Origin of the sequence: Paenibacillus humicola, from assembly GCF_028826105.1 — a bacterium.
Classification (GTDB): Bacteria; Bacillota; Bacilli; order Paenibacillales; family Paenibacillaceae; genus Paenibacillus_Z; species Paenibacillus_Z humicola.
Genome location: NZ_JAQGPL010000001.1, coordinates 1,002,528 through 1,060,198, shown reverse-complemented (window position 1 = coordinate 1,060,198; position 57,671 = coordinate 1,002,528). Strand labels below are relative to the sequence as shown.

General features: G+C 56.3%; 52 protein-coding genes (2 of these 52 cut by a window edge). 19 read left to right on the top strand and 33 right to left on the bottom strand.

Annotated elements, in window-relative coordinates; all coding sequences use genetic code 11:
* Both PD282_RS05125 and PD282_RS05120 read right to left on the bottom strand, forming a co-directional pair.
* Window positions 1-569: the start of a B12-binding domain-containing radical SAM protein gene (locus PD282_RS05125; RefSeq protein WP_274649265.1), read on the bottom strand. Its footprint begins 1,258 nt before the window's first position; only the first 569 of its 1,827 coding nucleotides appear in the window; it begins with the start codon at window positions 567-569; its stop codon lies beyond the left edge, outside the window.
* Window positions 570-702: 133 nt separating this feature from the next.
* Complete coding sequence (locus tag PD282_RS05120; protein ID WP_274649264.1) at window positions 703-2,268, bottom strand: stalk domain-containing protein; 1,566 nt, start codon at window positions 2,266-2,268, stop codon at window positions 703-705.
* Window positions 2,269-2,488: 220 nt separating this feature from the next.
* On the opposite strand from PD282_RS05120, the gene PD282_RS05115 reads away from it, so the two are divergent.
* On the top strand, window positions 2,489-3,460 hold the full coding sequence (locus PD282_RS05115) for an ArsR/SmtB family transcription factor (RefSeq protein WP_274649263.1): 972 nt from the start codon (window positions 2,489-2,491) through the stop codon (window positions 3,458-3,460).
* Window positions 3,461-3,572: 112 nt separating this feature from the next.
* Here PD282_RS05115 and PD282_RS05110 read toward each other — a convergent pair whose 3' ends face one another.
* The 4 genes from PD282_RS05110 to PD282_RS05095 all read right to left on the bottom strand — a co-directional run bounded on the left by PD282_RS05110 (window position 3,573) and on the right by PD282_RS05095 (window position 8,275).
* The gene (locus PD282_RS05110) at window positions 3,573-4,475 is read right to left on the bottom strand and encodes a carbohydrate ABC transporter permease (protein ID WP_274649262.1); all 903 of its coding nucleotides are present in this window, start codon (window positions 4,473-4,475) and stop codon (window positions 3,573-3,575) included.
* Between the two features lie 10 nt (window positions 4,476-4,485).
* Window positions 4,486-5,343, bottom strand: coding sequence for an ABC transporter permease (locus PD282_RS05105; protein WP_274655043.1), 858 nt, complete (start codon window positions 5,341-5,343; stop codon window positions 4,486-4,488).
* Window positions 5,344-5,548: 205 nt separating this feature from the next.
* Window positions 5,549-7,189: an ABC transporter substrate-binding protein gene (locus tag PD282_RS05100; RefSeq protein WP_274649261.1), complete on the bottom strand. Its 1,641-nt coding sequence runs from the start codon at window positions 7,187-7,189 to the stop codon at window positions 5,549-5,551.
* 423 nt (window positions 7,190-7,612) lie between these two features.
* Window positions 7,613-8,275, bottom strand: a complete 663-nt coding sequence (locus tag PD282_RS05095) for a bifunctional 2-keto-4-hydroxyglutarate aldolase/2-keto-3-deoxy-6-phosphogluconate aldolase (protein WP_274649260.1) — start codon at window positions 8,273-8,275, stop codon at window positions 7,613-7,615.
* 325 nt (window positions 8,276-8,600) lie between these two features.
* On the opposite strand from PD282_RS05095, the gene PD282_RS05090 reads away from it, so the two are divergent.
* Together PD282_RS05090 and PD282_RS05085 are read left to right on the top strand one after the other, a co-directional pair.
* The gene (locus PD282_RS05090; RefSeq protein WP_274649259.1) at window positions 8,601-9,044 is read left to right on the top strand and encodes a DUF1641 domain-containing protein; all 444 of its coding nucleotides are present in this window, start codon (window positions 8,601-8,603) and stop codon (window positions 9,042-9,044) included.
* 36 nt (window positions 9,045-9,080) lie between these two features.
* Window positions 9,081-10,259, top strand: coding sequence for an NAD(P)/FAD-dependent oxidoreductase (locus PD282_RS05085; protein ID WP_274655041.1), 1,179 nt, complete (start codon window positions 9,081-9,083; stop codon window positions 10,257-10,259).
* A 171-nt stretch (window positions 10,260-10,430) separates the two neighbouring features.
* Here PD282_RS05085 and PD282_RS05080 read toward each other — a convergent pair whose 3' ends face one another.
* Complete coding sequence (locus PD282_RS05080) at window positions 10,431-10,856, bottom strand: GNAT family N-acetyltransferase (protein ID WP_274655040.1); 426 nt, start codon at window positions 10,854-10,856, stop codon at window positions 10,431-10,433.
* A 213-nt stretch (window positions 10,857-11,069) separates the two neighbouring features.
* On the opposite strand from PD282_RS05080, the gene mraY reads away from it, so the two are divergent.
* Window positions 11,070-12,023 (top strand): phospho-N-acetylmuramoyl-pentapeptide-transferase, encoded by a 954-nt coding sequence (gene mraY / locus PD282_RS05075; RefSeq protein ID WP_274649258.1) that lies wholly within the window; start codon window positions 11,070-11,072, stop codon window positions 12,021-12,023.
* A 129-nt stretch (window positions 12,024-12,152) separates the two neighbouring features.
* On the opposite strand, the gene PD282_RS05070 is transcribed toward mraY, so the two are convergent.
* From PD282_RS05070 to PD282_RS05045, 6 genes are all read right to left on the bottom strand, one after another.
* Window positions 12,153-13,748: a DUF885 family protein gene (locus PD282_RS05070; protein ID WP_274649257.1), complete on the bottom strand. Its 1,596-nt coding sequence runs from the start codon at window positions 13,746-13,748 to the stop codon at window positions 12,153-12,155.
* Window positions 13,749-13,789: 41 nt separating this feature from the next.
* Window positions 13,790-16,060, bottom strand: coding sequence for a S9 family peptidase (locus PD282_RS05065; RefSeq protein ID WP_274649256.1), 2,271 nt, complete (start codon window positions 16,058-16,060; stop codon window positions 13,790-13,792).
* Window positions 16,061-16,091: 31 nt separating this feature from the next.
* The gene (locus PD282_RS05060) at window positions 16,092-18,383 is read right to left on the bottom strand and encodes a glycoside hydrolase family 127 protein (RefSeq protein WP_420832272.1); all 2,292 of its coding nucleotides are present in this window, start codon (window positions 18,381-18,383) and stop codon (window positions 16,092-16,094) included.
* A gap of 29 nt (window positions 18,384-18,412) precedes the next feature.
* A complete protein-coding gene (locus PD282_RS05055) occupies window positions 18,413-19,303 on the bottom strand; it encodes a carbohydrate ABC transporter permease (RefSeq protein ID WP_420832271.1) in 891 nt (296 codons plus the stop codon).
* Window positions 19,300-20,205, bottom strand: a complete 906-nt coding sequence (locus PD282_RS05050; protein ID WP_274649255.1) for a carbohydrate ABC transporter permease — start codon at window positions 20,203-20,205, stop codon at window positions 19,300-19,302. The genes PD282_RS05055 and PD282_RS05050 overlap by 4 nt, the downstream gene beginning before the upstream one ends.
* A gap of 62 nt (window positions 20,206-20,267) precedes the next feature.
* The gene (locus PD282_RS05045) at window positions 20,268-21,629 is read right to left on the bottom strand and encodes an ABC transporter substrate-binding protein (RefSeq protein WP_274649254.1); all 1,362 of its coding nucleotides are present in this window, start codon (window positions 21,627-21,629) and stop codon (window positions 20,268-20,270) included.
* Between the two features lie 483 nt (window positions 21,630-22,112).
* Between PD282_RS05045 and PD282_RS05040 the strand changes: the two genes are divergently transcribed.
* The gene (locus PD282_RS05040) at window positions 22,113-23,735 is read left to right on the top strand and encodes a sigma-54 interaction domain-containing protein (protein WP_274649253.1); all 1,623 of its coding nucleotides are present in this window, start codon (window positions 22,113-22,115) and stop codon (window positions 23,733-23,735) included.
* A 155-nt stretch (window positions 23,736-23,890) separates the two neighbouring features.
* Here the strand turns inward: PD282_RS05040 and PD282_RS05035 are convergent, their stop codons facing one another.
* Genes PD282_RS05035 through PD282_RS05020 form a run of 4 tightly spaced genes read right to left on the bottom strand, consistent with a single transcriptional unit; the run spans window position 23,891 to window position 28,034 of the window.
* The gene (locus PD282_RS05035; RefSeq protein ID WP_274649252.1) at window positions 23,891-24,775 is read right to left on the bottom strand and encodes a dihydrodipicolinate synthase family protein; all 885 of its coding nucleotides are present in this window, start codon (window positions 24,773-24,775) and stop codon (window positions 23,891-23,893) included.
* Window positions 24,776-24,834: 59 nt separating this feature from the next.
* Entirely contained in the window at window positions 24,835-25,839 is a 1,005-nt protein-coding gene (locus tag PD282_RS05030; protein WP_274649251.1) for a proline racemase family protein, read from the bottom strand.
* Window positions 25,840-25,860: 21 nt separating this feature from the next.
* Window positions 25,861-26,901 (bottom strand): proline racemase family protein, encoded by a 1,041-nt coding sequence (locus PD282_RS05025; RefSeq protein WP_274655034.1) that lies wholly within the window; start codon window positions 26,899-26,901, stop codon window positions 25,861-25,863.
* Complete coding sequence (locus tag PD282_RS05020; protein WP_420832346.1) at window positions 26,898-28,034, bottom strand: NAD(P)/FAD-dependent oxidoreductase; 1,137 nt, start codon at window positions 28,032-28,034, stop codon at window positions 26,898-26,900. Before PD282_RS05020 ends, PD282_RS05025 begins: the two co-directional genes overlap by 4 nt.
* A gap of 333 nt (window positions 28,035-28,367) precedes the next feature.
* On the opposite strand from PD282_RS05020, the gene PD282_RS05015 reads away from it, so the two are divergent.
* From PD282_RS05015 to PD282_RS05005, 3 genes are read left to right on the top strand one after another with little or no spacing between them, the layout of a single operon-like run.
* A complete protein-coding gene (locus PD282_RS05015) occupies window positions 28,368-28,634 on the top strand; it encodes a (2Fe-2S)-binding protein (protein WP_274649249.1) in 267 nt (88 codons plus the stop codon).
* Window positions 28,631-28,969 carry a (2Fe-2S)-binding protein gene (locus PD282_RS05010; RefSeq protein ID WP_274649248.1) on the top strand — a complete coding sequence of 113 codons (339 nt, stop codon included), beginning with the start codon at window positions 28,631-28,633 and terminating at the stop codon, window positions 28,967-28,969. The genes PD282_RS05015 and PD282_RS05010 overlap by 4 nt, the downstream gene beginning before the upstream one ends.
* Entirely contained in the window at window positions 28,966-30,174 is a 1,209-nt protein-coding gene (locus tag PD282_RS05005; protein ID WP_274649247.1) for an NAD(P)/FAD-dependent oxidoreductase, read from the top strand. Before PD282_RS05010 ends, PD282_RS05005 begins: the two co-directional genes overlap by 4 nt.
* 34 nt (window positions 30,175-30,208) lie before the next feature.
* Here PD282_RS05005 and rpoN read toward each other — a convergent pair whose 3' ends face one another.
* Complete coding sequence (gene rpoN, locus PD282_RS05000) at window positions 30,209-31,519, bottom strand: RNA polymerase factor sigma-54 (protein ID WP_274649246.1); 1,311 nt, start codon at window positions 31,517-31,519, stop codon at window positions 30,209-30,211.
* A 750-nt stretch (window positions 31,520-32,269) separates the two neighbouring features.
* On the opposite strand from rpoN, the gene PD282_RS04995 reads away from it, so the two are divergent.
* The 5 genes from PD282_RS04995 (at window position 32,270) to PD282_RS04975 (ending at window position 37,279) form a co-directional block, all read left to right on the top strand.
* Complete coding sequence (locus PD282_RS04995) at window positions 32,270-33,265, top strand: Gfo/Idh/MocA family protein (RefSeq protein WP_274649245.1); 996 nt, start codon at window positions 32,270-32,272, stop codon at window positions 33,263-33,265.
* Window positions 33,266-33,322: 57 nt separating this feature from the next.
* Window positions 33,323-34,693: an ABC transporter substrate-binding protein gene (locus tag PD282_RS04990; protein WP_274649244.1), complete on the top strand. Its 1,371-nt coding sequence runs from the start codon at window positions 33,323-33,325 to the stop codon at window positions 34,691-34,693.
* On the top strand, window positions 34,693-35,622 hold the full coding sequence (locus PD282_RS04985; RefSeq protein WP_274649243.1) for a carbohydrate ABC transporter permease: 930 nt from the start codon (window positions 34,693-34,695) through the stop codon (window positions 35,620-35,622). The genes PD282_RS04990 and PD282_RS04985 overlap by 1 nt, the downstream gene beginning before the upstream one ends.
* A 115-nt stretch (window positions 35,623-35,737) precedes the next feature.
* A complete protein-coding gene (locus PD282_RS04980) occupies window positions 35,738-36,466 on the top strand; it encodes a carbohydrate ABC transporter permease (RefSeq protein ID WP_274655032.1) in 729 nt (242 codons plus the stop codon).
* A gap of 24 nt (window positions 36,467-36,490) precedes the next feature.
* Entirely contained in the window at window positions 36,491-37,279 is a 789-nt protein-coding gene (locus PD282_RS04975; RefSeq protein WP_274649242.1) for a sugar phosphate isomerase/epimerase family protein, read from the top strand.
* 75 nt (window positions 37,280-37,354) lie between these two features.
* Here the strand turns inward: PD282_RS04975 and PD282_RS04970 are convergent, their stop codons facing one another.
* Window positions 37,355-38,290 (bottom strand): phosphotransferase, encoded by a 936-nt coding sequence (locus PD282_RS04970; protein WP_274649241.1) that lies wholly within the window; start codon window positions 38,288-38,290, stop codon window positions 37,355-37,357.
* Window positions 38,291-38,312: 22 nt separating this feature from the next.
* Entirely contained in the window at window positions 38,313-39,089 is a 777-nt protein-coding gene (locus tag PD282_RS04965) for a TetR/AcrR family transcriptional regulator (protein WP_274649240.1), read from the bottom strand.
* Between the two features lie 181 nt (window positions 39,090-39,270).
* On the opposite strand from PD282_RS04965, the gene PD282_RS04960 reads away from it, so the two are divergent.
* Entirely contained in the window at window positions 39,271-40,482 is a 1,212-nt protein-coding gene (locus PD282_RS04960) for an FAD-dependent monooxygenase (protein ID WP_274649239.1), read from the top strand.
* A 23-nt stretch (window positions 40,483-40,505) separates the two neighbouring features.
* On the opposite strand, the gene PD282_RS04955 is transcribed toward PD282_RS04960, so the two are convergent.
* From PD282_RS04955 to PD282_RS04925, 7 genes are all read right to left on the bottom strand, one after another.
* Entirely contained in the window at window positions 40,506-40,658 is a 153-nt protein-coding gene (locus PD282_RS04955; protein ID WP_274649238.1) for a hypothetical protein, read from the bottom strand.
* A 163-nt stretch (window positions 40,659-40,821) separates the two neighbouring features.
* Entirely contained in the window at window positions 40,822-41,703 is an 882-nt protein-coding gene (locus tag PD282_RS04950; RefSeq protein WP_274649237.1) for a carbohydrate ABC transporter permease, read from the bottom strand.
* A gap of 19 nt (window positions 41,704-41,722) precedes the next feature.
* Window positions 41,723-42,610 (bottom strand): carbohydrate ABC transporter permease, encoded by an 888-nt coding sequence (locus tag PD282_RS04945; RefSeq protein ID WP_274649236.1) that lies wholly within the window; start codon window positions 42,608-42,610, stop codon window positions 41,723-41,725.
* Between the two features lie 15 nt (window positions 42,611-42,625).
* Window positions 42,626-43,900, bottom strand: coding sequence for an ABC transporter substrate-binding protein (locus PD282_RS04940; protein ID WP_274649235.1), 1,275 nt, complete (start codon window positions 43,898-43,900; stop codon window positions 42,626-42,628).
* Between the two features lie 115 nt (window positions 43,901-44,015).
* Window positions 44,016-44,873, bottom strand: coding sequence for an AraC family transcriptional regulator (locus PD282_RS04935; RefSeq protein ID WP_274649234.1), 858 nt, complete (start codon window positions 44,871-44,873; stop codon window positions 44,016-44,018).
* Between the two features lie 313 nt (window positions 44,874-45,186).
* Window positions 45,187-45,849, bottom strand: coding sequence for a FusB/FusC family EF-G-binding protein (locus PD282_RS04930; protein ID WP_274649233.1), 663 nt, complete (start codon window positions 45,847-45,849; stop codon window positions 45,187-45,189).
* A gap of 211 nt (window positions 45,850-46,060) precedes the next feature.
* Complete coding sequence (locus PD282_RS04925) at window positions 46,061-46,747, bottom strand: MBL fold metallo-hydrolase (RefSeq protein WP_274649232.1); 687 nt, start codon at window positions 46,745-46,747, stop codon at window positions 46,061-46,063.
* Between the two features lie 601 nt (window positions 46,748-47,348).
* Here PD282_RS04925 and PD282_RS04920 point away from each other — a divergent pair.
* Both PD282_RS04920 and PD282_RS04915 read left to right on the top strand, forming a co-directional pair.
* A complete protein-coding gene (locus PD282_RS04920; protein ID WP_274649231.1) occupies window positions 47,349-47,954 on the top strand; it encodes a DUF2087 domain-containing protein in 606 nt (201 codons plus the stop codon).
* An 82-nt stretch (window positions 47,955-48,036) separates the two neighbouring features.
* On the top strand, window positions 48,037-48,813 hold the full coding sequence (locus tag PD282_RS04915; RefSeq protein WP_274649230.1) for a hypothetical protein: 777 nt from the start codon (window positions 48,037-48,039) through the stop codon (window positions 48,811-48,813).
* 89 nt (window positions 48,814-48,902) lie between these two features.
* Here PD282_RS04915 and PD282_RS04910 read toward each other — a convergent pair whose 3' ends face one another.
* Window positions 48,903-50,402: an IMP dehydrogenase gene (locus PD282_RS04910; RefSeq protein ID WP_274649229.1), complete on the bottom strand. Its 1,500-nt coding sequence runs from the start codon at window positions 50,400-50,402 to the stop codon at window positions 48,903-48,905.
* A 219-nt stretch (window positions 50,403-50,621) separates the two neighbouring features.
* Window positions 50,622-52,061 carry a S41 family peptidase gene (locus PD282_RS04905; RefSeq protein ID WP_274649228.1) on the bottom strand — a complete coding sequence of 480 codons (1,440 nt, stop codon included), beginning with the start codon at window positions 52,059-52,061 and terminating at the stop codon, window positions 50,622-50,624.
* Window positions 52,062-52,207: 146 nt separating this feature from the next.
* On the opposite strand from PD282_RS04905, the gene PD282_RS04900 reads away from it, so the two are divergent.
* Window positions 52,208-53,023 carry a Cof-type HAD-IIB family hydrolase gene (locus PD282_RS04900; protein ID WP_274649227.1) on the top strand — a complete coding sequence of 272 codons (816 nt, stop codon included), beginning with the start codon at window positions 52,208-52,210 and terminating at the stop codon, window positions 53,021-53,023.
* 123 nt (window positions 53,024-53,146) lie between these two features.
* Here the strand turns inward: PD282_RS04900 and PD282_RS04895 are convergent, their stop codons facing one another.
* On the bottom strand, window positions 53,147-54,577 hold the full coding sequence (locus PD282_RS04895) for an immunoglobulin-like domain-containing protein (protein WP_274649226.1): 1,431 nt from the start codon (window positions 54,575-54,577) through the stop codon (window positions 53,147-53,149).
* Window positions 54,578-54,740: 163 nt separating this feature from the next.
* Between PD282_RS04895 and PD282_RS04890 the strand changes: the two genes are divergently transcribed.
* Entirely contained in the window at window positions 54,741-55,007 is a 267-nt protein-coding gene (locus tag PD282_RS04890; RefSeq protein ID WP_274649225.1) for a DUF2533 family protein, read from the top strand.
* Between the two features lie 188 nt (window positions 55,008-55,195).
* Here PD282_RS04890 and PD282_RS04885 read toward each other — a convergent pair whose 3' ends face one another.
* Window positions 55,196-55,783, bottom strand: a complete 588-nt coding sequence (locus PD282_RS04885; protein WP_274649224.1) for a permease — start codon at window positions 55,781-55,783, stop codon at window positions 55,196-55,198.
* A gap of 207 nt (window positions 55,784-55,990) precedes the next feature.
* Window positions 55,991-57,106, bottom strand: a complete 1,116-nt coding sequence (locus PD282_RS04880; RefSeq protein ID WP_274649223.1) for a GerAB/ArcD/ProY family transporter — start codon at window positions 57,104-57,106, stop codon at window positions 55,991-55,993.
* 100 nt (window positions 57,107-57,206) lie between these two features.
* Here PD282_RS04880 and PD282_RS04875 point away from each other — a divergent pair, with 100 nt between their 5' ends.
* Window positions 57,207-57,428: a YczF family membrane protein gene (locus tag PD282_RS04875; protein ID WP_274649222.1), complete on the top strand. Its 222-nt coding sequence runs from the start codon at window positions 57,207-57,209 to the stop codon at window positions 57,426-57,428.
* A gap of 7 nt (window positions 57,429-57,435) precedes the next feature.
* Here PD282_RS04875 and PD282_RS04870 read toward each other — a convergent pair whose 3' ends face one another.
* On the bottom strand, window positions 57,436-57,671 hold the 3' portion of the coding sequence (locus PD282_RS04870; protein ID WP_274649221.1) for a Ger(x)C family spore germination protein. It continues 940 nt past the right edge of the window; the window shows 236 of its 1,176 coding nt (coding positions 941-1,176); its start codon lies beyond the right edge, outside the window; its stop codon occupies window positions 57,436-57,438.

Here is a 57,671-nt window from a genome sequence, read left to right as displayed (position 1 = left end):
CCGCGGCTCGTTTCGAAATAGACGACCCGGCTGCCCAGCTTAGGCAGATCTTCGGCAAACCGGTGAGGCGACGGCAGCGTCGCCAAATCGAGCTTCGGCCGTCCCGGATTGACGACGATTTCCTCCGTTCCGTCCGCCTTCCGCTTCCGGTAAACGAGACCGAACACCAGGTGAAATTTCCGTTCGCCGCGAAGCTCCGTGAGCAGATGGTGAAACGTCTCCTCGCCTTCGCCGAAAACGATGAAATCGACCTGCGGCAGCCGTTCCATCCAGAATGCCGTATCGTAGCTGACCTCGGGGCCGCCGAGGACGATGCGCAGCGAAGGCTTGATTTTGCGCAGCATGTCGATGACGGCGATCGTCTCCTCGATGTTCCAAATATAACACGAGAACCCGACGACATCGGGCTCCTTCGCGAACAGATCGGAGACGATATTCATCGCCGGGTCTTTAATCGTATATTCCGCGATGTCGATATCAAACTCATGCCCGCTGTACGCTTTCAGGCAGCGCAGCGCCAGCGAGGTATGGATATATTTGGCGTTCAGGGTCGTTAGCACGATTTTCATTTCGAAGGTTCCCTCATTTGTTTGCTTCGGATTGTCTATCATTGTACCGAATTTCGGGCAAAAAAAGAAGGGAGGCCGCTCTCGGACGCTTCTTGCCTCCTCGAGGGCTCCCTTAATGCGGTGAGCGTATGTGTTAATCGCGCACCTGCACGTTAAACTTCTCTTTCCCCTGCACCTGGATGACCGGATAACGGATTCGCCACGTGCCGTCCCCGTTCGCCGTCACCTCGCCCGGACCGAACCCGCGCGGCTGGAAGCTGAACGTCTGGTCGTAATACACATTCAGCTGGATGACGTTGTCCGGAAGCAGCTTGTGCAGCTCGACGCCCGCATCGATCGCCCAATAGCGCAGATCGTCGCTCGCCTTATGACCGTATACCATATAAAAGGCCGGATCGATAACCGCCGTAATGACGACCCATCCCTGATCGTCGCGGGTCACCTGAAAATCGCTCAGCTTGGCCGTCCCTTCGGACGTCTCGATCGTCGAGTATTCCTTGTCCATGAATGCCTTGATCTCGTCGTTCGTTGCGCCGGCCAGCGTCGACGGCTTGTCGCTCGGCAGGAAGGCGACGCTTGAGGGCGGATTCGATGCGATGTCCTGCAGCAGCAATTGGATGCTTTCAGCTGAAACCGCAAAGTTCAGATCCGCGTGCGTATCGTCGACGCCCGAGGACGTAAGGCCGATCAGCTCGCCGTCGTCGTTGAACAGGCCGCCGCCGGAGCTGCCGTGATCGATCGGGACGCTGATCTGGAACGTTTGCGCGCCGCCGTCCGATTGAATGTTGCTGACGATCCCTTCGGATACCGTATTCTGAATACCGAGCGGACTGCCGATGGCAACGACGTGATCGCCTTTGCCGACCAGCTCGGATTCACCGATTTTGACCGGATCGACCCCGAGCGGCTTCTTCGTTTGAAGCACCGCCAAGTCGCTGTCCTTATCGTAGCCGACGATGCCCTTCACGTCTGCGGTCGTGCCGTCTTCCAGCGTCACGGTCGCCGATGCGGCGTCCTGGACGACGTGAAAATTCGTCAGGATCCGGTCGCTGCCGATAATGACGCCGCTGCCTTGGGCGGTGTCCGTTGTAATCATGACGACCTTCGCGTCATTCTCGTCGACGATTTGCCGGACGCTCAGCTTCTCTTTGTCGTCGTCCTGCTGCTGCCGGCGCTGCTCTTCAGCCAGCTTGTCGATTTCCTGCTGCTCAAGCGCTTCCTCGGACGTGATCCGGATCGCATGCGACGCGGCATCGACCGCCACCTCGGCTCCCAGCGTCTCCGAAACAAAACGAAGCGGCACCATCGTCGTCCCGTTCAGCTGCTGCGCCGGAACGGCCAGCAGCACCGCCTTGCCGTTCTTGACCGCTTTCTTCGAGCCGAGCTGCAGCGTAACGCTCATGCCGTCCTTGATGCCGATGATCGTCTTCGTCGACGGCTCCCAGGTTACGTCGGCCTGCAGCGCTTTGAAAATCGCCCTCATCGGCACAAGCGTCGTGCCGCTCAGCGTGACCGGCGGAGGCGACAGCGCGAGCTTGCGGCCGTCCACATACACTTGATAGGCCGTCTTGCCGATTGCCGCTGCTGCGGGCTTTGCCGCCGCGGCGGCGCTTCCTCCCGTCAGCCCGGGCAGAGGCGCAAGCACGAGGCCGGCAGCCAGCACGGCAGCCAGCATCCCCTTCTTATTCCTGCTCTTCACGCGGTTTCCTCCAATAATCTCCTAATCTCCCACGTCGCTATCGTATCACCGCGTCCAGCGATTTGTCTATGACGCTTTCCTATAGATTTGTTATAGATTTGCTAACGTTTCGTTATTGGCCGACTATAGATTGAAAAAATAAATTAATGTTTGTATTATTAATATACCTATTTGTTAATGAATAGTGGAGGAATACGAGCCGCATGACGGGAGGAACCTCATGAAAATCGATGTAACCGAGAAATGGCTGCCGGTCTACGAGGCGCTCGCCAGCGATGTCCGAATCAACATCATCCAGCTGCTGGCGAAACGGGACATGAACATCAAGGAGCTGGCGCAGGCGGTCAATCTCAGCAGTCCGATCATGACCATGCACGTCAAGAAGCTGGAAAAGGCGGGGCTTATCCGCACGACGATGGTGTCCGGCAGAGGGGGGGCGAAGAAGGTGTGCACGCTCTCGACCGATTTTATCGAAATCGAGTTCCCGGCCAAGGACGATCCGTCCGCGCGGGAATATCATTTGACCGAAGTATCCGTCGGCCATTACACGGACTTCGATATCGAGCCGACGTGCGGGCTCGCCACGACCGAGAAGGTGATCGGCATCTTCGACGAGCCGCGTTATTTTCTCGACCCCGAGCGCGTCAACGCGAAAATTTTATGGTTCGGCAGCGACGGCTTCGTCGAATACAAAGTGCCGAACTTTATAATGAAAGGCGAAGAGCCGGTCGAGCTTGAAATTTCAATGGAGATTTCCTCCGAGGCGCCGTTTACGAACGATAACTGGCCTTCGGACATCACCTTTTTTCTGAACGGCGTCAATCTGGGCACATGGACAAGCCCCGGCGACTTCGGCGGCGGCAACCGCGGCAAATATACGCCCGACTGGTGGTGGAACGAGATCAATCAGTACGGCCTCCTGAAGGTGTTGAAAATCAACAAAAGCGGGACGTATATCGACGGCCAGCATCTGTCCGGCGTGACGCTCGACATGCTCGATGTCAAGCTAAAGCAGTGGACGTTCCGCGTCGCCGTGCTGGAGGATGCCGTCAACATCGGAGGCCTTACCCTTTTCGGCTCGGGCTTCGGCAACTACAATCAGGATCTATTGTTCAAGCTTTACTACGAGAAAGGGGCGGAGAAAGGAAGCGCGCCTTCGTCCCGGCAGGAGCGCGAAGACGAATCGGAATGAGATAACCCGGACGGCCCGGAACGCTGGCGTTCCGGATGGCCGTCCGGGTTTTCTCATGCGGCCGGGAAGAACGGCGGTGTCCTCCCCAATAGACCGAGCGTTTGCCTTCCGCTTAACCTTTGATCGAACCGATCATGACCCCTTTTTCGAAATATTTCTGAATAAACGGGTACACGAGCAGAATCGGCAGCGTCGAGACGATGATGACCCCGTATTTGATCTGGTCGGCGTACCGCTGCGCATAACCTCCCGCATCGCCGCCGGTTCCCGCGCCCCCCGCAAATACCTGGTTGGACAGCAAAATGTCCCGGAGCACGATCTGCAGCGGCTGCAGGCTGTTGCTGCGGATATAAATGAGCGCCGTGAAGAAATCGTTCCAATGCGCCACCAGATAATACAGCCCGATTACGGAGACGACGGACTTGGAAAGCGGCATCGCCACCTTCATGAAAAAGGTGAAATGCGTGCAGCCGTCCATCGAAGCCGCCTCGTAAAGCTCCTTCGGAATCGCATTCTCGAGAAACGTCCTGGCGATGATCAGGTTATAGATATTGACGGAAAAGGGAATGATAAACACCCATAAATTGTTCGTCAGATGCAGCCCCTTCATCAGGATATACGTCGGAATGAGGCCCCCGTTGAAAAACATCGTCACGACGAAAAGCAGCATCAGGAAACGTCTCGCCCGGAATTCCGGCCTCGAGAGCGCATAAGCGGCCGGGAGCGTGAACAGCAGGTTCACGAACGTGCCCAGCAGCGTATAGACGATCGTATTTTTATACCCGGTCCAAATGCGGGCGTCCTTAAAAATTTCATGATAGCCGAACAGGCTGAAGCCCTTCGGGAACAAAATGACATGGCCGGTGGACACGAGCGTCGAATCGCTGACCGAGGCGATCACGACAAAATAAAGCGGGTAGGCTACGATCAGAAAGATGAATGCGCACAGGACGACGATGACGGCATCGAATACCGCGTCTCCGGCGCTTTTGTTTTTTTTGGCTGCAAGCTCCATGACCTTCCTCCTACCACAGGCTGATGTTCGAAGCTCTTCGGGAGATCGCGTTCATCGCAACTAGGAAAATAAAATTGATCAGCGTATTGAACAGGCCGATGGCCGCCGAGTAGCTGAATTGGTTCGAAATGATGCCGATCTTATACACGTAGGTCACGATCACCTCGGAAACGGGCAGGTTGAGCGCGTTCTGCATCAGGAACACTTTTTCGAAGCCCGTGCCGAGCACGTTACCCATGCTGAGAATGAACAAAATGATGATTGTCGGTTTGATGGCCGGCAAATCGACGTGCAGAATCGTCTGCCATCTGCCGGCGCCGTCGATTTTCGCGGAATCGTACAGCTGCGGATCGACGGTCGACAGCGCGGCCAAATAAATGATGCTGTTCCAGCCGCAGTGCTGCCAGATGTCCGAGAGAACGTAGACCGGCACGAACGCCCTCGTCGAGGCGAGCATGTTGAAATCGCCCCAGCCCAGCCAGTCCAAAATGTGCCCCACAATGCCCGTGTTGGGCGACAGCAGCACGTTCAGCAGCCCGACCATGACGACGATCGAAATAAAATGCGGCAAATAGACAGTCGTCTGCAGCGTTTTTTTCGCCCGCCTCCACTTCACCTGGTTCAGGATGAGGGCCAGCACGATCGGCGCCGGGAAGCCGAGGATAATCGTAGCGAGACTGATCGTCACCGTATTTTTCATCAAATCGGCGAACATGTAATTGGTCACGAACTGCTCGAAATAGTGAAGTCCGCGCCAGGCGCCCCCGGTCAGCCCCTTCGTAAAATCGTAATCGCGAAAAGCGAGCTGAATGCCGTACATCGGAACGTAATTGAACAGCAAAACGACGACGATGGCCGGAAAAACCATGATCCACAATTGGTAGTCGCGCCGGAAGGTGCCGATAACGGTCGGCTTGCTGCGCGCATGAGCGCGTTTCGCGCCGGCCTGCTGCGGCAGCTCATTCGTTTGAGAGGTCATGAGAAACGCATCTCCCTTTCAAGGAATCATGCCGCCGGCGCCTTATGAAAGCCGGGCGGCATGACCCGTAACGGTAAGTAAGAGCGGTTTAAGATTACGCCTTGCTTTTATAATCGTCGTAATACTTCTGCATGATTTTCAGATTGTTCGGCAGACCGATTTTCTCGAGATTTTTCACGTAGCCGTCCCACTCGTTCTCGATGCCGCCCTTCGTAATCCACTGCGAATATTTGGCGATGGCAAGCGTCATCATGTTCGTGTTCACAAGGCTCATCGCGTTGTTGTCATCGGTGCTGTATTTGATGAACATGCTCGGCAGCACGTCGGTTCTTGGGTTGACGGCGCCGAGTGCGCCCATGAGCGGCTCGGTTTGCTTGCCCACAGACTGCATGTCCGTCCCCAGCGTCAATTTCAGCGAATCGGCGATGTACATCGGTCCGTTATCCGCCCATGTCGACGTCCATTTCCAGGTGCCGGGGTCCATATTCTTGTCCGCCGGCGGCAGTACCGTGTAGCTGCCGTCGCCGTTATCCTTGATGTTGGTGCCGAGCGAGCCGAACAGCACCTGCATGCTCACCTTCGGATCGTACAGCTCGTTGATGAACTTCATCGCCGCGTCTTTATTTTTGGTCTTCGCCGACATGACCACCATGTTCGAGCCGTAGTTGAGGGAGTTGTAATCGTAGTCCCAAGACAGTTTGGCCGTCGAATCGGCCGATACTTTAAGCGGCGCCACCGACGTATACTGGGGCGCCAGCTGGTTGCCGAACCGGTCGGTCACTTCCCAGCCCCACGTAAAGCCGACCTTTGCCGTATCGCCGGTGCCGCGGGCGACCGACTGGAATTTGGTGTAGTCCTGCGTGAACACCTCGGGATTGATGAGCCCGGCCGCGTAGCATTTGTGAAGAAACTCCACCATTTGCTTGTACCGGTCGTCCGTGAGGAAGTTTTTTACCTTGCCGTCCTCCACGAAATAGCCAGTCCCGCTGCCGTCCGTCAGCGTGATGCCTTCGCTGCCGAGCAGCACCGTCGGCTGGAAGTAGCCGAAGCCTCCCGTACCCGTCGGAGCGAAGTCCATCGGAATCTCGTCGTTCGGATCGCCGTTGCCGTTCGCATCCTGGTCCTTAAACGCTTTCAAGACGTTAAACAGCTCGTCCCAGGTCGTCGGCATTTTCAATCCGAGATGATCGAGCCACTTCTGGTTGATGAACTGCCTCGTCGCCGTCGCGGGCCAGAACCTCTGATATTTCGGCAGCCCGTAGATTTTGCCGTCCGTCTGCGTGGCAATCACCTTCGTCTCCGGCTTGTCGTTAAACATCGCCTGCACGTTCGGCGCGTCCTTGGCGACCAGGTCGGTCAGGTCCTGGAACAAGCCTGGAAACTGGGCGATGTCGGCGTCCGAGATCGCATTAGGCCCGACGATCAGGTCCGGAACGTCGCCCCCGGCAAGCAGCGCGCCTTTCTTCTGATCCCAGTCGGCCGTCACCTCCTGCCACTGGATATCGACGCCCGCGCGGTCTTCGGCGTCCTGCAGCCATTTCATTTTCGCAAGCTCTTCCGTCAACGGATGTTTCGTGATGATTGCCGTTAGCTTCACTTTGCCGCCCGCTGCGTTGTTACCGCTTTCATTTCCGGCTGCAGCACTGCCGCTCTCGTTATTTGCGCTGCCGCTGCACCCGGCGAGAAGCGCCGCTCCCAGTCCAAGGGTCAGCAAAATCGGGACCGCCTTTTTCATTTCGCTTTTACCTCCGCTTATTATTTGGAATCGAATCGGCATGAAGAGCCGTCCCCTTGTCCGGAAACGCAAAGCAGCCAATCCGGTGAAACCGCAAACCGCCGGTAAACACGGGCAATCAGAGAGAGTCATTATATATTAACTAATTACTATTTTTATTAATCACATACTAGCACAACCGTTTTCAACCTGTCAATCGACAATTTTCTCTCCGTTTTTGATCTCTATTTATTTGTATAGATGTAAGTTTAACCTAAATTCCGTCGTTCAATTAATATGTAGAAGAATTGAATAACAAATACCACACTATCCGATTTACCTGCTGCGAGCATGAAAAAACCCGATCGCAGCGGCCTCCGAAAGGGGCCGAAACGATCGGGCGGTATCCGCCTGCGGCGGATAGGAAGCGAGTCGGGCGGCGGATCAGCCTTTTGCCGCTTTATACGCTTCGATATATTTTGCGGCGCGGGCCGCGATCAGGCTGTAATCGCCTTTTTTCACCGCTTCGCTCGTCAAATCCGAGCCGATGCCGACAGCTACCGCGCCGGCTTTGATCCACTCGCCCAAATTTTCGAGCGAAACGCCGCCGGTCGGCATGATGTTCGCCTGCGGCACCGGGCCTTTCAGCGCCTTAATGATGGAAGGCGAATACAGGTTGCCCGGAAACAGCTTGACGATATCGACGCCGAGCTCGAGCGCCTCCTGGATTTCCTTCACCGTCATGACGCCCGGCATGACCGGGATCCGGTAACGGTTGCAAAGCGTAACGGTCGCCGGATTGAGCGACGGCCCCACGACAAACTCCGCTCCGCTCAGAATGGCGGCGCGGGCCGTCTCCGGGTCGAGCACCGTGCCGACGCCGATAATCGCAAATTTCGCCGGGTCCGCCGTGTCGCTCGAATACGTGGCGGCCAGCTTCTCGATCGCCTTCAGCGCGAACGGAACCGTCATCGTCACTTCGATCGTTTTAATGCCGCCGGCGATGCACTGCTCCGCCATCTCGACCACGTCCTCCGGCGATTCGCCGCGCAGAACGGCGACGACGCCTTCCTCCGCCATTTGTTGAACCAGCTTCAATTTTTTCATGGGTGCGCACCAGCCTTTGCCTTTTTTCGTCATCTGTCCGTTATTGTACCATGCCCAGCGGAATTTGTAGACAAGCCGGCGGGCTGCGGGCCCGGCTGCGGACGGACGCCGGAATGCCCGGGCCAGAAATAATTCCTTGTAAGGAAGCGCAAACTACACCTATCCGGACTGCGGATTGTTTGTCACAATATCGTCACAAAAAACAATTTCACAGTTTTTACGAAAAGGTTTACAATTAACCATTAGGATATCATTCATACCCAGAGACTCGGCTTATTTGTGAAAGAATGCACAAATACTGCCGGACAAAGGAGGACGTTACCGCATGACCATCGTAAACAGTCAGGAAAGCTCCGTGTCCCAGGCCGAGGCGGCTCCGGATGCAAAGGGCAAGCTGGATCTGCTGGAGCAGCTGACGCGCCCCGAAATTCAGGATTCGCTCACGGTGCTGATCGAGAATCTCCCGAAAATGGCCGAAATGATGACGCAGCTTACGAAAGCGTACGATTTCGCTCAGGCGATCATGACCGACCGCGTGCTGATCGACGATCTGAAAGGCGGATTCACCGAATTTGCCCAGCCGATCCAGGAGAAAGCGAAGAGCCTTGCGCAAGCGGCGATGGAAGCCAATGAGCGGGCCCAGTCGAGCAGAGCGACGATCGGCATCTTCGGGTTGCTCAACATGCTGAAGGATCCGCAGGTCCAGTATGCGCTCCGATTCTCCCAGGCTTTTCTCGACGTCACGGCGGAACAGAAGAAGCGCGGCTAGACCGGACCGGCACATCATAACGGAGGAGGAAGCATCATCATGAAACAGGTATTGATACTCGGCGGCGGTTATGGCGGCCTGCTGACCGCCCTCACGGCACGCAAATATTTAGACGCGTCGGAGGCGGCGATTACGCTCGTCAACAAAACGCCGTATCACCAAATCGTAACCGAGCTCCATCGTCTGGCCGTCGGCGGACTTTCGGAGCAGGCGGTGGCTCTTCCCCTGGATAAGCTGCTGCGCAACAAACAGGTCGAGCTGCGGGTGGATACCGTCCAGCAGATCGAGCCGGACCAGAAAAAAGTAACGCTCACTAGCGGCGCTTCGCTCAGCTACGACGCGCTCGTGATCGCGCTGGGCAGCGAAACGGCTTTCTTCGGCATTCCGGGCCTGCAGGAGAACAGCTTCGTGCTGAAGTCCGTGGCCGACGCCAACCGTATTTGCGCCCACGTCGAAAGCAAGCTGGATTCTTATAAGCGGACGAACAACAAAGCGGACGCGACGTTTATCGTCGGCGGCGGCGGCTTGACCGGCGTCGAGCTGGTCGGCGAATTCGCCGATATGCTGCCGGAGCTCTGCAAGCGGAAAGGCATCGATTACGCCGACATTTCGCTGTACTGCGTCGAAGCGGCGCCCACTATTCTGCTCGGCTTCGCGCCTGATCTGGTCGAACGGGCGCGCACCAGCCTGGAGAAGCGCGGCGTGAAGTTCCTGATCGGCCTGGCGGTCACCGAAGCGACGCCGGCGGGAATCACGCTCAAGGACGGCAGCACGATCGAGACAGGGACGTTCGTCTGGACCGGCGGCGTGCAGGGCAACGCGGTTGTCGCAAACTGCGGCATCGAAGTGAACAGGGGCCGCGCGACCGTAACGCCCGGTTTGCAATCGACGAGCCACCCGGACGTATTCGTCGCCGGCGACAGCGCCGTCGTCATGGGGCCGGAAGGGCGCCCGTATCCGCCGACCGCGCAGCTGGCCTGGCAGATGGGCGAAACGATCGGCAATAACCTGGCGGCTTATTTCAAAGGCATCCCGTTCGAAGAGTTCTCGCCGGTCTTCTCCGGCACGCTCGGCAGCCTCGGCCGCAAAGACGGCTTCGGCACGATCGGGGCCAACCAAACGAAGCTGAAGGGAACGCCCGCTTCGCTCATGAAGGAAGCGAGCAACATCCGCTACCTGTCGCATATCAACGGGCTGTTCTCGCTCGCCTATTAAATCAAGGCGACATGCAGCCGGTCGTTCAAGAAGGAACGGCCGGCGCGGTCCTTTGATGGCGAAGCAAGCTTCTTCTCCTGGAAATAGAAACTCAAATTTCCGCTATTTCGCATAAAGCGCCTGGCCATGAAGCGGCCAGGCGCTTTTTCGTTTTCACGCGTTAAAGCTAGCTTACAGTTCCTTCACCATCGTGACATGCGGCATGCCGGCATCCATAAAAATGGCGGATACCGTCACGTAGCCCAGCTTCGCGTAAAACGGCTCGGCATGCGTCTGGCTGTTCAGCTTCGCCTTGGCCGCCCCTTTCGATCTGGCGATCGATTCGAGCTCCCGCACGATCATTTGGCCGATCCCCTGCGAGCGGTATTCGGCCAGCACGCAGATCCGCTCCAGCTTGCCCGCTCCGTCGACCAGCCGCACACGCCCGGCGCCGATCGGCCGGCTGCCGGAATAGACGACGATATGCTCCGCTTCGTCTTCAAGCTCGTCCAGCTCCAGCTCGGGAGGCACGCCCTGCTCCCCGACAAATACGGCGCTTCGCACGCGGAACGCATCGTTCCGGCCCTCCGTTCCTTTCACCTTCTCCACGGTTACCATGTATCCGCTCTCCTCCTCCGCCATGTATCTTTCATCTCCTGCTCATCATCCCTTGCCGTACCGGCATATGTCAATCGTTCGAAGGGCCGGAATGTTAAGGGCGGCCGTCCGCTCGCGGATACCGGCGGCACTTTTTTCGAAATGCGCAGGAATAGTAACCCGGAGGGCAGAAATATACTGGAACTAAATCCTGTCCAAATGGAGATTGAAGCGATGACTCATTCGATTGCAGGCGTTTCCGGCATCGCCTTTATGCTGGTCGCCGTCATGATGCCTTTCTTGATTTGGGGCCTGCGCACGCTGCGCCTGACCCAGCCGATCCGGGCGGAGCTCCCGCCGGACCACCAGGCCAAACGGGGCACGCCGTTAATGGCCGGACTGATTTTGCTGGTCGGCGTGATCCTATCCGCCGCGTTCCATCCCGATCCGCTTGTCCTTTTTCTTTGCGCGGCATTCGTGCTCTTCAGCCTCGTCGGCTTCGCGGACGACTTCAAGAAAGCGGCCTACCAGGACCCGAACGGCATATCCGGCAAAACGAAGCTTGTCTTTCAGTTCGGCTTCACGGCAGCGCTTCTGTACGTGCTGATCCATACCTTTTCGCTCGAGCCGACCATCGAGGTTTACCGGAATCTCACCGTTACGCTTCCGGTCATCGTCTACGTCGCCGTCATGCTGCTGTTTATCGTCGGCTCGGCGAATGCGATTAACTTTACGGACGGGCTCGACGGGCTGCTGATCAACGTGGCGATCCCGACCTACTTCTTTTTCTTTGCCATCTCCAGCCACCCGGAGGTCAAGCTGTTTTCCCTGGTGATGATCGCCTGCCTGCTCGGATTGTTCCTCTACAATATTTACCCCGCCCGGGCGTTCATGGGGGACACGGGGTCGCTGGCAATCGGCGGCTCGCTGTCTTTTCTGGCAGTTCTCGAGAAAGTCGAGCTGCTGATCCCGATCCTCTTTTTCGTCTATTTGGCCGAGCAGCTGTCCGTCATCCTGCAGGTATGGTATTACAAAAAAACGAAGCTCCGTCTCTTCCGCATGGCGCCGATCCATTACCATTTCAGCTTGAAATACGGATGGAGCGAAAATAAAATCGTGATGATATTCGGCTTCATATCGTGGATGTGCGCGCTGGTCAGCTGGTTAATTTGGCGGTTTCTGTTCTGAGCCCCGCTCCTCCTCCCCGTTCGCCGGTCGGCCGGCAGCGCGGAGAGGCGGCGGCCTCGCCGCTCATGTCGAGCCGGAGCGGCCCGGACCACAATCCCCTCGTAGGGGCACTCTCCCGGCATGATGGTTTCAAATCTTCTGTTCCGGTCCCGCGTAAAACCCGTTCACAATCTTGAACCGCTGCGCAGACGTCATTCTGAGCAGCCGTTCAAGTATGTTCAAGGAAACTTTGCCGCAGGAAAAAGCCTGCCCGGTAAACGCCGCATCGTCCCATCCCAGCTCCCGCTGCAGCCGCTCCAGCCGCTTGAAACCATAATAATACGTCGTAAAGTACCCTGGCGTAAGCTCCTGGGAATAAACCTGACCTCTCGCCACCTGGGGGGTGAACTGCATGTACTTGACATATAAATCGACAGCCGCATCGGGCCCTTCGCCAAAGTGGTGAACCAGAAGGTCGGCCCAGATCCGGACCGCGGCGTGAAGCCGGCGGAATGCCACAAACAGGCGGAAAGCGGGCCTGCCAAAAATGTCCTGCATCAAGGTTTCGGAACGAATGCACAAACCTTCATTAAGCGCAGCCGCCTGCGAGGTGAGGGAGGCGACCTTAAAGCTGCGGGGCATATCCCCGGCTGCCGTCTTCACGAAGTGCGCATGATGGCCGGGATAGCATTCGTGCACCGCGTTCAGCAGGATCCATCCCAGGCTGAGGGTGCGGTAATTGTGGACATTCAGGAAAACCGCCCCCCGCAGGCTGCCCGTCAGCAGATTCCCGCCCGAAAAATAGCCGCCCCACGGGTAGGAGTCGCGCAGGTATTCGGGTACCGGCCAGACGGCGCAATCCTCGCCTTCCGGCAGGCTCATATATTCCCTTGCTTTGGCCCGTGCGGCGGCTACGAAGCCTTCCATGGCGGGAAGCACCTTCTCGGGGCTGTCGTACGGCCCCAGATCCTCGTCAAGGATCCGGAAAGCGTCGCGCCCGGAATCAAGCTCCCCGGCAACCTCGTAAAACCGCTGCCGGCACTGCTCCACCTCTTCTCGATACCACGTAAGCAGTTCGGTCAAACTAATCCCGTAGACTTGGCCGAGGGTATTCTCGTAATCAAGTCCGTTGATGCATGCTGCCGGCTCGGGCAAAGGGGCCTGTCTGATCTCCGCGGCAAGGTCCATTGCCCGCCCGGATAACTCCTTGAATGCAAGCCGGACGGCGCCGAGTTCTTCCTCCGAAGCGGAGGGAAATGCCTTGACCAGGCCGGGCAGCATCTTATCCGAAAATCCCGGAAGATCGCCCAGCGTCCTCAGCAGAATCTCACGCCGCCCGCCGGGAATCCGATCGCCCAGCTTCCTTACACCTTCAAATACTGCAGGGGTCCGGCCAAGGAATTCGCGAAGCGCCGACAGGCGCTCTGCGGGGCCGCGGCCCTTCAGGCTGATCAGATTGTTGATCCGGCGGGCGATATTGGAGATAAACCGGTTTGGGAAAGATTGATCCGTCTGCAGCCTCGCCTTCAGGACGCCGGCCGACTCGGCCAGGTGATCAAGCACAACTGCCGTCTCCGGCGGCAGGCCCGTCTTCTCCTCGAGACGCAGCTCATGCTGCGCGGCCGCGATTTCTTCAGCCAATTCTCCAAAATGGTCCAGCTCCGGAATGAACGGCTTGTTCTCAAAGTCAAGATGGCCGTCGTAGCGCACAAACAGGTCCGTCACTCGCTGGTCCAGCTTCTGCAAGCGATTCAATCTCCTCACCAATCCTTTCCGATTAGAATGGACTATCCCTGAATCCGGTAATCGTCAGGCGGCTCCGCAAGCTGTAGATGCCGCACGAAGTAATCCCAGCGCCGGCGCGTCACGTAGGGGTGGTTCCCGGAGCCGTGAGCCGCGTCCGGAAGGATCAACAGGTCAAAATCCTTGTTCGCCTTGATCAAGGCCGAAGCAAGCCGGATCGTTGACGCGGCCGGCACGTTCTCGTCCATCTCGCCGTGCATGAGAAACAGCTTGCCTTTGAGATTGGCGGCCAGGGCGGCGTTCGCAGATTCCCGGTAATGATCGCCGACCGGCAAGCCCATATAGCGCTCGATCCAGCCGGCCTTATCGAGCATATGATCGTGGTTTCCCGCCCAGGCTACCGAAACCTTATAGAAGTCGGGATGCGCCAGTATGGCGCGCGCCGCCGCATAACCTCCGGCCGAATAGCCGTAAATTCCGGTACGTTCCAAATCGAAGTACGGGTAACGGTCGGCCAGCTGGCGGAGAGCCGCGATATGGTCCGGCAGTCCGGCATCCCCAAGATTTCGGTAAGAGAAGTCGAGGAACGCCTTTGAACGGTACGACATGCCCAGCCCGTCAACCGCTACGACGATAAAGCCCAATTCGGCCAGAGCCTGATCGTGCCAGAACTGCGCCGTGCCGTCGCGGCCGCCGGCAAACGCCCGAGGCGCGCGAACGGCCTGCGGTCCCGAATAATTCCCCTCGATCACGGGATAACGTTTCGACGGATCAAAGTTTGTCGGCCGGAATACGACGCCGTAGATGTCCGTGACCCCGTCCCGGGCTTTGGCGCAAAACCTTTCCGGATACTTCCAGCCCGCGGCCAACAAAGGTTCGATCTCGGCCTCTTCAAGCGTCATGACCGGGCTGCCGTCAGCCTGCCGCAGGACGGTTACGGGGGGAAGATCCACCCGCGAGTACGTATCGACGAAACAGGACCCGCTCGGGGAAAAGGAAATCTCATGGTCGGCATCCTCGGGCGTAAGCAGCTGCAGACCGGTTCCGTCAAGCTTGACCCGGTAGAGGTGCCGGAAGTACGGGTCCCGGCCGCTCTCGCGGCCGGCCGCCGTAAAATAGACGAGCCGCTGCGAATGATCGACGCAGAGCACATCATAAACCACCCAAGGCCCCGAAGTGATGCGATTTTTCAGCCGGCCCTCCGAACCTTCATACAGGTACAGATGCCCCCAGCCATCCCGGTGGGAGTACCAAACAATCTCTTCCCCGCCGCTCAGCACGCGTACATTGTGGGTATCGGGCCAGTAGCTGACGCGCGGATCCCAGCCGGTCTCCGCCGTCTCCTCCAGAACGCTGCGGCAGCTCCCGGTTTCGGGATCGATGCGGTATAACGCAATGGTACGGAATCCTCGCCGGCGATATAAGAGATAAAGCTGTTCCCCACCATCCGATTCCCACCAAACCGGATGGCGCGGTGCCCCGTAATAGAGGATCGGCAGAGGCTCGATATCCACGATTGCGGCTTCGCCCCCGGGAATCCGGCAGATCAGAGGCTCGGCGACTGGCGGGTTTTCGTCTCCGGGGAGCGGGTAGACATACGAATACACCTTCGGCCTCAGGCTGCCGTCCGACGGGCTCGCTTGAATCAAGTGGAGGCGCCCGGACTCGCGGGCATCGATTCGGTAAGTGAGAAGGCGGGTGGAGTCCGGCGACCATACAACGGCCGGTCCGCTTGGTTGGGCAAGCCCGGCCGCCGCGAGCGGAGAAGGCAGCGGAAGCCCGTACTGGCGGTCCGCCTCGCCGTCCTTCGTGAGCTGAATTTCCTCTCCGCCGGCCAGCGAACGGACAAACAGGTTGCTGTCTCTTACGAACGCCGCCCAGCGGCCGTCCGCCGATACGGCCTCTTCGGCTCCGGCTTTTCCGTCTTCCTCGATCAGGGAGCATTCATAGGCAGAGAGATTGCATTTCCATTTGGAATCCGGGGTGGCAACGATAACCGTCCCCCCGTCGGCAGCCATTTCAATCTCGTCGAACGGGAGCTGATTCCCATCGTAAATCCGGCCAGATGCTTCCGAAAGCGCTGCGGCCAAACGGGTATGATCAAACACGGGACGACGTACCGCCTTTACCGTGTCAACCAGCATGAAGCGTTTGCCCTGACTGGTCTGAACCCGATACCAAAATCGCTCGCCGCCACTAATCCAATTAGGGCTGATATCGAGGCGAAACGCCAATTTTTTTGCGTTTTCGGGCAGAAAACGCTCGGCTCTCGCATACGTCCCCCGTTCAACCTGCGGTGCAGTGTACCTGTCCAATCGAAGCCCTCCTTTTAACCGGCGATTTCCTCTATGCATTTAATCCGAGCTGTTCGTAAAGCTCTTGTTTCACCAGCCGCAATCCGAAGACCCTTCTCACTCGATGTCCGGGAAAAGGTTTGAACGTAACGGTTACGGTATCCTTCCCCTCCGTACTTTCTTCCGGCAGGACATAGTTAACGTTGTAGCACTTATCCGCTTCTTTAAAGCCTTCCATCCCGTCTTTGACCGGTTTTCCGTCCACAAGCACTTCAAACCCGCAATCCGGCATTTCTTGGGCTGCGGTGTACGTCACCACGAGCATCAGCCCGGTTTGCCGACGCGCCTGCAGATCGAAGGAGAACCAGCCGTCGATCCCGGCCTGCCGGAACGGCCGATTGCCCAGCGTGCCAACGCTCGTATAATGGCCTTGAAAATGATGATCGCGTTCCGGCTGCATTTCCCCCGGCTGCACGTAATCGATTGTGCATTGTTCCAGAATGCGTATTTTTTCGCGGAGAGCCTGATACTCCTGCTCGGCCTTCTCCCACTCTTCTTCGGTAAACAAATCCCAGTAGACCGAATACAGTCTGTCATGCATCCGGTAAAACGGATACAGCTCAACGTCCCGGGGATAACCCGCATTGACGGTGCGAAACGTATTCGGTTTGTCGGGGACCGGCCGAATCCATTCCGAAAGCGGTTTGTTCCGCGAAATCATGACCGTCGTTTTCTGGGCTTCCGAATCGTCCAGCGGCCCCAGATCGCCCGCCAGGACCAGAGGACCGTACATGACGGCAGCGCGGCCCGGATTGTCCGGCATACTTTCGAGACGCAGCGTCATCGGAACGGTCAACGCAACCTCATCCCCATCGACCCATGTGCGGGCGATTTCAACAAAGCTGCCGGGTTTGGCATCGAATGACAACGGTTCTCCGTTTACGCGCACTTCCATTCCTTTTTCCGCCCAACCGGGATATCGAATGCACATCGTAAAGGCAGCAGGAGTGTCGCAGCTCACTTGAAGCTTAATTTGATCGCCCTCCGGATAGTCCGTCAGCTGCAGCAGCTTCATTCCCTTGTCGGTCCAATTCAAAGTAGACGAGATGAACTGATTCACGAATAGCTTCTGTCCGTTATGGAAATAAATGCCGTTCCCATAACTGGCGTGGTTCTCCATCCCCGTTCCGACGCAGCAGGTAAAGTGGTCGAATTTGCCGTTATATTTTTTGTAGCCCCCCATGCCCAGCGATACAAAATAACAAACGCTGCCCGTCGACGGATCTTGGGAGGCCAAAATATGATTGTAAAGGGCTCTCTCCCAATAATCCGCCTCCAAGGCCGAGCCGTTCCATTGAAACAGATGCTTCGTCAGCTTCAGCATATTGTACGTATTGCAGGTCTCCGTCGTCTGCGCGCCGAGGCGGTCGCTCAGCAAATCCGGCTCGCCGAAATACTCGCCGAAGCTGTTGCCGCCCGTTACGTAGGAATGATGGTGAACGACGCGCTCCCAGAAAAATTCCGCCGCCGATCTGCGTTTGGTGTCGTTAGTCAGCTCGTACTCCCTGGCCAGACCGATTAATTTGGGAATTTGCGTGTTGGCATGCTTTCCGGATAAGGTATCCTTTTGTTCGGCGAGCGGGTCCAGGACCGCTTGATGCCAAAATCGTTCCGCCAGCCTGAGATATTTCTCTTCGCCGGTATCCGCATACAAATCGGCCAATACTTCATTCATGCCGCCGTACTCGCATTTCATCATTTCCTGCATTTGCTCCTCCGACATCCCGGAGAACGCCGCGTCCATCCAATCCGCCAGCCGCACGGCCACATGCAGTGCTTCTTTATTTCCCGTTAAGTGCAGCGCGTCGCGCAAACCGGCAAACAGCTTATGCATCGTATAAAGAGGCGCCCATACGCCGTTCAAATCAAAGCCTTTCGAACGGATATCGCCCGACGCAACCTCCTGAAAAATTTCTTTTCCCCGAGGAATACCCGCAACATAGCCGTCTCCGTGCGCACGCTGACAGATTTCCAGCTCGCCGACGATATAATCGATCCGTGCTTTAAACCCGGCCTCCCCTGTCGATGCATAAACCATGGAACAGGCGGAAAGGTAATGGCCAAGCGAATGACCCGATAACGTCATCGCCTCCCATCCCTCATATTGCGGCATTTTGGGTTCGAGTCCGGCATATTCCCTGAATCTGGCGAGCAGGCGATCCGGTTCAAGCTCCAGCAAATACGCCCGGTTCAAATCCATGGCATGCTTGAAAGGGCCTCCCGTAACGCTGACGTCTTTTAAATCGAACGCTTTGGCTTTCGCCGGTACCTTCATGTCGATCATTCCGTTTCCTCCTCGCGGAAATTGATGGGTTAACCTTTAATGCCGGTCAACGTAATGCCTTCAATGAAATAGCGCTGCGCCAAAAAGAACAACCCGATGATCGGGGAGACGATGGTTGCGGAAGCCGCCATCAGGTATCCCCACTGCGCATTGTACAAGCCTTGGAAAGCGGCCAAGCCGAGCGACAGCGTAAAATGCTTCTCGCTGTTCAGATAGATGACCGGCCCCAAAAATTCGTTCCACACGCCGATGAAGGTGAAGATACCGACGACGATCAAGGCCGGTTTGGACAGCGGAACGATAATATGGAGCAGGACGGTGGGCGGCCTGGCGCCGTCCATGTAAGCCGCTTCGTCCAAATCCTTCGGAATCGTCATGAAAAACTGGCGGAGCAGAAAGATGTTGAAAGCTCCTCCCCCGAACCAGGAAGGGACCGTCAGCGGCACGAATGAATCCAAAGCTCCGAGCGATTTCCAGAGCATAAAGGTCGGAATGAGCGTAACGGCGTAAGGAAGCATCATCGTAGAAAGCAGCGCGGCAAAAATCAGGCTCCGTCCGTTCCATTTCAGCCTGGCAAAGCTGTACGCCGCCATGACGCTGGTCAGCATCGTCCCGGACATCGTAAAGAGTTCAATCATCATGGTGTTGGTAAAGAAGGTTAGAAAAGGAACGCTCGTTAACGCATTCGGATAATTGCTCCACATGAACGGGCGGGGAATCCACTCCGGCGGGAACACGAAGATTTGTCCGTTATCCATTAGCGAGCTGCGGAGAAGCCAGAAGAACGGGAACAGCATCAGAATGCTGCCCGCGATCAAGATCACGTAAACGAGCCCTTTCCATATGGAGAGCCTCACGGAACGATGGGCGCCGTGCCGGGGTCGGACGCGAACGGCCGTCCGCTCCAATACGCTGTTCATGACTTTCCTCCTTCCTCATAGTAGACCCACTTGGATGAGGTTTTAAAAACAACGAGCGTCAGCACCATAATAATCAGGAACAAGATCCAGGCCAAGGCAGATGCGTACCCGATCTTCGACTCCGTGAACGCCTTGCGGTACAAATAAAACACATAGAATAGCGTCGCGTTGTTCGGGCCGCCCTGCGTCATGATGTAAGCTTCGTTAAAGATTTGGAACGTGCCGATCAGCGACAAGACGAGGTTGAAGAAGATGGTCGGCGTCATGCTCGGAACGGTGATGTGGATAAACTTGCGCCACGCGCCCCCTCCGTCCACCTCGACCGCTTCGTATAAATGGGAGGGCACGCCCTGCAAACCCGCCAGAAAAATAATGACCGAATTGCCGATGCCCCAGGTGCTCATCAGGATCAAGGAAGGAATGGCCGTACTTTCCCCGTAGATCCATTGGGAGGTCGGCAGACCGGCAGCCTTAAGCACCGCATTGAGCAGCCCGAAGTCCGGATTGAAAATCCAAATCCACAGCATCGTATTGGCCAGGCTCGGGACGATGGCGGGCAAATAATAGATGGTCCGAAAAACCGATAGTCCTCTTACCTTCTGATTCAAAAGAAACGCCACCAAAAACGCCAGGAGCAGGCCAAGCGGAATGCTGCCGATGGAGTAATACACCGTAGCAAAAAGCGATTTGGCAAACAGCGGATCTTCGGTGAAAATCGTTTTATAATTATCCATGCCGGTAAACGTCCACGAGCTCCCGATCGTCCAGTCCGTCATGCTGATGAAGAACGACGCGATAACCGGTCCGACCGTGAAAATGCATAACCCGAGTATAGGGGGCAGGGCGAACAAAATCCCCCAATTCCGTTCCAAACGGGAAAGTCCTGTCGGTCCGCTCTTCATGGACAGCGCTCCTTTCTACGCGGAAGAGAGGGGGAACGCGAAGGGTTCCCCCTTGCCCGTTTCTATTTGTCCGGATATTTGCCGCTCAGAAGCGGCTCGATTTCCTGCTTTAGATCGCTTAGCACTTCTTTGGCCGGCTTCTTGTTCGTGAAAATCAAATCGAGGGCGGGGGCCAGCTTTGCATTGATCGCAGGATAATTTTTCAGGCTTGCGGACGGAGAAACGACCGTATTGTTCAAGGTATAGTCGATCGCGGCCGTTTTGAATTCCGGCGGGTGGGCATCGTTTTTCGTCCAAGAATCGATTTTGTCCTGCTCCGTATAGTACTGGGTTTCAACCGGCATCCACAAACCGATTTTGTACAGATCGACCTGCTCCGGATTATTGTGGAATTGATAAAATTCCATCGCTTCCTTCGGATGCTTCGTTGTCGAGAAGATGATGCTGGCGCCGGAGATGTACATCGTTTTCGGTTCTTTGAATTTCGGCAGCACGCCCATGCCGTAGTTCATCTTGGTTTGCGACATATCCAGCAGCGACCATGTGCCGTCGATCACCATCGCGACCTTTTTCGTTTGCAGCAGGATGTTGTTGTTCGGCAGGTTCTGCTGCTGGGTGAGATTCGGCGATACGTGGTATTTGAAGATCAAATCCTGCAGGCTTTGAAACACCTGCACGGCCTCCGGGGAGTCCATGGTGTACTTGGTGCCGGAGGCATCGGTAATGTCGGCCCCGTTGCTCGCCAGAAGCGGCCCCCAGCTGGATCGGTCGGTGCTGAACGAGAAACCGTACTGTACCACGTTTTGAGGGTCAAAGCCCGGATCCGTCGCATTTTTGCCGTTCTTGTCCTTCGTCAGCTTTTTCGCAGCTTCGAGGAATTGATCCCATGTCCAGGCTTTGGACGCTTCTGCAGGCGGCAGCTCCAAGTTCGCTTCTTTAAACAGGTCTTTGTTGTAGTAGATGACCATGACCTCCGCTGCCGTCGCGTTGCCGACCGGTTTGCCCGGCGCGCTGTAGTAGAAGGATAAAGGCAGACGATTTTGCAAGCTTGCGTTGTCTTTCAAATAGGGCGTGAAATCGAGCAGCTTTCCTTCCTCCCCCCAAAGGGAAGCAAGAGAATCCGGCAAATAAGCGACATCCGGCAGTTCGTTCGAGGCCATAAGCGTATTCATCTTCGTGTTGTAGTCGCCTGGGACCTGCTCGCCCGTCACCTTAATGCCGGGATGCGAGTCGTTGAACGATTTAATCATGCCATCCACCGCTTTTTTCTCCTCATTGCTTCCCCAATACATAAACTTCAGATTGACGGTTTCGTTCGGTTTGGCGGCGGCATTGCTTGACGATTGTTCCGCTGAAGGACCATTGGAACATGCATTCAGCAGTATCGCCAGAAGCAGCAGCGCAATTGCCAGGCGCGATTTCATAGATTAACTCTCCTTTCATCCCCAAATTGGTCGGATTGCATTTAAAAGGGTTCAAATCGCCTCCTATATCCAAAATTTCAAATCCATCTCTCTCTTCACTCGTAAATATTGCAAATTTTGTGCCAATCCACATCCTGAAGGACCCGTCAATTCCGGGCGGCATACGACAGGTAAAAGATCGCAATGCCGGCGAAAGGTGTCTACTTACTCGAACACCGTGTCTGAAAATTGGACATTGCAGGTGACCGTTAGCATGAATGACTTGCAGCCGGTAATATCATCCCAACTAGGCATAAATAAACAATTAAGATATAATGAAGACTACATTACTGTACCCCTCATGAACGGGTGATCGATTTGGAACATTTTCTTCCGAAGCTTTCCGAGATCATGAAAACCGAATTTATAGACGCTAACCAAGCAAGCGAAGCGGATTTGAGGCAAAGCTGCCTGGAGATGTCTCTAGGAGCGCGGGAATTCCCGGTGATCCGCAAAAGGGACCGTCAGTGGCAGTATTTTTTATATAACCGCGAATCGAGAGGAATACCGGACCAACAAACGGTTTGGCAGCCCGCCTGCGCCGCCCGCTGCGACTTGAACCTGCCGATGATCTCCGACTTGTTCGAAAACTGCCGTCTCGTTGTCGTAGAGGATGACGCCGGCTGTCCTGCCGGTTACATCACTTCCGAAGACGCCTTGCAGAACATCGCCCGGTCATACCGGCGCCTCGATGCTTTCTTTCATACGATACTGGAAACAATGGATGCCTCCATATCCGGTATTGATGAAGAGGGAACGACCGTGATTTGGACGTCCGGTGCGGAGAAGCTGTTTTCCGTATCCCAGGCGGAAATCATCGGGAAACCAATCACCGGTTTTTTTCCCGTGGATATGATTCAGACGCTAAAAACGCTGAAAACGGGCGAACCCGTTTATCATCAGCAGCATCAGCCATGCCCCGAATTCATTGTCCTGATTAATACCAACCCGGTCCTGTTAGACGGCAGGATTATCGGAGCCATTGCCGCCGAAACCGATATCACCAGTCAAATCCGCTTAAACCGCGAATTATTCCAAGCCACGTCGCTGGTCCACCACCTTCAGCAAAAAATGACGAAAATAAGCGCCAAAGAAGATCCTTTCACCGCGATCATCGGATCAAGTCCCGCCATTCAGAAAACAATCGAAACGATTAAAAAATTGGGATCGACCAATGCCACCGCATTGATCCAGGGAGAAAGCGGCGTCGGGAAGGAACTGTTTGCAAAGGCGATTCACGCCGTCCGCGCCAAAGAGAACGCTCCGTTCGTCGCCATCAATTGCGGTGCGATTCCATCCACCTTGTTTGAAAGCGAGCTGTTCGGCTATGAGAAAGGCGCGTTCTCCGGAGCCGACCAGAGGGGCCGCAAGGGAAAAATCGAAATGGCTCAAGGCGGGACATTGTTTTTGGATGAAATCGCCGAAATGCCGCTCGAAATGCAGGTCAAATTATTACGAGTGCTCGAGGAGAAAAGCTATTTTCCCGTCGGAGGTACGCGGCTCGTGGAAATGAACTGCGCGATCGTTGCCGCAACCAACAGGAATCTGGAAAACATGGTTAAGGAAGGATCATTTCGGGAGGATCTCTTTTATCGTCTTTATGTCGTAACGGTTGACGTCCCTCCGCTGCGGGAGAGGAAGGGGGACCTTCTGGAGCTGATTCATACGTTCCTGGACGAATTCAGCTTGCGTTACGGTCGGATTATTCAGGAGGTTCCTTACGATGTCATGCAGGAGTTACTGCTGTACGATTGGCCGGGCAACGTTCGCGAGCTGCGCAATACGATCGAGCGCTTGGTCGTGCTGAGCACGGAAGGCATCGTCAAACGCGAATACCTGCCTCCCAGCCTGTTGAAGGGGAAGATGACCTTCGAAAGCAAGACGCTGCCTCCCCCTCCGATCCCCCCCGTTGAAACGATGAATATCAAAGAGGAGCTCGGACACCGCGAGAAAGAACTGATTTTGAATGTGCTGAGGCAGGAGAAGGGGAATAAAAAATCGACGGCCAAGAAATTGGGCATTTCCAGGGCGTCATTATATAACAAACTGTCCAAATGGGAGAAATAACGGCCGATCGTTCGGCCGTTACCCTCCTGCTCTTTCGTACGATACGCTTTCAACCTGTTGTCACCGGCGCGCCCGAGCTGTTACCGATGGACGGGCATATTGGCAGGGCCCGTCTTCGATAACAGCTTCGCGGCAGCGCCGGCTGCGTTTCGACCTTACGCTTTTACCGGACGGTGAACGGCATAATCGTAAGCCTCCCGGATCGCCTTGAGCTCCTCTTCCTCCAGAGGAAGTCTCGGCGGACGGGTGGGTCCTACCGGATGACCGGCCAATTCCAGCGAATATTTGATGGCATGAACAAGCCGGGGGCCCGCATCGTAGTGAAACAGCGGAAGCAAATACGTATAGATGCTCTTCGCCTCGGCCAGCCTGCCCGCCCGGGCGAGCCGGAACATGTCCGCGCTTTCTTTCGGCAGCGCATTCGTGAGACCGGCAATCCAGCCCGTCGCGCCGATAAGAGCCCCTTCCATCGCCAGGTCGTCCACTCCGACCAGCACCTCCAGATCGGTTTCCCTCATAATGTCATGCATCCGGCGAAGGTCGCCGGAAAACTCTTTGACAGCGACGAAATTCGGGATGGATGACAGCTTTTTCAGCAGCGGAGGCGTAAGATCCGTCTTGTAGTCATGCGGGTTGTTGTAAGCAATAATGGGCATTCCGGCATCGGAGAGCGCTTCATAGTACTTGATCACTTCGTTTTCCGTCGGTTTGTAATTGATCGGAGGGAGTGCCATAATGCCGGCGGCGCCCGCTTGTTTGGCGTGCCGCGCCCAGCCGACGGCCTGACCGGTCGAAGGGGCCGCCGTTCCGACCACGACCGGAACGCGCCCTTTCGCCGTGCCGATCACGGTTTCCACGACTTTTTTCCGCTCTTCCGTCAGCAGGGAAGCGTATTCGCCCACCGACCCCGCTGCCACAAGTCCGTCGACTCCCTGATCAATGAGCCAATCCGCATGTTCCGAAAGCCGCTTGTAGTCGACTTCCAGCTCCGGCGTGAAAGGGGTGACAATCGCAACGAATACACCTGGAAAACGTATCATGTTAAACCCTCCGTTTCTTGTTTTCGCTTCCGAATGTCTGTCCGGCGGCGGACAGACTCCTAGTTCAGTAAAAATCCGTTTCGCAGCGGGTCGGACGGATCGACGATAAACTGGTGCGTTCCGGTAATAAACGCCCTGCCTGTAACTTCGGGAACGATGGCCAGATAAGGTCCGACAGGAACCGTCCCGGCGATGGTGCCGACAAGCGGACTTCCCGCAATGCCTTCTTGAACGAACGATTCGCCCACCGCCAGCTGCCCTCTCGCGAACATAGCCGCCATTCGCGCGCATGTTCCCGCTGCGCCGGCCGAACGGTCCAACTGGCCATCCGCAAATACGACCGTACTGCGGGAATGGGCCCGAGCAGCTCCCGGCGGACCGAACAGGACAACTCCCTCGATCCCCGCAATTTCGCTCATGAAAGGGTGCGCAGGGCATTCAAGAGGGCCTATCCGTTCCTTGATCGCTTTCCCCCACCTCGCAAGCTCGGCGCGATGGCCGATATCGATTCGCAGGTCAAGCGATTCGGCGTCGGCAACGGCGAAGAAGCCCCCTCCGTAAGCGATGTCGAACGAAAGGTCCCGACCGAGAACGTTCGCGGTCTGGTCCAGCTTCACCGCAAAGGAAGGCACATTCCGGAAAATGACGGAAGTGACGCTCGATCCTTCGCGGCATATGCGGGCGGTGACCCGGCCGCACAGCGTATCGACGGTAACGGTTCCGGCCCTGCCGGGAACCTTCAATAAACCGGCTTCCGCAGCAATCGTGACCGCGGCAATAATGCCGTGGCCGCTGAAAGGCAGCAGACCCTCGTTGTGCATGAACAATAAGCCGAGATCCGCTCCGTCGTCATCGGATTCAGTGATCAGGCACCCGGTCATATCGGCATGTCCCCGGGGTTCAAGCATGAGCAATCTGCGGATGGAGTTGTGATTTTCCTGAAATCGGACGGCTTTCTCCCTGAGCGACCGGCCCTGCAGCGGCGGCAGACCGCTTGTAAGGATTCGCAAGGATTGACCCCACACGTGGGCGTCGATCGTGTTGATCAGAAGATCGGTTTCCATTCCTAGCCTCCTCATGGCGGATCAACGATCCGTCCCGAATTCGTGGTCAAGCGCAGGAGGAATCAGAAGAAAACCGTCGTTCAGCTCATCCTCTTCATGGGAATAAAAAGTATGCATGCCCGTGAGCCAAGCCGATCCGGTTATCTTCGTCACGACGGCGTCGATTCCGCCGGCCTTGACGCTTTCCACCACTTGGGCTTTGAACATCGATCCGACGATGCTTTCATGAACGAACAATTCCCCGAGCCCGATTTCCCCCTTCGCGAAGAGAGCAGCCAGTTTCGCGGACGTACCGGTTCCGCAGGGGGAGCGATCGATCCCGCCCGGAGGCACGACAACGGTATTTCGAATATGGGCGTTCGGGTGCACCGGGTCGCTAAAAAACTCCACATGCGTCACGCCGCGAATAAATGAAGCTTCGGGATGCACGATCGCGTATTCCCGATTGATGGCGGTACGGATGCGAATCGCCGCATCCACGATCATCGATGCGTTGGGCGGCTTCAGCTCCAGTCCGATCCTTCTCGCATCCGTAATGGCGTAAAAATTGCCGCCGTAAGCAATGTCGCTGTGGACGCTGCCGATGCCATCGACCTTCACTTCCACGCTCCGGTCGAAAAAGGCAGGTATATTTTGAAAGGAGACCTGCTTGGCTTTTCCGCCCTCCACTTCCGCCTCCGCGACCACCAATCCGGCCGGCGTATCCAGCCGAATCCGGGTAAGCGGTTCCGAAACCGGGATGTTCCCCGTTTCCACCAAAGCGGTGCACAATCCGATCGTATCGTGACCGCACATCGGCAAATACCCGCCGGTCTCGATAAATATGACGCCGATGTCCGCATCCTTGCGGCAAGGCTCCACGATCAAGGCACCGGACATGACATCGTGCCCCCTCGGTTCGAACATCAACAGTGTGCGAATCCAGTCGTACTCCGCTTTCATATGCAGCATCTTTTCCGACATCGTGGCTCCCTTCAGCCGCGGAAGCCCGCTGATCACCGAACGGGTGGGATTGCCGCCCGTATGGGTATCCACTGTATGGAATACTTGGCGCGTTTTTATGGATGCTCCTCCTCATGGAATCTTTCGAATCGAAGCGGCTCCACGGAAATTGTCGTCGGCCGGTCCGTCACCATTTCGCTGATCAATTTGCCCGTAATGGCGGCCAGACTGATCCCGTCGCCCTCGTGACCGGCGGCGATGTAAAATCCGGGAACGCTTTTTACAGCCGAAACGATCGGAAGGTGGTCGCTCGTCCATGGCCTCAGCCCCGCATACGCGCGGATCATATGGAAATCGGCAATATGCGGGTAAAACCGCAGCGCCCGGCGGGCGATGCACCGGACCACCTCCATATTGACCTTATGGTCGAATCCGTTGAATTCCCTGCTGCTCCCGATCAAAAAATTTTGACTTTCCGTCGGCTCAAACACGAGAGCGACGCCGTATTGTTCCATGAGCCGGTCGACGGAACGCGTTTTCCCGAATTTGGTCATCAGGTAGCCGAACTCCATCACTTTGCGCATACCGACGGGCCGCTGCCTTGATGCGACGATCAAATGACCTTTTCGGGGCTCGATCGGGATGTTAAGCCCTACCATGCGGCCCACTTCGAGCGCCCAAACGCCGGCGGCGTTAATGACCTTCCCGGCCGTGTAATCCCCGCGATCCGTCCGGATGCGAAACGGCCCCCCCTTGCCGGTGCGGCCGATCCCCGTAACCGTCGTTTTTGTCCGAAATGTTACCCCGAAGCCGGATGCGCCGCTCGCTAACGCATAGGTAAGCCGATAAGGGTTGACCGTTGAATCCGAGGCGGATTCCAGTCCTCCAAGCAAATCGTCGGCAAAATATTTGGATTCCTGCCTGAGATCGGAACGGTCGAGCATCCGAAACGGGAGACCCAGCCGGCTCTGTTGATCGACCCACTCGCGGGCCGCCTCCATCTCCTCTTCCGTCTCACAAACCAGAATGCTTCCGGGAGCCCGGTATTCGAAGGGCTCTTGCAGCTCCCTGCTCAATTCGGCAATGATTTGCTGGCTTTTCAAACTCATCAAACTGTCGAAACCGGGATCTTTATCGATGACCAGGATGTTCCCGTCGCACCGGGACGAGGTTCCGGAGGACAGCTCTCCCTTTTCGATTACCGTCACATGGAGTCCCGATTTACCGAGAAAATACGCGATGGAACAACCCATGATTCCTCCGCCGATGACGGCTATCTCCGTATGAGTAACCGAACTCAAAATAGTTTCACCTCCCTTGCGCTAACTTCTCATCGGACGGTTTTAAGCATGTGCCCGCATATTCCCCATGCAAGTTTCATGCCAACCTTCGACACGCGGCCTGCTTGGCATGATCCAATTTCGTCCAAAGAATGGCAGGCGATAATAGGTGTACATCCGTCCGGACATGTCTTAAAAAATGGACAATCTTCGTGCCTGTTCAGCGCTCTGCCCTTCCGTACCGGATTGGCATAAATATTGCAAATGAACCTTATGCGATGGAATTGCCTGAAGGGAGGACTTGAAATGGACGAACCGACAATCATCTGCCGTTGTGAAGAAGTCACGATGCAGCGTTTGATCGAAACCGCCAAGTTATACCGGTGCTCGGCACGCGAGCTGAAGCTGCGGACCCGAGCGGGCATGGGGTACTGCGGCGGGCGTACATGCCGTCCGGTCATTGAGCGGATCGCGAGAAGCGTCTCGGGATTAACGGAAACGGATGGGATATCGCTAAAAGTTCAGCCGCCGGTGCGCCCGGTTTCATTCCATATGTTAGGAGGAGACGAATGAGTCCCGGAAGGATTGAAGATCATCCCGTTTTGGGACCGCTTCGCGAGCGGAGAAGCATTGCCTTTACGTTTGACGGTCAAGACGTTTCCGGCTATGAAGGGGAGCCAATCGCGGCCGCGCTGCTTGCATGCGGAATCCGGACCCTCCGTTATCATGAGGAAACAGGGACGCCCCGCGGCATTTATTGCAATATCGGGCACTGCTTCGAGTGCCGGGTAACCGTAAACGGTGTCGGCGGAGTCAGGGCGTGCCTTACCCCCGTTCAAGCGGAAATGAACGTGGAGCGCGGGCTGCCGCTTCCCTCGCCGCTGAAGAAGGGGGGCGAGCCTTTATGACGGATATGCTGGTGATCGGATCCGGACCGGCCGGCTTGGCAGCGGCCATTGCCGGCGCACGGAACGGGCTCCAGGTAAAAATCTATGACGAATTCCCGAAGCCGGGAGGGCGACTGCTGGGACAATTGCATGAGGAGCTGGGCGGCGGCTGGTGGAACGGGATCGCCGAAGCCGGGAAGCTTGTCGATCAAGCGGTCCGCCTTGGCGTAGAACTTGAGCTTGGCGCTTCCGTATATGACCTGCGGCAAACCGTGAGCGGCTGGGAAGTTCATACGAGCAGGGAAACCGGCGCCGCTCCTTCGATCGTCCTCGCAACCGGCGCCGCGGAAGCGAATGTACCCGTTGCCGGATGGACGCTTCCGGGGGTGATGTCGATTGGCGCCGCCCAGGTGATGGTTAACGTTCACCGCGTGAGACCGGGACATCGGGGGGTTATTATCGGAATCAACGTCCTTTCCTTGGCTATCGCACGGGAACTCCAATTGGCCGGAGTCGAGATTGTTTCGATTGTGCTTCCCGCCTTGAATGAAGCGACGGGTGAAGCGGGAAGTCCCGGGAAGGTCATGGGATCGCTCGCCCGGCTTACCCATCTTGCCCCTTCGGCTGCGGTCCGGCTGGGCGGCAGGCTTCTTCGTTCCGAAACGATGCAGGCATGGGCGCTACGCTTGTATCCGAAACACGGCGTGAACCTGTGGGGGATGCCGATCCATGTACGAAAATCCGCCGTAGAAATTTACGGCGACGGACGGGTGCAGGGGGTAAAAATTACCGATAACGCGGCTGACGGGAGCATCAAACCCGGTACGGTGCGCGACGTCCCTGCCGATTTCGTATGCATCGCGGGCGGATTGTATCCTCTGGCGGAGCTGGCGGCCGTCGCGGGCTGCCCGTTCGTTTATGCCGCCGAACTGGGCGGCAGCGTCCCTCTGCATAACGAACGGATGCAGACGCCGCTCAAAGGCATGTACGTCGCCGGGAACATTACGGGAATCGAAAGCGCGAAAATTGCGATCGCCCAAGGGAACGTGGCCGGTCTCTCGATCGTAAGGGATCGCGCCGGTTCCGGCAGCCCGATCGAACAGGAGCTTCGGCAAGCCATTCTTCATGTGCAGGCGGAGCGAGAGAACGCGCTTATCCAATTCCACCCTTTCATTCTGAAAGGACGGGAGCATGTGGCAGCCGAGTGGAGAAAATCGCTTAAGTAAAACAAAGAGGCGCCCCGATATGCGCCTCATTGTTTTATACGTGCCGCATTTTCCGGAGAGCGGAGCATAAAATCCGCTCTTCCTCGCGGTATTTCGCAACCGTCCTGCGGGACAAGCAAATGCCGTCTTTTCGCAGCGATTCCGATATTTGCTGGTCCGACAGCGGTTTCCTCCTGTCTTCGTCCTTGATCATCGTGACGATTTTCTGTTTTACCGCTTTGGAAGACATCGGATCGCCGCCGGCGGTCGGAATTCCGACGGAAAAAAAGTGAGTCAGCGGGAACACGCCGCAGGCCGTCTCCACATACTTGTTTCTGGCCGTTCTGCTCACGGTTGACGGATGAACGTCCAGCTTTTGTGCAATCGTTTCCAAATTCAAAGGCCGCATGTAGGCCGCTCCTTTCTCAAAGAAAGGGAGCTGTTCATCTACCACTGCTCCAATCACATTCCGGAGCGTCTTATTCCGGTATTCCAGGCCCCGGATCAGCCATTTTGCGGTTTTTACGCAGTTTCTAACGTAATGCTTCACCTCTCCTTCGGAAGAAGATTCGATTTGCTCCGCATAACCTTCAAGTACGGACAGCTTCGGGGCCGCTCCGTGATTCAGCTCGATCTGATGGCTGCCGTGCGATACAACGATTTGGGCATCGACGATAATACGCGGTTCTTCATGATCCGACTCGGCAAGGCACGGTCTGGGATTCAAGCTGCGTATGTACTCGAGCACCCGAAGCACATGCGCCTGATCCGTCCCCGTCTCCCGGGCAATCTTGTCATATTTCCCTTTTGCCAAATCCGGCAGGAAACGGCTGACGATTTCAACCGCAAACGGAAGGCGGCGTTCATCGCACCGGATTTGCAGCAGCAAGCATTCCGCCAGCGTTCTTGCGCCAACGCCGGGGGGGTCGAGCGACTGCAGCCGATGAAGTCCCGCTTCCATCATTTCAGCCGGATAACCGAGATGCGATCCCGCTTCTTCCAGGGAGACCGTCAGATATCCCGAATGGTCTACATTCCCCGCCAAATAACACGCTGCATGCAGTACGCCTGCCGGGCATTTCTCCATACGCAGTTGTCTCGTGAGTTTATCCTCGAGCGTCTCGCCGGGCGAGGCAATCCGGTTAAAATCGCTCTCCTTGACGTCAGCACGATTCATGCGGCTTTCTCCCCGATACGGTTTATCCGGCCATTCGATTTCAAGGAACGGGTTTTCCTCGGACCGTTCGTGAAGAAACGAGGTCAGCTCCTGGACGGAGAATTGGAGCAAACGGATGGCTTGCTGCATCTCCAGCGTCATATGGATACCGGGCCGCTGCTCCTGAACCAAACGATAACCGAGCTGCATAGTTACCCTCCTTGCCTGCTCGTCATTTGAACCTGCATTTTTGTCGGCAAAACGCTGAAGCTCTCAAGGAACCCCCGCACAAACAGATGAGTTGTCCCTCCCCCTCCTCCTGATTCTTTATCCGCTAAAAGACATGCAATATTTATGCCAACGGCAGCATGCCGGCAGCCTTCACTCCGGGGGCGGCAGCTGTCCAGGATAAACACCGGCGGCAGCAAGGGAGCGGCAGCTGTCCAGGAATGTAAACGCCGGTGACCGAAATTGTGTCCATGGGTTTATAAACTGTCTAAAAAACTGGACAACTGCAAAACCTCTTTGAACCTGCCGCAGCTTCATTTTAAAAAATCGATCGCCGCTCAACAAGACCGATATTAACCATGCAATTCGGAATTTATCTTCTAAATAGCGGTTCGGTTTTGTCAGGTTCAAACGGCCAAATGGTGAACAAAGGATTGGAAATCGAAGGATCCCATGATGTTGGTACATAAATTGCAACGGTATTATCAAGCACGCTCGGGAAACCGGGACGAAGTACAAATTCGATTGATGTACGACGGACGTGCGAAGTAACCTCTATTTTCGGAAGGGGGGCAAAAGGAAACCCATTTTCAACCGTCAATCCGTTGCAATCCGGGGAGAAAGAATTCATCTTCCGCTCACGGATTGAATTCGGGTCTGCCCATCGTTCAACTTTGGTGAAATTAATTAAACTCAAGTGAACTTCATTGCGAACAGGGGGAGGAGTTTACCATGGATGCTTATTCACTCAAGCGGCGCTACAAAGTCGGTATCGTCGGCGCCGGGGTCGTTTCGCCCATGCATCTGGAAGGACTAAAGAGACACCCGGAGCTTGTCGAAATTCATGCTTTATGCGATGCGGATGAACAAAAGCTGATCGAAAGGAGCGAACAGTACCTGATCCCGAACCGGTATACATCCGTGGAGAAAATGATCGCCGAATCTTCCATGGATGCGGTTATTCTCTGTACGCCGTCCCACTTGCGCAAAGAAATCATTTCCCTGTTTTTTCAAGCCCGCATTCCGGTATTTTGCGAGAAGCCTTTAGCCGAAACTTACGAGCAGGCTCATGAAATTGCCGAATTGTCGGTGAAGCACAATGTCCCGCTTCAGATCGATCAGAACTTCAGGCGCTTCTTCAGCTTCCATATCGGACGCCGCTTGCTGCAGGGTGGCGCACCCGGCAAGCCGCTTCATCTGACCCAAGCCGTGAACGGCCTGCGCAGGGATATCGGCTGGCGGCTCACCAGGGAACGTTACGTCATGGCCGTTATGTCCAATCACTGGTTCGACGGATACCGGTATATGATGCAGTCGGAACCGAAAAGCGTGTATTGTAAAGCCGTTCCAGCCCCTGGCGGCGTCAGCCGGGATATCGCCGTTTCCGTCATGCTGGAATTCGAAAACGGCTGCATCGTTTCCCTGAGCGAAAGCTTCAACAGCTATACCGGACTTCGCGGCTCCACCTTGGACTGTACAAACGGCGGGTTCATCATGGATTACAAGCGGCTCGAAATGGTTTCTCCGTCCGGCGAAAAAACGATTTTCCAAAACCCGTACGATAAACCGGAAGCCACCTTCTACCTGTTCTATGATTTATTGAAGTCCATCGAAGAGAAGCGACAACCGGAAGCCGGCGTCGAAGACAATTTAAAGACGATGAAAATATTCGAATCCGCGTACCGTTCTCTGGAAAAGGACCGTGTCGTAAAGCTCGGCGAATGGTGATCACTTACGCTTGAACGTTTCTGAGGGAAAGAAATATCAATGAGGAGGTCGTCCCAAATGAAAAAAATGTTCAGCATTGCGGTTGTCATCCTGCTGGCTGCAGTCATGGGCTGCAGCTCGAACGGCGCCGATTCCCCCAGCTCTTCGCCTGCCGGGAGCAGCTCCGGCGATAAAGTAGAGCTCACCTTCTCCTTTTGGGGAGACAACATCGAAAAAGAATCGTATACCAAGCTTATCGAATCCTACAACAAGGCCCATCCGAACGTGACCATCAAGCCTATGTATATCCCCGACGATTACAATACGAAGTTGAATGCTTTAGCCGCATCGAACACGCTTCCCGATATCGCCAAAATGAATGCCGGCCAAATCTTCCCTTGGGCGAAATCGAACCGTTTTCTGGACATTACGCCTGTACACGAAAGCAATCAAGTCGGCAAAAAGCTCGATTACGTTGCGTTTAAAGATTCGGCCGGTAAAACGATCGGTTACAGCTCGAACAACGAAATCATCATCATGTACTACAACAAAGACATTTTCGACGAAGCCAACATTCCCTACCCTCCCGCCAATGCCGCCAACGCCTGGACCTGGGAACAATTTGTCGATACCGCCAAAAAGCTTACCAAGGACAAGAACGGGAAGCATCCGGGCGAACCGGGATTCGATCCTGCCAATATTACAACGTACGGCGTGAACATGACGCGCAACTATACGACCATTCAACCGTTCCTGCTCAGCAACGGAGGCGGGCTCGTCACCAGCAGTGATAAAAAGCTGCTGCTTGATACGCCCGAAAGCATCGAGGCTCTGCAGCGTATTGCCGATCTGTCCAATGTGGACATGGTCATGCCGAAGCCGGCACAAAGCTCAACGCTTCCCTCTGCCGACGCCGCTCTGCTCACCAAAAAGGTCGCGATGGTGATTGACGGACAGTGGAGCCTTCAGGTACTGGGAAAGGCGATGGCCGAACAAGGACTGAAGCTCGGTACCGCCGTCCTCCCGAAAATGCAGCAAGCGGTCACCATCAATACCGGATCGGCGATTGAAATCATGGCCACGGAAAATTCGAAAAAGCATTTGAAGGAAGCCCAGGAGTTCTATGCTTTCGTCATGGATCCTCAAAATATTTTTCCGCTTATCGAAACCGGGCTTGCGATGCCGAACGAAGAAAAATGGTTTACCGACCCGGATCTGATCAAGAAATGGGTAGACAATCCGTACCATCCGAAAGAATATAAAGAATCCGTCGTCGATTACGGATTGAAGAATGTCCAGCAGCAAGCCGGATTTTATTGGGAAGACGATGTGAAGGCGCAGACGATTATCCTGCCTGCTTTGGATCAGCTCTGGCTGGGCAAGAAAACGGCGGAGGACGTCGTGAAAAATGACATTATGCCGAAATTGAAGCAGGAGCTGGGTATGTAATGGAAACCGTCAGGGAATATGCGATCACCCGGAAATCGGCCGCAAGATCGAAAAGGGTAAGAAGCGAAGCCGTCGCAGGCTATTTATTTACGCTTCCCGTTATATTGGGATTGCTGCTCTGGACGATCGGGCCCATGATGGCTTCATTGGTGATCAGCTTTACCAATTGGCAGGTTTTTGACGTATTGCGATGGGTCGGCATTCGTAACTACGACAAAATCTTTACAAGCGATTTATTTTTCTACAAGTCGATTCTGGTTACTCTTTATTATGCTTTCGGCAGTGTGGTGACGACGTCCATCGCATCCATCCTGCTCGGAACGCTGATGAATCTGGGCTTGAAGAGGATCGCCATCCTCCGCACCATCCTTTATATGCCGACCATCGTTCCGGCGGTCGCAAGCAGCTTTTTGTGGATATGGCTGTTCAATCCCGATTTCGGTCTTTTGAACACCGTTTTGTCCGTATTCGGTATTCCGAAGCAGCAGTGGATTTTCGACGAATCGTCGGCTGTGCCGTCTTTGATCTTTATGCATTTGTGGTCAAGCGGTTCCGGCGCTCTGATCATTTTGGCCGGACTGAAAGATGTGCCCAAACATTTGTATGAAGCGGTAGAGATCGACGGCGGGAATTGGCTGCACAAGTTTTTCTTCGTTTCCCTGCCCATGATCACGCCGGTCATTTTCTTTAATCTCATCATGGGATTTATCGGATCGCTGCAAGCCTTCACACAGGCCTATGTCATGACCAGCGGAGGACCGAACAACGCCACCCTGTTTTACGCTTACTTTATTTACCGGGAAGCGTTTGTCAACAACAATTTCGGGTATGCGTGCGCGCTGGCATGGATCTTGTTTTGGATCATAGCCGTTTTGACGGCTTTTATATTCAAGTCCTCGAAAGGTTGGGTTTTCTATGGCGGCAAGTAACCGGTCGTTCATCCGGCATCGGCATCCCTTGGGAAACGCAACAAAGCATGTCCTGCTGTATGTAATAGGCGTTTTAAGCCTGTTTCCTTTTTATTGGATGGTCAAAAGCTCTTTGATGGATAATTATGAGCTGTTCCGGTTTCCTCCGAAGCTATTTCCTAACCAGTTTCTATGGCAAAATTATATCGACGTTTTTAAGGCCGTACACTTTCCGCTCTACTTTAAAAACACGATGATGATTGTCATCCCTGTCCTGGCCGGTACATTAATCACCAGCAGCTTAGGCGGATACGGCTTCGCGCGCCTCCGGTTCCCGCTTAAGAAGATGTGGTTCGTTCTGGTCATGTCGTCCCTTATGCTTCCGCCCGCCGTGACGCTGATTCCCAGATATATCCTATGGAGTAAACTGGGAGCCATCAACACGTTTTACCCGCTCACGGTGCCGGCATGGTTCGGAGGCGGTGCGTTTAACATTTTTTTGATCCGGCAGTTTTTCTTGGGGATCTCCAAAGAGCTGGATGAGTCGGCGATGATGGACGGCGCGGGCTATTTTCAAATCTTTGTCCGGATTATGCTTCCTTTGATTTATCCTGTGCTAGTCGTCATCACCTTTTTTACGTTTATCAACGAATGGAACGATTTCCTACAGCCGCTGCTGTACTTGAACCAAGATACGAAATTTACTTTGGCGCTTGGTCTGATTACGCTGCGGGGGGAGTTCAACACGCAGTATAATTTGTTGATGGCCGGAGCGGCTCTCATGACACTGCCTGCGATCATCATCTTTTTCTTCGGTCAGCGATACTTCGTGGAAGGAATCAGTACGACCGGCATTAAGGGTTGACATTCGATATTGGAGGTCGCGGATATGAGCGAAACGATGGCAAATAGGTCGGGAAAGATAAAGCTGGCTTTTTCCAAGCCAACGAAATCGCCGGAAGAACAAACCGAATTATTCGGCAGCTACCGCTCATTCGGCTATGAGGGATTGCAGCTTAAATACAACCAGTTCATGCCGTATCTCGAGGAACCGGAACGGTTCATGGAGCAGTGGGGGCATCTGGAAGGAGCCGGATCGGGGCTGATCCTGGGCGGAAAGCTGGATGAAGAAGGCCGGGCGGTGCTGCGGCGGTTGTTTGCTTTTGCCAAAGGCATCGGGACAGAGCGGATTGTATTCTGCCACCTCGTTGCTCGCGAAGGCTTAACCGGTGAAGATATTGCCGGATATGCGCGCATCCTTTCCCGTCTGGGCAAAGAGGCCCGTGAGCAGGGTCTGCGGCTTTCTCTCCATCATCATTATGACCAGCCGGTCATGCACCGGGAAGATTTTGACATCTTTTTCGGCCATGTGGAAGAGGAGTCCGTCGGATTGACCGTGGATACCGCCCACTTGGTCAAATCCGGTATTTCCGACATTGCGGAAATCATCCGCAGCTTTCGCCATGTGATCGATAATTTTCATTTGAAGGATTATGCCAATGGCGATTGGATGGTGCTGGGCAGAGGCGGCATTCCTTTCGATCCGGTCTTCCGGTCGATCCGTGAAATCGGATACAGCGGATGGATATCCGCTGATGAGGAAAGCGGAGGCGGAATCGCCGAAGGGCTGAAGGACTGCTACGCGTTCATTACAAACGGCAGCTTGATTCGACCATAAGGAAGCCCGTGCGGACGGCCGATTGGGGTCACATTCTTAGCGCTGCTTCGGATCATCCAATCGGCCGTTCCGGTTCTAACCCTGTTCCGCCTGTCTTTCCGCTTCCATATAAGCCGCGTACGCTTCCCGGAAAACCGCCGCCGTTTCCGCCGCCTGACGCTCCAGCTGCGGCAGCGTCCAAGGGCCTCCCCCGCTCGCCCGGTCGGACTCGATGAGGCGAACCATCCACAGCGAGAACGCCATCGCGAACAGGTTATATTCCCGCCGGAACCGCAGACGGTCCAGCGCGGCGCCGAATTGTGCCGCTTCGTCAAGATAAGCCTGCAGCAGCCGCTCTCTCCATGCCGGCGCGGCCGTCCGCGGGTAAAGCGGATGAGACAGGTCGATCACATGGTACAAATCCCAATACCGGCTGTTCAGGTGGGCGTGCTCCCAGTCGATGATATACAGCCGGCCCGCTGCGTGCGCGTAGTTGCCGACATGCAAATCCCCGTGGCTGAACACGGTCTCCGGCGAAATCGTTTCCGTCTCCAGCCGTTCATAGACCTGCCGCACGGCTTCCGGGTCGATGCCGGTTCGTGCCGCCAGACGCGGCATGTCGAGCGCGGGTGCCCGTAGATCGGCGACGAGCTGCGGAAATGCCGGCTTGATGCCTTTCAGATCGGCACCGGCCAGCATGCTTGCCGGGAGCGCATGCCATCGCGCCGCCAGCCGGACGACCTCGAGCGCCAATTCTTCCTTATACTCATGGCGAAGCTCGCCCAAATCCTCGAACGCGATCCAGCTGGAAGGCCGTTCGCCGTTATCGTCCTGCCATCTTTCGATCAGACCCGGATAAACGGGCGGCAGTGCGGGAAGAACGTGCTCGTACACCCAGACCTCCCGGGAATCCGCATCCCACGGTTTGACGATGCGGCTGCCTCCCCCTTCCATGTAGACGCGTTCCACCGTCCGGCCGTTCATACCGCGGTAAATCGTTTCCTTGCGAACCGCATTCGGCACGTTCATCATGCCTCTCCCGCCTTCCTTCAGCTTATCGTTCCGGCTGCGCCTCTTTCGCGGCAACGAAATTGCCGATCCCATCCAATATCCGCTCGAAGCCGAACTCGAATTCGTCCCCGAACGGATCGGCATCGGCATCCTCCCCGGTATAAACGCCTGCCGCCATAATAGGGTGAAGATGAGGGAACCGATCCGGGGTAACGAGCTGCCTGAGCGCCGCGCCGTAATCGGCCCCGCTGAGCTCGCCTTGGGTGACGCCGCTTTGAACCGCACGATCGATGTCCCGCTGAAACATCGCGTGAACCCGCGCATAATTGGTGAGCAGCAGCACGGTGGACATTTTTTCGTGATCGGTCAAAGGGAGCCCTTTCATGGTACGGAGCGCCCAGTCCGCAATTTTCAAATGATTCGGCGTAACCGGAACGCCGGAAATCGGAATGTCGCAAAACCAGGGATGCTCCCGAAAACAGCGGACGATCGCCCGGACAAATTCGTGCATCCCCTCCCGCCAATCTTTCCCCTGCTCCTCCGGCGGAACGGGGATATCGCAGACGGCATCCTGCATCAGAAGCATCAAATCGTCCTTGCTCGGCACGTACCGGTAAAGCGACATGCTCGTATATCCGAGCGCCGCTGCCACCCGGCTCATGGAGACGCCCGGAAGCCCGTCCCGGTCGGCAATGGCGATCGCGGCATCGACGATTTGCTTCAGGCTCATTTCCCGTTTGGGGCCGCGCTGCGCCGTTTTTTCAATTCCCCAGCTGAGCGCCACGCCGCGCGGCAGGTCTTTCCCGGACTCGTGATCCATATGAAGTCTCCTTCCTTGGCATCCGTTTCGCATCGGTTATCAAAATAACGTAATGAATTTCCGCGCGAATGTCAATGTTCGAGCCGCCATCGTCCTTTTTGCAAAATTAGGCTTTCTTTATTACTGTTTATAATATACACTGTTTACTTAATAAACAGTTTTAAAAAGGGAGAGGTTCTCAATGAAAAGTCCGATGCGTATCCTTATTTCCGGTTCCAGCATCGCCGGTCCAGCTTTGGCCTATTGGCTGCACCGTTACGGCTTCGACGTGACGATCGTCGAGCTCGCCCCCGCGCTGCGCAAGGGCGGATTCGGCGTCGATGTGCGCGGGGCGGCCGTGGAGGTGCTCCGGCAGATGGGCGTGCTCGAACAAGTTCGCGCAGCGGATACCCATATGACCGGCGTCTATTTCGTGAACGGCAATGGCAAAGTGGAGGGACGGCTCAGCGAAGCGGGGATGGGGAACCGGCAGGACGTGGACATCGAAATCATGCGCGACGATCTCACCGGCATTTTATATGATTTGACCCAAGATGCCGTCCGCTATATCTGGAACGATTCGATTACCGGGATCCGGGACACAGAGGAGGGAGCGGAGGTCCGATTCGACCGCAGCGAGCCGCAGACCTTCGACCTGGTGATCGGTGCGGACGGACTTCATTCCAATGTGCGCACGCTGACGTTCGGCGCCGAAGAGCAGTTTAAACAGACGCTCGGCTGCTTCATATCGATTTTTACGCTCGACAATTATTTAAACCTCGATCATCGCGAGCTGCTCCATTCGGTGCCGGGAAAAACGGTCGGGATGAAAAGCGCCCGAAGCAGCGCCGAGGCCAAGGGGATGTTTCTGTTCACGCCGGAGTCGATGGTCTTCAGCCGCCGCGATACCGGCATGCAGAAGGAGCTGGTCGCTGATGCGTTCCGCCATGAAACGGGCTGGGAGACCCAGCGCTTGCTGCAGGCGATGCACGAAGCGGACGATTTTTATTTCGACGAGATCTGCCAGATCCGCATGCCAAGCTGGTCGAAAGGCCGGGTCGCGCTGGTCGGCGATGCGGCGTATTGCCCTTCGCCCCTTTCCGGCCAAGGCACCAGCCTCGCGATTGTCGGCGCTTTTGTCCTGGCCGGCGAGCTGAAGCTGGCAAACGGGGATTACGCGGCTGCTTTTGCGGCTTACGAGCGGCATATGAGAGCGTTTGTGGAACAAAACCAAAAAATCGGGCGGATGGCGGCCGGCGGCATGATCGAACGTTCCCGCTTCAAAATCAGGCTGCGCAACGCGATGCTGCGCCTTCCGTTCGTGATGAGCGCCATGTTCCGGATGATGATGCGCATGATTGCAAAGGCGGCGAACGGGATTGAGCTGAAAGCGTATGGTGACGAACCCGTTTGAAGCGAAGCCGAACAAACTGAGTTTCATTCGCTTCCCAAATAATCCGGGACGATTTTGTTTTCTATAATGCGCCCGTTGACGGCGCTGACGTCGTAGGCCATAGCCTGCGGGCGCGAGCTGACGGCCCAGCAGCGGATTGTCCAGCTCCATCGAGAAACCTCCGCCGCCCATCGCAATGATCTGCCTCATGTCAATCGTACCTCCTTACATGCCGCTGCACGCCTTCATTGCGTATTACGACATCGAAACGAAGTCTGCCGGTGTCAAGCCGGGCAACGCCGCGAATTGAAAAAAACGCCGAGCCCTGTTACAGCAGGCCCGGCGCGATTTTTCGGCCCGCTACCCTTTTACCGCCCCGACGGCCACGCTGCCGATAATTTGCCGCGAGAAAATCGCGAACACGATGATGATCGGCAGGATCGAGATGGCGACGCCAAGGTACAAGAGTCCGTAGTCCATGCCGTAGTATCCCTGAACGAGCGCCACGAGCACCGGCAGCGGATACTTGTTCAGCGAGAAAAACAGCACGAGCGGGGTGAGAAAATTGTTCCACGAGCCGATGAAGTGAAAAATGCCGAGCGCCGACACGGCGGGCGCGAGAATCGGCAGGATGATCTGGTTGAACGTCCGGAACTCCCCGGCCCCGTCCACGCGGGAGGATTCGATGATTTCGTCGGGCACGCTGTTGTCCATAAACTGCTTGATGAAAAAAACGTTAAACGCGCTCGCCGCCGCCGGCAAAATAAGCGCCGAGTAGCTGTCGAGCATCCCGTAGGTGCTGAACAGCCGGTACAGCCCGATCAGCGCCAGCTGCCCCGGCACCATCATCGTGCCCAGGATGAACAGGAACAGCTGGTTGCGAAAACGGAACCGGTACTTGGCAAAGCCGTAGGCCGTCAGCGCCCCGATGTACAGGGTCAGCACCGTCGAGGAGCCGGCGATGAAGAAGCTGTTCAGAAACCCTCGCCATATGTTGATTTTCGATGCCATGTTGACGTAGTTGGCGATCAGGGAGGAGCCGGGCAAAAAAATGAACGACGACGCGATTTCCGCGTTGCTGTGGGTCGAATAAATGAGCATCAGGTAGAACGGAATGATACAAACGACGGCGATCGCGATGAGGATAACATACAGCAGCACTTTGCCGGCCGTCAGCCGGCGGCGTCCCTCCCGCGCCGCAGCGTACACCTGCTCCTGGCTTGCCTGCTTAACCGCTTCCATGGAATTCGCCTCCTCGCCCTTAGGCCGTTTTTCGGTTTGTCAGCACAAACGATGTTACGGACAGCAGAATGATGATGATGAACAGGCAAAATGCGATGGCGGCGCCGTACCCGTACCGGGTGCTCTGGAACGCGACGTTGTACAGGTACATGATGCTCGTCATCGCGGCGCGGTCCGGATCGCCGGTGCCGTTCGTCAGCGTAAACGGCTGGTCGAAAATTTGAATCCCGCCGATCGTCGAGGTGATCATCTGGAACAGAATGATCGGGCGCAGCATCGGCACGATAATCCGGAAAAAAATATCCTTCTTCGTCGCCCCGTCAATCTGGGCGGCCTCGTGCAGCGCGGGATCGATCCCCTGCAGCCCTGCGAGATAAATAACCATCGAATAGCCGAAATACTGGAAAAACAGGATGGCCGACACGATCAGCCGCATGAACCACGGATTGACCTTCCAGTTAATCGGCTGGCTCACGATGCCGCTCTCCACCAGGAAATGGTTCAGTCCTCCCGACTGCCAGTCGAAGATAAGGCTGACGAGCAGGCCGAGCGATGCCGCCGTCACGATATTCGGAAAGAAATAGACGGCCCGGAAGATGTCCCTTCCTTTCAGCAATTTGTCGTTCAGGATAAAGGCGAGCACGAGCGACACGGTCAGCTGGGGAATGACGGAGACGCCCCAGATGAACAAGGTGTTCAGCAGCGTTTTGTAAAACAGCGGGTCCTGCACGACGGCAATGTAATTGCCGAGCCCCACAAGCACCGGCGTGCCGATGCCGTCCCAGTTCGTAAAGCTGAGATAGAGCGAGTACAGGATCGGATACAGCCCGAAGAGAAGGAAAATGATAAAATACGGCGTGATAAACAGATACCCGTAATGATTTTTGCGTATCGTTTTGGCAAACATCCTCCGCACCCCCTGTTAATCGACGTCGAGCTCGGGGAACCGCAGCTTGACGTCCCGTTTAATTCTCTTCACGGCTTGGTCCTTCGTCGCGATCTTGTTGTTCAGGTACAGCTGCAGCACGTTTTTGTAAATATCGTTGATGATGACGTTGTCGTATTTGGTCCGGTTGTAGCTCGGCACCTTCTTCGCTTCCTCGGAGAAAAATTCGAAGTGCTTTTGTCCGCCGAGAAAATCCGACGTCACCGTCTGCGCCAGCTGATCGTCCACCACCATATTGCTCGTAAAATAGTCCTGATCGTGCGAAAGCTCGGTCAGAAATTGATGGTCGAAATTATAAAAGGAGATAAACTTCCAGGCCAGGTCCTTCTTGTCGCTTTTGCTGTACATCGCAATGTACGTCCCGCCCGAGCTGAATGAGGTCGGCCCGTGGGCAAGCCCCCATTTGCCGGACGTGTCCGGGGCGTTCGCCTTGAACGTATACTGCAGCGCCCAGCTCGCGCCCGGATAGAACATGACCTCGCCCTTCTGCATCGAAGCCGCATAGCCCGCGCTGCCGTTATCGAGCTCGGCGAAAACGTGCCGCTGCCTTGCTTCGCGCACCAGATCGAGCATGTGCAGGTAGGAATCGTCGAACACGAGCTTGTTCCCTTTCACCCACGGCAAATTGTCGTAGGAGATCGTGATCGCGTTCCAGTTGGCCAGCGCGTGAATTTTACCCCCGCTTTCCTTCTGGACCCGTTCGCCGATGTCGAAAATTTTATCCCACGTATCGATCATCTTGCTCACTTGATCGGGATCGTCGGTGCCCAAATACTGCTTGGCCAAATCCCGGCGGTAATAAATGCCCCCCGGCGTCGCCTGGTAGCCGAGCGCCCTGACGTTGCCTTCGGAGTCCTTCTCGTTCGCCTGCACGAACGGATACTGCTGCGGAAGCAGCGCATTCGCGTTGTAGGGCGGCGCGGACAAATTTTCAAGATACGGCACGTCGATCATTTCGCGGATATTGCCGTTCTCGATCATGAACACGTCCGGTGCCTTGGATGCGGTCTGAAGCGCCGATTTCAGCTTCGTAATGTAGAACGTGCCCGGGATATTGACGAAATTCACCTTGATGTCCGGATATTTCTGCTCGAATTTCTGGATGGCGTACTTCGCCTCGTCGGTAAAGCTCCAGACCGTAATTTCCCGGCGGGTATCCGCTTTGGCTCCCACCTGCGTGCAGCCGGCCAAAACGATGATGACGGCCAGAAGACTCAGCATCAGGGAAACGGCGATTTTCATGCTTCTCATTCGCACCCGTCCTTCTTCCAAAGATTTCGATTCCGTGCAGCCGGCATTTCGTAACCGCTTACATATACTCATGCTATCCAATCGGTGCGGGATCGCGCTCACCGGATATTGGCTTTCATCGTTCAAATATTGCGCTGTCCATGCCGTTGCGCTTGCGGAACTGGGAAGGGGTGCAGCCGTTATATTTCTTAAACAGGCGGTTGAAGGAACCGAGGTTGTTGAAGCCGTGCTGCACCGCGATGTCCAGTATGGAATCCCCGCTGCTCAGCAGCGCCCATTCGGCCTTCGTAATCCGGAGACGGTTCAAATAATCGAGCAGCGTTACGCCGCGCATCTCCTTGAACAGCTTGCACAAATAAAACTTGTTGAACTTGACGTGGTCGGCAATCTGCGAAATGTTCACGTTCTCGTCGTAATGGTCCTCCAAATAAGCGCAGACCCGCTCGATGCAGGCGAACTTGCCGTGCGGCGCGCAAACGGCTTCCGGTTCGGACTCGCGCTCGACAGCCTGAGAGCGAAGGAGCTGAACGACAAGGTCGAACAACCGCGATTTCAAGGCCCAGCGGTAGCCGGCTTCGCGCGTTTCGTTTTCCAATAATATCGCTTTCATAATATCCGACAGCTTCGCCTGTCCAGCCTGTTCGGCCGGAACGACGGCCGTTTTGGCGAACAGCCGGTGCAGATCCTGAAGGTCCCGTTCGGCGGTGAAGCCGCAGGCCAGATAGCGCAGCCGGAACACCACGATGATCAGCTCGCCCGTCCCCGGGAGGAAGGAGTGAATGTCTCCCGGCTTGATCAGGAGCAGGTCGCCTTTGCTTAATTCGTAGGTCCGGCTGTTGACGCCGACCCTTCCCCGGTCCTCCGAAACGTAGACAAGCTCGACTTCCTCGTGCCAATGCGCGCCGAAATGAAAGCGGGACCCCGTATGGACGACCCGTATCGGGAACTCGTCGTCGATAAGCCCGATTTCCAAAAATTTCGTTACCCCATTAAAACTCCGCCTTTCTTTGCGTATTGGTGTTCTCAAGTATGACTTGTATGATATCACCTGCCCTTAATATGGAAGTATTCGCCAAACTGCCAAAATTCCCTTTCAAACCCGGCTTCTCTAACGTGCGCAGAGCGGAGGATTTGCCAAACGAGGGCAGCCATAAACGCGGGCATGAGCCTGCTTTCCGCCGGCGACCGCAGCCGTACCCCTCCGCTTCAATATCCCGGGCCACAGCAAAAAGGAGCATCCGCTCCGCTTCTTGTCAAGCGGCTGCAGATGCTCCCTGCCATTTCGTCTATTGGCGCTGCCCTAAAACGTCCTGCATAAACTTCTCCAATGCGGCGACATCGGTAATGTTGCGGTTGCATGCGCGGCTGTTCGCGCAGAGATAATTCCCGATGGCCTTATAATAATCGGGCGAGGCGCCTGCCGGCTTCCATTTCGTCGTTGCCGAGAACAGCGCGATCTCTTCGTGCTTGCTGCACAGAAAGCAGACGCCTTTCCTGCCCACCGGCGTAAATCTCCCCTCGATGCCGACGAGCCGGCCGTGCAGCTCGTAGACGAGGTACATTTTATTCGCCGCAATATCGGTCCAGCCGAGATAGGTCAGAAAGCTGCGGTCGATGCCGGTCAAAGCGGGCGTCTTCAGCTTTTTGATTTTCGGGAACAGCTTTTTCAGCTGCCGCTCGGTCGTTTCGGCAAACTCCAGCACATCCGGCTCGAGCGCCTTCAAATACGCCTGGAATTCCGCAGCCGAATTCAGCTCCGCCAGCTTCTCCAGCTTCCTCATCTGCGCGTCCGACGCATCCGGGAACGCCTCGGCGATTTTAGCCAGCACGCCGTATCGTACCGATTCCACGACTTTCGGATCGGACACCGTGCTGCAGGCATGCTGCAGCAGTCCGGCCTGCTTCTTGATCAGGTTATAGTGATGGTTTCTAATAAACGGTTTGCACATCGCTTGTCAGCTCCTTTGGCTTGATGGAGAAAACAACGCGCAAAGCCCGTTATCAGAAACGATATTCGCTTGTATCGGGCGACGAATCGTCGGCCCCATGCAAAGTTATCGCCCCTATATCAGGCTTTGCATGAGGAGCTTCTTATTCCGGCAAAATGCTTTGCCATTCCTACCGCCTCCCTTGTATATAGACATTATATACGAACACGAGTCATAGGCTCAATCCGTTATTTACAGTCCCTGCCTTCCGCGCGTACGCGTCGTACTGCTCCGCGGGGTGAAGGACCGGTCCGCCGTGGCAAATTTCGACGCTGGCCGGGCGGAGCTTCTTCACGATCGCGCCGCTGCGAACCGCATCCGCCATATCGGCCGTGAACATCGGCATCGGCCGCTGCAGCCGGCCCCGCTTCGAGGTGAACAGGTCGCCGGCCAGCAGCACTCCGTCCCGTTCGTGGTAGTAAGCGACATGGCCGGGCGAATGCCCCGGCGTCCGGAAAGGCGTCAGCGAACCGAACGGCGCCGGCTCGCCTCCCGCTTCCGGAAGCGGACGGGCGATGCCCTTCGGCAGGAACGGGACCGCTTTCTTGCGGCGGGGATAGGGCTGCTCGCCTTCCATGTACGGCAGCTCGATGCCGTCCGCGTAAACCGGGACCTGCCTGTTCCGCAAAATCGCCTTCACCGATCCGGTATGATCGGAGTGCCCGTGCGTCAATACGATCGCTTTAAGCGGGCCGGCGTCCAGCTTATCGATAAACGCGAGAATTCCCCGGGCCATGGCGCCGATCCCTGCATCGACCAGCACCACGCCGTCCTCTTCCACGACGATCCATACGCGGATGGGGATGATTATCCACGTTCTCAGGCTCCAAATATGTTCCGATACACGCTCCGCTTTCATGCTGCCTACACCGCCTTCATCTATTATAACCATTGGTTAGTAACCGTCGGTTATAATATAGTTCACTTTACTCAATGTGTCAATCTTTTTTCACTGCCGCTTATGCATGACGATCCGGGATATCTGGTCTTCAATTTTTGCGAAATTGTAAATAAAAACGAGAATAAAGGAGATTTAAGGCGTAAAAGCGCTTTCAACTACATTTAATTGATTTTTCTGAATATTTACAAAACTGCAGGTGGGCTTGTACACTATAACCATATCATTCCTTTGCCGAATGATATGACCTCACCGGAAGGGGATAGTCCAATGAAGCAGGTAAGCGAAGCGTGTTCCTATAATTCGGAATGGAAAGGAGTAAGCCAGTAGGAAGTTGGCTTTCGGGACATGCGGGAACCCGCAGTCGGACGACGTCTTCGGTTTGAAATGAGCAACGCGAGTTGTAAGAATGGAGTGTGCAGGTAACAATTGAATGCGTTTGTGAAGGGATAGGGATTCCGGCTGGTTGCGACGGCCGGGTCCCTATTTTTCGTTTGACACGCGCTTTGGATTAGATTAATATCTAATTAAATGAACATCAAATAACGGAGGGCGTTCAGCCATGCAGCTCGACAAAATCGTTCATTACCATAAGGCGTTGGCCGATCCGACCCGGGTGCGGATGCTCATTTTGCTGGCCAAAGGGGAGCTTACCGGGCTGGAGCTGGCTAACCGGCTGTGCCTGTCCCCCGCCACAATTACCCATCATGCGGCCAAGCTGCGCACCGTCGGGTTGATTAACGAAAGACGGGACAAAAACGCCATTTTTTTTACGCTGAACCGTTATTTTTTAACCCAGTATTCGCGGGCACTGGAGACGTTGATTACGCAGTCCGCAGCAAGCGAAGGAAAGGAGGACGCCATGGAACCTTTGGGCGCCAAGCTGCAGCAGTCGGTGATCCGCAATTTCTTCACCGCCGAAGGAAGGCTGAAGCATATCCCGGTGCAGCTGAAGAAGAAGCTGATTGTGCTGGAGCATCTCGCCGGGAAGCTTGAGCCGGGCAAATCGTATACGGAGAAGGAAATCAACGAATTCATTCTTCAATTCCACCCCGATTTCGCCACCATCCGGCGGGAATTGATTATGCACGCCTTCATGTACCGGGAGCAGGACATTTACGAGCTTAACCCGAGGGAAATGTGGGAGGATTGGGAAAAGCTTTCCTAAAATGATTCGTCTTCCGCGCAACCATCCCAGCTTCTTCCACGTATGTAAGAAAGTTATTCCCTACGCGGGAGGAGGAGTCTGCTTGTCATTCGGACCTTTCGGTAAACTGTCCCCGTTTCCGCTTCTTGTCGTCGTCCCGATTGTGATCGATGCGCTTTCCGTGCTTCTCGGCACGACCATCCACGGCTATCAGGGGAGTCCGCATCTCACGTTCAAGCTTGCGCTGCAGATGGGCCTGCCGTCCATCGGCGCCGTAACGGAGCAGGGCTTCATGCCGGGAAGCGTGCAGCTGCCCGGAGGCGGCGGCATTCATGCCGCGAGCCTGCTCGGCGTCCTGCTGTATCTCGCCCTGTACCTCGCCGTACAATCCTTCCTTCAAGGCGGCTACGTCGGCCTGCTCTGCGACGCCTCGAACGGCCGCAAGCTGTCGATGGCGCAATTCGCCGCATACGGACGGCGATTCTTCTTCCGTTTTCTGCTGCTCAATATTGTTGTATTTGCCTTCCTGTTTATTGTTGGGGCGATCTTCACCTTGATCCTGATGGTGCCCGGCATGATCCTGTTTTTCGTCCTGTTCCTCGTGCTTCGCGTCCTGTTCCTGTACCTGGAGTTCACGATGGTAGCGGAGGACTGCTCCCTCTCCGAGGCGTTCTCCCGTTCGCGCGCCTATTTCCGCAGCCGGACGCCGTCCACCCTGCCGCTCGTCGGGGCGGCCGTGCTCGTCAACGTCATCGCCGGACTCGTCGTGAATGCGCTTTGGCTGCCGTTTCTGTTCCTCGTCTGGCTCATCGTATACGATGCCGTTATGGCCCGGCTGCAGCTTGCCTTCATGGAGGATTTCCGGCGAATCCGGGGCTGATGAACCGGCCGGCGAATCCCGTTCGCCGGCCATGCCGAAAAACCCCTGCCGGCTTGCCGACAGGGGTGCTATGTCAGCGGAGACTATGACTACTCCGCCGACAGGCTGCTTTCCTTCAGGATGACGTCGTGCGCGCCGCCTTCGACGATGCTCGTCGCGGAGACGAGCGTGATACGGGCATTGCGCTGCAGCTCCTCGATCGATTTCGCGCCGCAGTTGCACATCGTGGATTTCATTTTGTGAATCGTTTTGTCAAGATTCTCCTGCAGGCCGCCCGCATACGAAACGTACGAATCGACCCCTTCCTCGAACACGAGACTTTCCTTGCCGCCCGTATCGTACCGCTGCCAGTTGCGCGCCCGGTTGGAGCCCTCGCCCCAAAACTCCTTCACGAAATTGTTGCCGACCTTCAGCTTCCGGGTCGGGCTTTCGTCGAAGCGGGCGAAATAACGGCCCATCATGACGAAATCCGCTCCCATCGCGAGCGCGAGCGTAATGTGATAATCGTGCACGATGCCGCCGTCGGAACAGATCGGCACGTAAATGCCGGTATTCCGGAAATATTCGTCGCGCGCCGCAGCTACCTCGATCAGCGCCGATGCCTGGCCGCGGCCGATGCCTTTCTGTTCGCGCGTGATGCAGATCGAGCCGCCGCCGATGCCGATCTTGACGAAATCGGCGCCCGATTCGACCAGATAAAGAAACCCTTCGCGGTCGACGACGTTCCCTGCGCCGATTTTCACGTCGAAATTCGCTTTGACGTACTGCACCGTTTCCCGCTGCCATTCGGAATAGCCGTCGGAGGAATCGATGACAAGCACGTCGACGCCGGCTTCGACGAGCGCAGGTACGCGGTCTTTATAATCCCTCGTATTGATGCCCGCGCCGACAATATAGCTTTTGTTGACGTCGAGCAGCTCGTACGGATTTTCCTTATGCGCGTCGTAGTCTTTGCGGAAGACGAGATATTCGAGATTTTGCGCCTCGTCCACGATCGGCAGGCAGTTCAGCTTGTGTTCCCAGATCAGGTCGTTCGCCTCCGACAGCGTACAGCCGGAACGCCCGTAAATAAGCGAAGCGAACGGCGTCATAAAGTCCTGCACCCGCTTGTCCGGCGAATCGCGGCTCACCCGATAATCGCGGCTCGTCACGATGCCGAGCAGCTTGCCGTTGGGGGTGCCGTCGTCCGTAATCGCCACGGTGGAGTGGCCGGTCTGCCGCTTCAGCTCCAGCACGTCCTGCAGCGTATGCTGCGGCGTCAAATTGGAGCGGCTGACAACGAAGCCCGCTTTATACGCCTTGACCTTCCGTACCATAGCCGCCTGATCCTCCACCGCCTGCGATCCGTAAATAAACGAAATGCCTCCGCAGCGCGCGAGCGCAACCGCCATCCGGTCATCCGATACGGCCTGCATGACCGCCGATGCGAACGGAATGTTAAGCGTAAAGGCCGGCTGCTCGCCCTGCCCGTACTTGACGATCGGCGTTTTCAGGCTGACATTGCCGGGGGTGCAATCCTTCGTCGTCAGATTCGGAACAAGCAAATACTCGCTGAAGGTCCGGGACGGTTCGGTGTAATAATGAGCCATTTGAAACGTATTCCTCCTCTTGTTTTTTGGAAGCGGCGCTTTCCGTTTTCGCGTAAATTTTTACAATCATATCACAGCGGGCGTCCGTGCGCAATGGAAAACATGAGGCGATCCGGAGCGCCTGCCGAACGCGCCGGATATGCCGCCCCATAGCCGCCGGGAACGGCTGACCGCACAAGGCGCTTGAACGAAAAAAAACCGCGGGCAGCAGCCCGCGCTTCATGACCCCGCAGCGCCTGCGGTCTCGGCCGCCTCCAGCAGCTCGAGCGCCTTGTTGCGCTGCGGGTCCTCTTTTTTGAACTTGTCGAGCAGCCGTACCGAAAACTGGTAAGCCGTCCTGTCGTTGACGATGCCGGTTGCCGGCAGCGACTCGTCCCGCTGGAACGCCCGGACTGCCGCATCCGTCGCGGCGTCGAAGATGCCGGTCGAAGGAGCGCTGTAGCCAAGCGTCTGCAGCATCGTCTGTACCGTTTTCACCTTGTCGCCGTAGTCGTTTTCCTTCAGCTGCAGCCCGACCGGCAGGCTCGGCAGCAGGGCGTAAGCCGGCGCCTGCACCGGCACGTTCGGCTCGATCCCCTTCTTGTGGATCCACTCCCCGTCCGGCGCGCGCCACTGGGCTTCGGTCAGCTTGAGCACGGAGCCGTCCTTCAGCTGCCGGAAATTCTGCACGATCCCCTTGCCGAACGTTTTCTGTCCTACGACCGTCGCGTGCGCCCGCTCCTTCAGCGCCGCCGTCAGCACCTCCGCGGAGCTTGCCGTATTGTCGTCGACCAGAACGGCGATCGGCAGCTTCCAGGGCGTCTGCTGCTCCGATTTATGCGTGATGACGCTTTTCTCGTCCTTGTATACCACCTGCACGATAACCTGGCCCTTCGGCACGAACCGGTTTGCGAGCTGAATCGTCGGGTCGAGCAGCCCGCCCGGATTTCCCCGCAAATCGATCAGCAGCGCCTTCATGCCCTGTTTCTGCAGCGACTCGATCGCGCGATTAAACTCGTCCGCCGTTTTCTCCGCAAACCGGGTAATCGTAATTTCCCCGATCCGATTCGCCATCATTTCCGACGTCACGGTAATTACCGGCACTTCGCCCCGCGTGACCGGAATTTGCTGCGGCTCGGCCGTCCCTTCCCTGAGGACCGTCAGCTTGACGACCGTGCCGGCTTTGCCCTGTATCCGGTTTTTCAGCTCGGTCAGCGTGATGCCTTTCACCGGCTTGCCGTCAACCGCCTGGATGACGTCATCCGCCTTGAGGTCCGATTTGGCCGCCGGAGAGCCCTCGATCGTATCCTGGATGATGAAGTCGCCGTCCTGCTGCCGGATTTCAATCCCGATGCCGACAAAATGGTCCTGGTACGACTCCATATACTGCTCGCCCTGTTCGCCGGACAAATAGACCGAATACGGGTCGTCCAGCGACGCGACCATCCCTTGGGCCGCGCCGTCGACCAGCGACTTCGATTTGGCCCCGGTCAAATAGTTCGCCATAATTTCGTTATATGCAAACGATAAATTGCGGAAGCTCGCATCCTTTATAATCGGATACTGCGCCGTCATGGACAATCGTCCGCCGGCAAATCCGATCCCGCATGCGATCACTACCGCAGCTGTCGCAGCCGCTCTCCTTCGCTGCTTCTCCGCTCTTTCCCCGAAAAGGCTCAAGGCCGGTCCACCTCTTTTCGCATCAGCTCGTCTCCTCACTTTATCGCATTTACGGCCCGTCCCGCAAGCGAGAGGGTTGTCGGTCCCCGCAAATTCCGATACAATCAATGAAAATGCACGAACTTAAAGGAGCAGGAGAAACCGATATGTACAAAATGATTGCGATCGACATCGACGATACGCTGCTGACGGACGACCTCGTCGTGACGCCCGGCACGAAGGCGGCGCTCGCCGAAGCGGTGGCAAGCGGCGTGTTCGTCACGCTGGCCACCGGCCGCATGTTCCCCTCCGCGAAAAAAATCGCGATGCAGACCGAGCTGAACGTGCCGATTATTACGTACCAAGGCTCGCTTGTGAAGACGCTCATGGATGAGCAGGTGCTTTACGAGCGGAAGGTGCCGCAGGACGTCGCGGAGGAGCTGCTGGCGTTTTGCCGGGAGCGGGGGCTGCACCTGCAGCTCTATATCGACGATGTGCTGTACGTCGCCGAAGATAACGAGAAATCGCGGGACTACGCGGGCCTGTCCAAAATCCCGTTCGTCGTCGAGCCGGACCTCGGCAAGCTGATCGGCCGTCCGTCGACGAAAATGCTCATCATCGACGAGCCAGCCGTCTTGGACGAACTGAAGACTGAGCTGGGCGGATTGTTTGGCGACCGGGTGCATATTACGAAATCGAAGCCGCATTATTTGGAATTCATGCATAAGGAAGGCACGAAGGGGCATGCGATCGCGTTCATGGCGCAGCATATCGGCTGCAGCCTGGACGAGGTAATCGCAATCGGCGATTCCTGGAACGATCATGAGATGATCGAGGTAGCCGGACTCGGCGTGGCGATGGGCAATGCGCTGCCGCGGCTCAAGGAGATTGCCGATTACGTGACGGTGTCGAACAACGAGGAAGGCGTGCGCCGGGTCATCGAGAAATTCGTGCTGAACAAGGAAATCGTGCTGGATAAATGAGAGGAAGAAACGGCCGGCACCGCCCTTTGACGGTGGAACAGGTTTGTTTCTTCGGGAAGTTAAAAAAGGCCCTCATCGACCAATGACAGTCGGCGAGGGCCTTTCGTTTGTCATGAGGAAGCCTTACGGGAGCGGCTTCACGGTCAGCGTGAACGTCTTCACGTCCTCTAGGCCGCCGTTCTTGATATAAGCAAGCAGAGTCACAACGGAAGCCTGCTGCCCGCGGGCCGGCCGGCTGAGCAGCCGTCCGTCGTCGGCGATAATCGAAGGCGCGCTGGAATACCAGACGATGGTACTGCCGTAGTAGCCCGTCGTCGGCAGCGCAACCGACTTCGTTACGCTCGCCGCGGAATCGCCCGAGGCGTACCGGACGGCCAGGTCCGCTTTGTCGGCGGCCAGCTTCTCGGCGGCGGTGAACTGCTGCTTGACGGTCAGCACGAATACCTTCACATCCGCCGCCGTGCCGTTGGTCAAGTAGGCGGTCACCACGACGTTGATATCGCCGGCGCCCGCCGCGGGGCGATTGACCGTCTTGCCGTCATTCGAAATCACGGACGGCGCGCTGGACGTCCACACGATTGCCGAGCCGTTCGGGCCGGCTGAAGGCAGTGCATCGAAGGGCCGCGTCACGCGGGAGCTCGTATCCGAGCCGCCGAAATCGATGGCGAGCGCGGCTTTATCCGCGGCCACCCGCTGCGCATCGCTCATTTGCGCCTTGACGGTGATCGTGAACGTCTTCGACTGCGAAGCGGTCTGATAGCTGACGACCGCCGTCAGCACGACGTTCTGGTCGCCGCTGCCGTAAGCCGGCCGGTTTACCGTCCGCCCGTCGTTCGACACGACCGCCGGCGCGGAGGAATACCAGTAAATCGTCGAGCCGTTCTTCCCCTTCAGCGGCAGCGCCTTCAGCGGCTGCGTCACACTTGCGGAAGTATCCGAGCCGTTAAACCACAGCTGAAGTGCCGCAGCGTCGGCGTTTACCCGCTGCTGGTCCGTCATCGCCGCCGGCGCCGCTTTCACCGTAAGGGTGAAGGTTCTCGACGACGTCGCCCGGTTGTAGTGCAGCTTCGCGGTCAGCACGACCGCCGCGTCTGAACCTTGCGGCCGATGGACCGCGCCGGAAGCGGAAATCAGGTCCGGCCGGTTCGAGCTCCACGCGATCGCCGAGCCGTTCTTCCCGCGGACCGGCAGCGCGACCGGTCCGGTTACGGAGGAGGCCGTATCGCTGCCGCTGTACCGGATTTGCAGCGCCGCGGCGTCGGCTGTCACGCGCTGCGTATCCGTCAGCCGCGGAGAGGGCTTCGTCCCCTTCTCCCCGCATGCAGACATCCGCTTCGCGAGCGCCTGCTTGATCGCCGCCCGCGCCTTCTCGTTTTTTACATGCGCAAGCGCATTTTTAAGTCCCGGAGGTACGCAGGCGGTCATTTCTTTCTTTTTGCCGTGCCCGTGATGCTCGCCGCTTTTGCCGTGCCCGTTTCCGCCGCCGTGCGCCATCGCCGTGCCGCCGGCCAGCATCATGGCCGCGAAGGCCAGCACCGCTACCCGTTTCCACATTTTCAACCTCTCCCTGTTCGCAAAATTTGGTAACGTTCTCAACGATACCTTTCGCGAAGGGCTGGTATTTTATGGGGGCACGCGGGCAAAATCGTTTCCGGCGAGCGTGCCGTGCCGCCCTATGCTATAATGAGCGGTAAACCTTACGGAGGGAGTGCACAGCATGTCCGCGCATGAAGCGATTACGAAGCACGTCACCGCCCAGCACCGGCATCTGGTCCGGTTTATGGAGCTGGACGAGCTGAGGGAGCAGGCGATCGAACGGGCGCTTGCCCGCTGCGCCGCCGGAGAACCGTTTGGCGTCGACGAAATCAATGCCGCGACGGCGGCCATCAACGAGCATGCCAAACAGGGCATATCGCCGACCCGCGTCTTCGTCACGGAAGACATGGTCCGGGAGTATGCCGTCAAGCAGCAGCGGCGGCCGTGAACCGGTCCGGGCTTGGCGGCGCCCCTCTTGGCCGTGAGCTGAAAAGCCGCTCTCCGTCAACGTCCGGCATATGCCGCGTACGCCGGCAAAAAGCCGCTCCCGCAACGTCCGGCATATGCCGCGTACGCCAGCAAAAAGCCGCTCCCATAACGTCCGCATGCGCAAACGCTCGGGGAACGGCTTCGATTTTAGCCCATCGTATCGGTCAGGAGCGACGACAGCAGCAGGACGCCCATCGCGGCGGAGGAGATATAGGCCCACTTTTTGCTCTTCCCGCCCGCTCCGGAGCGCGCGTTCCTTGAACGTGCAAGAGCGGAACGGAAATAGAGCAGAAAGCCGGCCGCGATCATGATTCCTTCCAGCCAGGCACTTACGGCCGGATGGCGCCATAAGCCGAAGCCGAGCAGCGGAAGGGAACCGAGATTGCCCGGCAGGATCGGCAGGTCCGGCCGATGCACGATCAGGTCGAGCAGCCAGTGGCTGAAGGTAACGAGACCGAGCACCGTTCCCGCCCTCTTGCCCCATGCGCGCCGTCCGATATATCCGTAAATAAGTGAGATGATTGCGGCCCCAACTAGCGAATGGGAGTAATCGGCATGGATCAGCCCGCTTCCGTAACCCATTCCTCCGACCGGCACGATCGTTTCGACGCCCGACAGGTAGAGGGGCACGAAAATGACGTCAAGCAGCTGCGTTCCCAGCATCAGCGCCCATACCGGCACGTCCTTCTCCTTCGCCTTCACGGCCGCGGCCAACCCGAAATGTCCCGCAAACATTCAGCTCACCTCTCTCCTTTTGCTCCGCTCGCGGCCCCCGATTTTCGCATCGAGCACGCCGCAGCCGATTGTAAACAACAGCATAAACACCACAAAGCTCACCCAAATCATCCTTCCGTCTCCATCTTTGTAACCAATGGTTACTAACCTGTGGTTATAATATAACCAATGGTTACTTATGTCAAGCAAAATATCGCCTGGCCCCGCTCAAGCCCGGGCCCGCGCCTTGGACAGCCGTTTACGCAGCACGTGAACAATCATCAGGACACAAGGAATCATCAGGCAGAAGATCGGCTTTAACAGTTTAACGTCGGTCAGCCCTTCCTCATTATGCTCGGGAAAGCTCCAGGCCGACATCATGGACGCGAACAGAATGACGATGGATACGGGATATGCGAGCTTGTTCACCTCCTTCACGTTAAACACGTCCGCCGCCAGCGCCATCGATGCGTAAGCGTACATGGTCATTTTAAAGAATACGCCGATAATGAGCGCAAGAATGACGAGCGCGTCCATCCGCTGAATGAAATTCATGATATTGACGAGGCGCAGAGCCGAGAGCAGCGGAAAAATCGACCGCGAATAAATATCGGGACCGAGCACCGATATTTCCATCGCATGCGTCAGGCTGAGGGCAATGCCGCTGAGGAGCATCGCCGTAAGGCCGTAATTGCGGGCTTCATTTTTCGCTTTCAAATGCGTAAAAACGGTCATAAAGCAGACCGTCTCGCCGAACGGAAACATGAATATCGACGGGTACGCCGACGACAGCGTCTGCTTCCAGCCCCCCTCTCCGGTAAGCGGAAGCAAATTTTTCAGATCGATCAGACCGGAGAAAATAAACAGCATATTGCCGATCACTCCGATCGAGACGATGATGAAGAAATAGACTTGGCCCAGCCGGTAAAAGACCTCCAGCCCTTTCCGCAGCACGTAGATGACGGCGAGAATCATGACGGTCTGGATGACGAAGTTCGGCGTGACATCATAGGCTGATGTAATGAGCAAATCGCCGGCTTCCCGCAAATTGCGGGCCGACACATACATGAAATAGATCGCGTATAGGACGGCAAGCGGAAGCCCGATCGGCGCCCCGAGTATTTTGCGGAGGTAGCCGCTCAGGATAAGCCGGGGGTAGGCACGGTACAGGTAAACGAAAACCAGAAACAGCAGCAGCCCGGCGGGAAGGGCGAGCAGGATCGACAGCCACACCTCCTGACCCGACTGGAAACCGACGGGGATGACCAGCGCGGTGCCGAATATAAACAGCATCATCATGGAAAAAAGCTGAACTCCGTTGATGGTTTGTTTGTCCGCCGACATGCTTTCGCCTCCTTCGTCTCCCGTACGTTTAGCTGCCTGTGAATGCGGAAATCCTGATAGAACATCCATTCAAAGAGCCGGGTGATTTCCGATTAAAATCGTGCTGATCTATCTGCTGATCTTTGCGCTCGAGCTGTCGTTTCTCGCGGCCGTGGACGTCGTGTCCGGCAGGTCGCTTCACCAGGCGGTGCTCACGCTGATCAATACGTTTCATGTGCTGAGGAAGGGGGAAGCCCTGTTCCTGATCGCGCTGATTGCCGTGCCGTTCGTCCGGTTTCTCCCGGGCCTTGGCCGCCGATCGGCCAAAAAAGGGAGGAAATGAGGAGCGTTTATTTCTCCCTGTCCGCGATATACGTCTTGCCTGTCATCCCGGTCAGCCGGAGATAGGCCTCTACCCGGACATCGAACTGAACGCCGGCATACCGCTCGTCCCAGTTCGTTTTCATCTTCTTCCACTGCTTCGGATAGGAGCGTTTGACCGCATCCCCGAAGCCGAGCACATCGCTTTTTTTCTGCTGGGTGGCTTTCACGGTTCTCACGATGGTCGCTTTCGTTATTTTCGCCC

What these genes read in the sequence shown, in the direction of transcription:
- PD282_RS05115 (WP_274649263.1), top strand. Translation starts at nt 2,489, where the DNA reads ATGAAAATCGATGTAACCGAGAAATGGCTGCCGGTCTACGAGGCGCTC.
- PD282_RS05110 (WP_274649262.1), bottom strand. Translation starts at nt 4,475, where the DNA reads ATGGAGCTTGCAGCCAAAAAAAACAAAAGCGCCGGAGACGCGGTATTC.
- PD282_RS05105 (WP_274655043.1), bottom strand. Translation starts at nt 5,343, where the DNA reads ATGGTTTTTCCGGCCATCGTCGTCGTTTTGCTGTTCAATTACGTTCCG.
- PD282_RS05100 (WP_274649261.1), bottom strand. Translation starts at nt 7,189, where the DNA reads ATGAAAAAGGCGGTCCCGATTTTGCTGACCCTTGGACTGGGAGCGGCG.
- PD282_RS05095 (WP_274649260.1), bottom strand. Translation starts at nt 8,275, where the DNA reads ATGAAAAAATTGAAGCTGGTTCAACAAATGGCGGAGGAAGGCGTCGTC.
- PD282_RS05090 (WP_274649259.1), top strand. Translation starts at nt 8,601, where the DNA reads ATGACCATCGTAAACAGTCAGGAAAGCTCCGTGTCCCAGGCCGAGGCG.
- PD282_RS05080 (WP_274655040.1), bottom strand. Translation starts at nt 10,856, where the DNA reads ATGGTAACCGTGGAGAAGGTGAAAGGAACGGAGGGCCGGAACGATGCG.
- mraY (WP_274649258.1), top strand. Translation starts at nt 11,070, where the DNA reads ATGACTCATTCGATTGCAGGCGTTTCCGGCATCGCCTTTATGCTGGTC.
- PD282_RS05060 (WP_420832272.1), bottom strand. Translation starts at nt 18,383, where the DNA reads ATGATCGACATGAAGGTACCGGCGAAAGCCAAAGCGTTCGATTTAAAA.
- PD282_RS05055 (WP_420832271.1), bottom strand. Translation starts at nt 19,303, where the DNA reads ATGAACAGCGTATTGGAGCGGACGGCCGTTCGCGTCCGACCCCGGCAC.
- PD282_RS05050 (WP_274649255.1), bottom strand. Translation starts at nt 20,205, where the DNA reads ATGAAGAGCGGACCGACAGGACTTTCCCGTTTGGAACGGAATTGGGGG.
- PD282_RS05045 (WP_274649254.1), bottom strand. Translation starts at nt 21,629, where the DNA reads ATGAAATCGCGCCTGGCAATTGCGCTGCTGCTTCTGGCGATACTGCTG.
- PD282_RS05035 (WP_274649252.1), bottom strand. Translation starts at nt 24,775, where the DNA reads ATGATACGTTTTCCAGGTGTATTCGTTGCGATTGTCACCCCTTTCACG.
- PD282_RS05030 (WP_274649251.1), bottom strand. Translation starts at nt 25,839, where the DNA reads ATGGAAACCGATCTTCTGATCAACACGATCGACGCCCACGTGTGGGGT.
- PD282_RS05020 (WP_420832346.1), bottom strand. Translation starts at nt 28,034, where the DNA reads ATGGGTTGTTCCATCGCGTATTTTCTCGGTAAATCGGGACTCCATGTG.
- PD282_RS05015 (WP_274649249.1), top strand. Translation starts at nt 28,368, where the DNA reads ATGGACGAACCGACAATCATCTGCCGTTGTGAAGAAGTCACGATGCAG.
- PD282_RS05010 (WP_274649248.1), top strand. Translation starts at nt 28,631, where the DNA reads ATGAGTCCCGGAAGGATTGAAGATCATCCCGTTTTGGGACCGCTTCGC.
- PD282_RS05005 (WP_274649247.1), top strand. Translation starts at nt 28,966, where the DNA reads ATGACGGATATGCTGGTGATCGGATCCGGACCGGCCGGCTTGGCAGCG.
- rpoN (WP_274649246.1), bottom strand. Translation starts at nt 31,519, where the DNA reads ATGCAGCTCGGTTATCGTTTGGTTCAGGAGCAGCGGCCCGGTATCCAT.
- PD282_RS04995 (WP_274649245.1), top strand. Translation starts at nt 32,270, where the DNA reads ATGGATGCTTATTCACTCAAGCGGCGCTACAAAGTCGGTATCGTCGGC.
- PD282_RS04990 (WP_274649244.1), top strand. Translation starts at nt 33,323, where the DNA reads ATGAAAAAAATGTTCAGCATTGCGGTTGTCATCCTGCTGGCTGCAGTC.
- PD282_RS04985 (WP_274649243.1), top strand. Translation starts at nt 34,693, where the DNA reads ATGGAAACCGTCAGGGAATATGCGATCACCCGGAAATCGGCCGCAAGA.
- PD282_RS04980 (WP_274655032.1), top strand. Translation starts at nt 35,738, where the DNA reads ATGGATAATTATGAGCTGTTCCGGTTTCCTCCGAAGCTATTTCCTAAC.
- PD282_RS04975 (WP_274649242.1), top strand. Translation starts at nt 36,491, where the DNA reads ATGAGCGAAACGATGGCAAATAGGTCGGGAAAGATAAAGCTGGCTTTT.
- PD282_RS04970 (WP_274649241.1), bottom strand. Translation starts at nt 38,290, where the DNA reads ATGATGAACGTGCCGAATGCGGTTCGCAAGGAAACGATTTACCGCGGT.
- PD282_RS04965 (WP_274649240.1), bottom strand. Translation starts at nt 39,089, where the DNA reads ATGGATCACGAGTCCGGGAAAGACCTGCCGCGCGGCGTGGCGCTCAGC.
- PD282_RS04960 (WP_274649239.1), top strand. Translation starts at nt 39,271, where the DNA reads ATGAAAAGTCCGATGCGTATCCTTATTTCCGGTTCCAGCATCGCCGGT.
- PD282_RS04950 (WP_274649237.1), bottom strand. Translation starts at nt 41,703, where the DNA reads ATGGAAGCGGTTAAGCAGGCAAGCCAGGAGCAGGTGTACGCTGCGGCG.
- PD282_RS04945 (WP_274649236.1), bottom strand. Translation starts at nt 42,610, where the DNA reads ATGTTTGCCAAAACGATACGCAAAAATCATTACGGGTATCTGTTTATC.
- PD282_RS04940 (WP_274649235.1), bottom strand. Translation starts at nt 43,900, where the DNA reads ATGAGAAGCATGAAAATCGCCGTTTCCCTGATGCTGAGTCTTCTGGCC.
- PD282_RS04930 (WP_274649233.1), bottom strand. Translation starts at nt 45,849, where the DNA reads ATGTGCAAACCGTTTATTAGAAACCATCACTATAACCTGATCAAGAAG.
- PD282_RS04925 (WP_274649232.1), bottom strand. Translation starts at nt 46,747, where the DNA reads ATGAAAGCGGAGCGTGTATCGGAACATATTTGGAGCCTGAGAACGTGG.
- PD282_RS04920 (WP_274649231.1), top strand. Translation starts at nt 47,349, where the DNA reads ATGCAGCTCGACAAAATCGTTCATTACCATAAGGCGTTGGCCGATCCG.
- PD282_RS04910 (WP_274649229.1), bottom strand. Translation starts at nt 50,402, where the DNA reads ATGGCTCATTATTACACCGAACCGTCCCGGACCTTCAGCGAGTATTTG.
- PD282_RS04900 (WP_274649227.1), top strand. Translation starts at nt 52,208, where the DNA reads ATGTACAAAATGATTGCGATCGACATCGACGATACGCTGCTGACGGAC.
- PD282_RS04895 (WP_274649226.1), bottom strand. Translation starts at nt 54,577, where the DNA reads ATGTGGAAACGGGTAGCGGTGCTGGCCTTCGCGGCCATGATGCTGGCC.
- PD282_RS04890 (WP_274649225.1), top strand. Translation starts at nt 54,741, where the DNA reads ATGTCCGCGCATGAAGCGATTACGAAGCACGTCACCGCCCAGCACCGG.
- PD282_RS04885 (WP_274649224.1), bottom strand. Translation starts at nt 55,783, where the DNA reads ATGTTTGCGGGACATTTCGGGTTGGCCGCGGCCGTGAAGGCGAAGGAG.
- PD282_RS04880 (WP_274649223.1), bottom strand. Translation starts at nt 57,106, where the DNA reads ATGTCGGCGGACAAACAAACCATCAACGGAGTTCAGCTTTTTTCCATG.